The organism is Spirillospora sp. NPDC047279 (genome assembly GCF_040643285.1).
GTDB lineage: Bacteria > Actinomycetota > Actinomycetes > Streptosporangiales > Streptosporangiaceae > Spirillospora.
In genome coordinates this window covers 57,522-98,928 of record NZ_JBEYUA010000028.1, presented here as the reverse complement: position 1 = coordinate 98,928, position 41,407 = coordinate 57,522, and the positions used below count along the sequence as shown (strand labels likewise).

Annotated in this window: 37 protein-coding genes (1 of these 37 running past the window's edge); 15 read left to right on the top strand and 22 right to left on the bottom strand. The window is 71.9% G+C overall.

Translation table 11 applies throughout. The features are described from left to right. From ABZ810_RS44460 to ABZ810_RS44450, 3 genes are all read right to left on the bottom strand, one after another. On the bottom strand, positions 1–984 hold a 984-nt coding region (locus ABZ810_RS44460), incomplete at its 3' end, for a DUF222 domain-containing protein (protein WP_358413700.1). A gap of 1,056 nt (positions 985–2,040) precedes the next feature. Continuing rightward, complete coding sequence (locus ABZ810_RS44455) at positions 2,041–2,598, bottom strand: DM13 domain-containing protein (protein WP_358413697.1); 558 nt, start codon at positions 2,596–2,598, stop codon at positions 2,041–2,043. 95 nt (positions 2,599–2,693) lie between these two features. Continuing rightward, a complete protein-coding gene (locus ABZ810_RS44450; RefSeq protein WP_358413694.1) occupies positions 2,694–3,548 on the bottom strand; it encodes an alpha/beta hydrolase in 855 nt (284 codons plus the stop codon). 196 nt (positions 3,549–3,744) lie between these two features. Here ABZ810_RS44450 and ABZ810_RS44445 point away from each other — a divergent pair, with 196 nt between their 5' ends. Beyond that, the gene (locus ABZ810_RS44445) at positions 3,745–6,624 is read left to right on the top strand and encodes a hypothetical protein (RefSeq protein ID WP_358413691.1); all 2,880 of its coding nucleotides are present in this window, start codon (positions 3,745–3,747) and stop codon (positions 6,622–6,624) included. 12 nt (positions 6,625–6,636) lie between these two features. On the opposite strand, the gene ABZ810_RS44440 is transcribed toward ABZ810_RS44445, so the two are convergent. Then, complete coding sequence (locus ABZ810_RS44440; RefSeq protein ID WP_358413688.1) at positions 6,637–7,458, bottom strand: dienelactone hydrolase family protein; 822 nt, start codon at positions 7,456–7,458, stop codon at positions 6,637–6,639. A gap of 249 nt (positions 7,459–7,707) precedes the next feature. Here ABZ810_RS44440 and ABZ810_RS44435 point away from each other — a divergent pair, with 249 nt between their 5' ends. Then, on the top strand, positions 7,708–8,382 hold the full coding sequence (locus ABZ810_RS44435) for a TetR/AcrR family transcriptional regulator (protein ID WP_358413685.1): 675 nt from the start codon (positions 7,708–7,710) through the stop codon (positions 8,380–8,382). Here ABZ810_RS44435 and ABZ810_RS44430 read toward each other — a convergent pair. Next, positions 8,379–10,646, bottom strand: a complete 2,268-nt coding sequence (locus ABZ810_RS44430) for a PQQ-binding-like beta-propeller repeat protein (protein WP_358413682.1) — start codon at positions 10,644–10,646, stop codon at positions 8,379–8,381. The genes ABZ810_RS44435 and ABZ810_RS44430 overlap by 4 nt on opposite strands. A 73-nt stretch (positions 10,647–10,719) precedes the next feature. On the opposite strand from ABZ810_RS44430, the gene ABZ810_RS44425 reads away from it, so the two are divergent. Then, positions 10,720–11,724, top strand: coding sequence for a hypothetical protein (locus tag ABZ810_RS44425; protein ID WP_358413679.1), 1,005 nt, complete (start codon positions 10,720–10,722; stop codon positions 11,722–11,724). Here the strand turns inward: ABZ810_RS44425 and ABZ810_RS44420 are convergent. Further along, a complete protein-coding gene (locus tag ABZ810_RS44420; RefSeq protein ID WP_358413676.1) occupies positions 11,676–14,186 on the bottom strand; it encodes a serine/threonine-protein kinase in 2,511 nt (836 codons plus the stop codon). The genes ABZ810_RS44425 and ABZ810_RS44420 overlap by 49 nt on opposite strands. A gap of 219 nt (positions 14,187–14,405) precedes the next feature. On the opposite strand from ABZ810_RS44420, the gene ABZ810_RS44415 reads away from it, so the two are divergent. Next, a complete protein-coding gene (locus ABZ810_RS44415) occupies positions 14,406–14,672 on the top strand; it encodes a DivIVA domain-containing protein (RefSeq protein WP_358413673.1) in 267 nt (88 codons plus the stop codon). Positions 14,673–14,715: 43 nt separating this feature from the next. Here ABZ810_RS44415 and ABZ810_RS44410 read toward each other — a convergent pair whose 3' ends face one another. The 6 genes from ABZ810_RS44410 to ABZ810_RS44385 form a co-directional block, all read right to left on the bottom strand. Next, positions 14,716–15,831, bottom strand: coding sequence for a hypothetical protein (locus ABZ810_RS44410; protein WP_358413670.1), 1,116 nt, complete (start codon positions 15,829–15,831; stop codon positions 14,716–14,718). A gap of 139 nt (positions 15,832–15,970) precedes the next feature. Continuing rightward, positions 15,971–16,945: a DUF2804 domain-containing protein gene (locus tag ABZ810_RS44405; protein WP_358413667.1), complete on the bottom strand. Its 975-nt coding sequence runs from the start codon at positions 16,943–16,945 to the stop codon at positions 15,971–15,973. A 12-nt stretch (positions 16,946–16,957) separates the two neighbouring features. Beyond that, a complete protein-coding gene (locus tag ABZ810_RS44400; protein WP_358413665.1) occupies positions 16,958–17,734 on the bottom strand; it encodes a hypothetical protein in 777 nt (258 codons plus the stop codon). A gap of 171 nt (positions 17,735–17,905) precedes the next feature. Further along, positions 17,906–18,028 carry a hypothetical protein gene (locus ABZ810_RS44395; protein ID WP_358413662.1) on the bottom strand — a complete coding sequence of 41 codons (123 nt, stop codon included), beginning with the start codon at positions 18,026–18,028 and terminating at the stop codon, positions 17,906–17,908. Positions 18,029–18,606: 578 nt separating this feature from the next. Continuing rightward, positions 18,607–19,905, bottom strand: a complete 1,299-nt coding sequence (locus tag ABZ810_RS44390; RefSeq protein ID WP_358413659.1) for an alpha/beta hydrolase-fold protein — start codon at positions 19,903–19,905, stop codon at positions 18,607–18,609. A gap of 147 nt (positions 19,906–20,052) precedes the next feature. After that, positions 20,053–20,940: a formate/nitrite transporter family protein gene (locus ABZ810_RS44385; RefSeq protein ID WP_358413656.1), complete on the bottom strand. Its 888-nt coding sequence runs from the start codon at positions 20,938–20,940 to the stop codon at positions 20,053–20,055. A 312-nt stretch (positions 20,941–21,252) separates the two neighbouring features. Between ABZ810_RS44385 and cynS the strand changes: the two genes are divergently transcribed. Then, positions 21,253–21,702, top strand: a complete 450-nt coding sequence (gene cynS, locus ABZ810_RS44380) for a cyanase (RefSeq protein WP_358413653.1) — start codon at positions 21,253–21,255, stop codon at positions 21,700–21,702. A gap of 55 nt (positions 21,703–21,757) precedes the next feature. Continuing rightward, positions 21,758–22,396 (top strand): flavin reductase family protein, encoded by a 639-nt coding sequence (locus ABZ810_RS44375; RefSeq protein ID WP_358413650.1) that lies wholly within the window; start codon positions 21,758–21,760, stop codon positions 22,394–22,396. 75 nt (positions 22,397–22,471) lie between these two features. Here ABZ810_RS44375 and ABZ810_RS44370 read toward each other — a convergent pair whose 3' ends face one another. Further along, positions 22,472–23,584, bottom strand: coding sequence for a DegT/DnrJ/EryC1/StrS family aminotransferase (locus tag ABZ810_RS44370; RefSeq protein ID WP_358413647.1), 1,113 nt, complete (start codon positions 23,582–23,584; stop codon positions 22,472–22,474). Between the two features lie 172 nt (positions 23,585–23,756). Here ABZ810_RS44370 and ABZ810_RS44365 point away from each other — a divergent pair, with 172 nt between their 5' ends. Next, a complete protein-coding gene (locus ABZ810_RS44365; RefSeq protein ID WP_358413644.1) occupies positions 23,757–24,206 on the top strand; it encodes a nuclear transport factor 2 family protein in 450 nt (149 codons plus the stop codon). A 142-nt stretch (positions 24,207–24,348) separates the two neighbouring features. Here ABZ810_RS44365 and ABZ810_RS44360 read toward each other — a convergent pair whose 3' ends face one another. Continuing rightward, entirely contained in the window at positions 24,349–25,188 is an 840-nt protein-coding gene (locus ABZ810_RS44360) for an NAD(P)H-binding protein (protein ID WP_358413641.1), read from the bottom strand. Positions 25,189–25,388: 200 nt separating this feature from the next. Between ABZ810_RS44360 and ABZ810_RS44355 the strand changes: the two genes are divergently transcribed. From ABZ810_RS44355 to rdmE, 3 genes are all read left to right on the top strand, one after another. Further along, complete coding sequence (locus ABZ810_RS44355; RefSeq protein ID WP_358413638.1) at positions 25,389–26,225, top strand: NAD(P)H-binding protein; 837 nt, start codon at positions 25,389–25,391, stop codon at positions 26,223–26,225. Between the two features lie 14 nt (positions 26,226–26,239). Continuing rightward, positions 26,240–26,953, top strand: a complete 714-nt coding sequence (locus ABZ810_RS44350) for a class I SAM-dependent methyltransferase (protein ID WP_358413635.1) — start codon at positions 26,240–26,242, stop codon at positions 26,951–26,953. 82 nt (positions 26,954–27,035) lie between these two features. Next, positions 27,036–28,643, top strand: a complete 1,608-nt coding sequence (gene rdmE, locus ABZ810_RS44345; RefSeq protein ID WP_358413632.1) for an aklavinone 12-hydroxylase RdmE — start codon at positions 27,036–27,038, stop codon at positions 28,641–28,643. A 410-nt stretch (positions 28,644–29,053) separates the two neighbouring features. Here rdmE and ABZ810_RS44340 read toward each other — a convergent pair whose 3' ends face one another. From ABZ810_RS44340 to ABZ810_RS44325, 4 genes are all read right to left on the bottom strand, one after another. Further along, complete coding sequence (locus tag ABZ810_RS44340; RefSeq protein ID WP_358413629.1) at positions 29,054–30,310, bottom strand: activator-dependent family glycosyltransferase; 1,257 nt, start codon at positions 30,308–30,310, stop codon at positions 29,054–29,056. Between the two features lie 5 nt (positions 30,311–30,315). Further along, positions 30,316–31,605 (bottom strand): P450-derived glycosyltransferase activator, encoded by a 1,290-nt coding sequence (locus ABZ810_RS44335; RefSeq protein WP_358413626.1) that lies wholly within the window; start codon positions 31,603–31,605, stop codon positions 30,316–30,318. Between the two features lie 10 nt (positions 31,606–31,615). Then, positions 31,616–32,659 carry a methyltransferase gene (locus tag ABZ810_RS44330; RefSeq protein ID WP_358413623.1) on the bottom strand — a complete coding sequence of 348 codons (1,044 nt, stop codon included), beginning with the start codon at positions 32,657–32,659 and terminating at the stop codon, positions 31,616–31,618. 80 nt (positions 32,660–32,739) lie between these two features. Beyond that, on the bottom strand, positions 32,740–33,177 hold the full coding sequence (locus ABZ810_RS44325) for an ester cyclase (protein WP_358413620.1): 438 nt from the start codon (positions 33,175–33,177) through the stop codon (positions 32,740–32,742). Between the two features lie 174 nt (positions 33,178–33,351). Here ABZ810_RS44325 and ABZ810_RS44320 point away from each other — a divergent pair, with 174 nt between their 5' ends. Then, entirely contained in the window at positions 33,352–34,245 is an 894-nt protein-coding gene (locus tag ABZ810_RS44320) for a methyltransferase domain-containing protein (protein ID WP_358413617.1), read from the top strand. Positions 34,246–34,372: 127 nt separating this feature from the next. Then, entirely contained in the window at positions 34,373–34,513 is a 141-nt protein-coding gene (locus ABZ810_RS44315; protein WP_358413614.1) for a hypothetical protein, read from the top strand. Positions 34,514–34,561: 48 nt separating this feature from the next. Here ABZ810_RS44315 and ABZ810_RS44310 read toward each other — a convergent pair whose 3' ends face one another. Beyond that, positions 34,562–35,638 (bottom strand): acyltransferase domain-containing protein, encoded by a 1,077-nt coding sequence (locus ABZ810_RS44310; RefSeq protein ID WP_358413611.1) that lies wholly within the window; start codon positions 35,636–35,638, stop codon positions 34,562–34,564. A 283-nt stretch (positions 35,639–35,921) separates the two neighbouring features. Between ABZ810_RS44310 and ABZ810_RS44305 the strand changes: the two genes are divergently transcribed. Then, positions 35,922–37,127 carry a hypothetical protein gene (locus ABZ810_RS44305; RefSeq protein WP_358413608.1) on the top strand — a complete coding sequence of 402 codons (1,206 nt, stop codon included), beginning with the start codon at positions 35,922–35,924 and terminating at the stop codon, positions 37,125–37,127. A 152-nt stretch (positions 37,128–37,279) separates the two neighbouring features. Here ABZ810_RS44305 and ABZ810_RS44300 read toward each other — a convergent pair whose 3' ends face one another. Genes ABZ810_RS44300 through ABZ810_RS44290 form a run of 3 tightly spaced genes read right to left on the bottom strand, consistent with a single transcriptional unit; the run spans position 37,280 to position 40,112 of the window. Continuing rightward, positions 37,280–37,570 (bottom strand): acyl carrier protein, encoded by a 291-nt coding sequence (locus ABZ810_RS44300; protein WP_358413605.1) that lies wholly within the window; start codon positions 37,568–37,570, stop codon positions 37,280–37,282. Next, on the bottom strand, positions 37,567–38,799 hold the full coding sequence (locus ABZ810_RS44295) for a ketosynthase chain-length factor (protein ID WP_358413709.1): 1,233 nt from the start codon (positions 38,797–38,799) through the stop codon (positions 37,567–37,569). Before ABZ810_RS44295 ends, ABZ810_RS44300 begins: the two co-directional genes overlap by 4 nt. Before the next feature lie 44 nt (positions 38,800–38,843). Then, positions 38,844–40,112: a beta-ketoacyl-[acyl-carrier-protein] synthase family protein gene (locus tag ABZ810_RS44290; protein ID WP_358413602.1), complete on the bottom strand. Its 1,269-nt coding sequence runs from the start codon at positions 40,110–40,112 to the stop codon at positions 38,844–38,846. Positions 40,113–40,308: 196 nt separating this feature from the next. Here ABZ810_RS44290 and fabG point away from each other — a divergent pair, with 196 nt between their 5' ends. Together fabG and ABZ810_RS44280 are read left to right on the top strand one after the other, a co-directional pair. Continuing rightward, positions 40,309–41,094, top strand: coding sequence for a 3-oxoacyl-ACP reductase FabG (gene fabG / locus ABZ810_RS44285; protein WP_358413599.1), 786 nt, complete (start codon positions 40,309–40,311; stop codon positions 41,092–41,094). 42 nt (positions 41,095–41,136) lie between these two features. Further along, positions 41,137–41,407 carry the start of an aromatase/cyclase gene (locus tag ABZ810_RS44280; protein WP_358413596.1) on the top strand. The gene runs 719 nt beyond the window's last position, so the window shows 271 of its 990 coding nt (coding positions 1–271); it begins with the start codon at positions 41,137–41,139; its stop codon lies beyond the right edge, outside the window.

The window sequence follows — 41,407 nt, the reverse complement described above, 5'->3', positions numbered from 1 at the left end:
GGTGTCGTATTGGGTTTCCAGGACGCGGCGTTGGCCTGGGCTGGCGATGCGGGTGGTGTGGCCCAGGTAGAGCGGCACGTTCCCCGGCCCCAGGAGCAGGGGTGAGATTCCGGCGGTGAGCGCCAGCCGCCGCACCTGCTCGGCCGGGATGGGGGTGCCGTCACGCAACCAACCGGGCGCATCTTCGCCCATCAGCGTCTCCAGGTTGGCGATGACGGTGACCCGGGTGTCCTCATGGCCGTGTGACAGCACGGTGGTCAACGCGGCTGCCGTCCGCTCGCCCAAGTCACGCCGGTCGTCGCTGCCCGCGGGTTTGGCCAGGTGGCCGAGGGTGCCGTCCAGGATCGCGGTGTCTTCGAGGTTCAGCCACCCGTTCACATACGACCCACCATCCAGCGACCGGCTCAACGTCAACCAGGACCGTTCGTAACCGCGTTTGACGTCCTCAGGCGCCTTCTCGGTGCCGTCGACCTCAGAGACCAGGTCATGGATCTTGCGGCCCAATCGGGCGACCTTGCCTGCCGACAGCCCGTCGTTGGCGGCGTTCAACAGGATGTCCTCGGCCGCCGCGCAGTCCTCATCGTTCAACCGCTGCACGGCGTCGGCAACCGTAGCCGCATAACCGAGGGACAGGTCACCGGCGGCCAGGTCCTTGCCCACCCGCTCCAGACGCGGCAACTGCCGAGCCAGGGTGATGCGTTCCTTGGCGCGGCCTTCCCGCATCCCCAGACGGCACCGCAGCCACGCCTGCGTGGACGGCAGCCCCCAGTGCTTCATTTCACCCGTGCGGTCCACCACTGCGATCATCGCGGCCAACGCGAATTCGCCTTGATCGAACGCACGCGCCAACTCCTCGGCCAACTCCATGCAAGCAGACCCGGAGTCGGGTGCGGGGCGGTGGGCGAGTTGGGTGGCGATCGCGGCTACCGCTTCCACCAATTCCGCGGTGGAAGCGGTCTCTAGATCCGCAACGATCGAATGCATGTCTTGATTATATCGACAGTCACGGATTGCAATTATCTGATTACGGACATTTCGGATGGCCGCAGGTGGCCAACAATTCCCTGGCCGGTGGGCGGGCGGATCTTTCGTCCCACGGTGGGTGCGTGGCCCGGCACGGGTGAGTCGGAGTCCAAGCCGGGTTGCTGCTGGTGGACGGCTGAGCGGAGCCGAACTGACCCACCGCGCACACCCTTCCGCCCTTCCGCCCTTCCGCCCTTCCGCCCTTCCGCCCTTCCGCCCTTCCGCCCTTCCGCCCTTCCGCCCTTCCGGGGTTGCTGGCACGTTGGCTGAGGTCTCGAAAAGGCCAGGCTGCGATTAGGTGGAGGCGGGCGCTGCCGCCCGAGGTCGCGGAGAAACCCGCGCTTCGCGCGGCCCTAAAGTTCGAACATCAACCACAAGCAGCACCCGCACAATGACAGGAAAACCCTGACCGGCCGCCTACTTTCTTGTCGATGCCGCGTTTGAGCAGCAGACCGCGCCCACCCCGCACTCGGGAGATAGGCGTTGGCCAAAGGGGTGACCGAGGCCGCCGACCCCGAAGGGTTAATGATCTAACCGAGAGAAGCGTTGACCCGCAGCGAGGCGCCAAGACCCCAACACCCCACCCACTTCCTTGTCGCTGCAAAGCTTGAGGAGCAGGCCGTGCTGGCCCGCACTCGGGCAGATGGCCGGACCAGAGGGGTGACCGGTGCCGCTCAGCCCGTGGGGCAGAGGGTGAGCATCAGAGGTTCGGCCCCTCAGAGGCGCGGAGACCCCGGCGGTCCCTCACCTTTGTCGCTGCCGAGTTTGAAGGTGCGGCCGCGCTGCCCCGCAGTCGGGTGACCGCATGAGCCAATGGGTGACCGCGGCCGCCAGGCGCGCGGTGCGCCTCAGGTCTGAGCAGTGACGTTCGGATTCAAGAGATGGGCGCCGAAGTGCTTGGCCTGGCGCTTCTTGCGTTCGCTGTGAAGTCTGGGCCGGAGATACGCCGTGTCCGCGGTCGGGTGGATGAGTGGGCCGGGCGGGCGGACGGCTGGGAAAAGGAGTGAATGGGGCTGGTTAGGTGCTGATGGGGGCTGCGGCGAAGACGGCGTCGAAGCGTTTGCACCAGATCACGGCGCTCTTGTAGGCGTTCAGGTCTACGTCTGCCGCGATGGTGTAGTTGGAGCTGCCCTTGTTGCCCTTGAGCGTTCCCAGGTTCAGGTAGCCGGGGGTCAGGTCGCCTTGGGCGCGGTAATCGCCCTTGGACAGGACCACTTTCAGGTCTGGGCCGTTGGACGTGTCGAGGTTTTCCAGTCGCAGGACGCGGCTTCCGTCGGGCTGCTGGAAGACCCTGACCCTTCCGGTGGTCGACCCGTGCGAAACCGATAGCCAGGCGTCGGTGCTGAAGAGCTGCTTCGGGCCTGTCGGCCGCCCCCGGCCGGCAGAAGGAGCAGAGGGAGCAGAGGGGGCGGCCGCACCGTTGGCCGGTGCGACGACCGGGGCGGACTCTTCGACTTTCTGGTCGACCCAGAGTTTCCAGGGTTGGAAGGCCGCCAGGCCGCCGAAAGCGACGAGGACGGCCAAGGCGGCGCCGACGGTGAGCAGCAGTCGGTGGTTCTTTATGGCGGCCTTCATGAGGGCTCCCGGTTGTTTCGCGCTGGTGTTTCGATTCAACCTGAGGGAGGCGCCGAGTCGGCCTGATCGGCGCTTACGGAACTCTTACGGCGGGTTCAGCGGCAGGCCTCGATGATCGATCGGCGGGCTGCGCGGCCTTCGGGAGTGGGCATGAGCGGGTAGACGTGGGGCTGGCCGGGGGCTTCGTGGTAGTCGACCTGCACTCCGGCCTTGGTCGCGGCCTTGGTGAAGGTACGGCTGTCGGTCAGGAGCAGGTCGCGGGTGCCGCAGTGGACGGTGGTGGGCGGCAGGCCTTCGAAGGAGCCGTGGAGGGGGCTGACGTCGGGGTGGCGGACGTCCAGGTCGGCGGCCCAGAGGCGGCCCGCTTCGGCGAGGCCGGGGCGGGCGAGCATCGGGTCGACGGGTTCGATGGCGTCCTGGAGGGGCGCGGTCATGGTGACGTCGAGCCAGGGTGAGATGAGGACGACGCGGGAGGGCAGGTCGGCGCCCTGGTCGCGGAGGCGCAGGGCGGCGGCGAGGGCGAGACCGCCGCCGGCGGAGTCGCCCATGAGGACGGTGGGGGCTGTGGCGGTGATCAGTTCGGCGGTGGCGGCGACGACGGAGGCGGCCCGGCCGTAGGGCGCGAGGGGGTAAAGCGGGACGATGACCTCGGCGGGGGCTTCGGTCAGCTGGGCGATGAGGTTCCAGTGGGGGCGGACGATCTCGCCGATGTAGGCGCCGCCGTGCAGGTAGAGGACGGTCGCCTGGGCGGGGGCGGGGGCCGCGGGCCGGATGCGGTGGACGGTCCAGTCGTGGCTGATCAGCGAGCTGTTCAGGGACTTGGGCGGTGGGGCCGGGGGCCGGGGGCGGGTGAGGCGTTTCTGGATGCCCGCCGCGCTCTGGAAGTGGCGGCGGCGACCGGCCAATCGGAGGAGTTCTATGACCGCGCGGCTCTGCCAGCTCTGTTCCACCTGGTCACCGTAGCGGGCCCGGACGGGCGAACCTTGATCAGGGAGGCGGGGCGGGCGGTGAGGGCGGCCGTGACGGGCGTTCGGCGATCGTTCGTTGACGGGCGGCCGCCTCTGCGGCGGCGGACCGGAGGGGCGGGCGGCACTATGGTCCGGAGAGGACGGCAGCTCCCGCAACGGCCGCGCCTGGAGGTCATCGATGCCGCTGAGGAGAGTCTCGATGCTCGCCACGGCGCTGATCCTGCTGTTCGGGGTCGTCGCGGCGGCGCCCCGAAGCGGTGAAGCGCCGGGCGAAGAGCCGGGGCCGGTGGTCGGGTCGACGAAGTTGACGTCGGGGTGGGCGCTTCGTTCGGCGGAGGGGCTGAACGCCACCGGAGAGGTCGTCTCGCGGGTCGGGTACGGGACGAACGGATGGCATCCGGTGACGTTGCCGTCGACGGTGATGGCGGGGCTGGTGAGGAACGGCGTCTACAAGGACGTCTATTTCGGGCGGAACCTCGAGAAGGTGCCCGACCTGACCAAGGGGAAGTGGTGGTTCCGCGGGGAGTTCGAGGCGCCCGCGGCCGTGCCCGGGCAGGCGTACCGGCTGAGGTTCAAGGGCATCAGCTACCGCGCGCGGATCTGGCTGAACGGGACGTTGCTGGACCGGGACGCGGTGGGCACGCTGGTCCACCACGAGTACGACGTCGGCCGCCTGATCAGGCCGGGCCGGGCGAACGCGCTGGCGATCCTGGTGACGCCGCCCGCGAAGCGGTGCGAGGACCTGTCGATCTGCACGGTCGACTGGAACCCGCCGGCGCCCGACATGAACGCCGGGATCTGGAACGACGCCGTTCTGGAGACCAGCGGCCCGGTCGCGCTGCGCGATCCGTACGTGCGGACGACGTTGCCGCGGGGCGGGGGTGCCGATCTCTCGGTCTACGCGGACGCCGTGAACACGACGGACGCACCGGTCACGGCCAGGGTGACCGGGGTGATCTCCAAGCCGGGGCATCCGTCGCAGCGGTTCGCGACAGAGGTGACGCTGGGGCCGAGGGAACGGCGGGAGGTCGCGTTCCCGGTGGTCAAGGTCGCGCGGCCGGCGTTGTGGTGGCCGCACCAGTACGGGCGGCCTGAGCTCTACCGGTTGCGGATGACGGCGGCGCAGCGCGCGCGGCCGGTGAACCAGCCGGGAGGCGTCGTCTCGGACGTCAGGGAGATCGACTTCGGGATCAGGGAGTTCACCTCGTACCGCAAGAAGGTGCGAGGCACGTCGTGGGCGGGCTTCAAGGTCAACGGGAAGGACGTGCTGTTCCGGGGCGGGGGTTATGTCTGGGACCTCTTCCAGCGCTGGGACGGCAGGACGAACGCGGCGCACGTCCGGTACGTCAAGGACATGGGGCTGAACACGATCCGGCTGGAGGGGACGCTCGGCAACGAGGAGCTGTACGACCTGGCCGACCGCAACGGCATCATGCTCATGCCGGGCTTCGTCTGCTGCAGCGCGTGGCAGGCGGACAAGGGCTGGAAGCCCGAGCAGACCGCGGTGGCGATGGCGTCGCTGGACAGCCAGATGCGGTCGCTGCGCCATCACGCGAGCCCGTTCATGTGGAACTACGGGTCGGACGAGCCGCCGACCGCCGCGCACCTCGCCGCCTACAAGGCCGTCGCGGCCAGGCTCCGCTGGCAGAACCCGACCGTCGACAACGTCGCGACCTGGTCCAACCCGGACGCCGGCATGAAGATGGACGGCCCGTACGTGTGGGAGCCGCCCGTCCTGTGGTGGGACACCGGCCGGGCCGGGAGCGCGTTCGGCACCACCGGGGAGGAGGGCACGCAGGCGCCGCCGCCGTACGAGAGCGTGCGGAGGTTCCTCGCGCCGGCGGACCAGTGGCCGCTCGGCGCCGCCTGGAACTTCCACGCGGGACGGGCGGACTCGGCGTTCGACTCGACCGCGGCCTACGACAGGGCGATCGGCCGCCGGTACGGGAGGGCGACGGGCGCGGCCGACTACGCGTGGAAGGCCGAGCTCCAGAACTACGAGACCGCGCGCGCGTTCTTCGAGGCCTGGAGCGCCCACAAGTACGACCGGTCGTTCGGGACGATCTTCTGGATGCTCAACAACGCGTGGCCGTCGGTGCACTGGAACCTCTACGACTACTTCTTCAAGCCGGGTGGGGGCTACTTCGGCACCAAGAAGGCCACCGAGCCGGTGCACATCGCCTACGACTACGCCGCCCGCAAGGTGTACGTGATCAACTCGACGCTCCAGGCGCGGGAGAGGCTGACGGCCACGGTCACGCTGCACGACGTGCCGAGTCTGCGGCAGCGGTACGCGGCCACGGCGCCGGTCGACGCGGCGGCGAACTCCTCGTCGGCGATCATGCGGCTGCCGGCGGTCGGCGGCCTGTCCCCCACGTACTTCATCCGGCTCCGGCTGACCGACGCCGCCGGGGCGACCGTGAGCGACAACCTCTACTGGAACTCGACGCGACCGGACGCGCTCGGCCCCAGGAGCGACTGGAGCTCCACCGAGATCACCTCGTACGCCGACTTCACCGGCCTGAACGACCTCCCGTCCAACGACGGCCTCACCGCGACCGCGACCCGTTCCCCCGAACGCGGACAGGACCGCGCGGGTGAGCAGAACGACACGAGCGAGCAACACGGCACGGGCGGGCAGAACGGCACGGGCGGGCAGAACGACACAGGCGAGCGGAACGACACAGGCGAGCGGAACGACACAGGCGAGCGGAACGGCACGGGCGGGCAGAACGGCACGGGCGGGCGGAACGACACAGGCGGGCGGAACGACACAGGCGGGCAGAACGGCATGGGCGGGCGGGAGACCGTGACGATCCGGCTGGTCAACACCAGCGGCTCGAAGCCGGCGTTCTTCGTGCGTCCCGAGATCACCGTGGGGCGGGACGGCACGGAGGTCCTGCCCGTCACCTACTCGGACAACTACGTCACGCTCTGGCCCAGTGAGTCCACCACGATCACAGCGGCCTACGACCGAGCGGACCTCGGCGGGGCCGAGCCGCACCTGCGGGTACGGGGCCACAACGTCCCGGCAACGTCAGTCCCCCTCGCCCGGTGAGGCGCCGTGCGTTCATCCGGAGAGGAGGCGGCGGCGGAAGAGGGACAGGACCTCGTCCAGGGCGGCGCGGGTCGGCTGGCCGGGCTCGTCGATGAGGTGTTCGGTGACGACCGAGTGGGGCTTCAGCGTCGCGTCCGGGTTGGCGTGCTCGTCGTCCAACTCGATCGCGACGAAGGCGTCGCCCAGTTCGCGGCGCAGGAAGTCGAAGCGCTGCCGCGGCACGAACCGGTCGCCCTTGAAGCGCAGGCCCATGATGGTGAGGCCGTCCGCCGCGCACCGGTGCTTGACCGCGGCGAGGTCTTCGGGCGAGATGTCGATCGAGGCCCGCCGGCGCGGCGTCAGCGGCAGCGGCATCGACGGCTGCGACAGGACGGGGGCGAGCAGCCGGTCGTCGGCGGCCATCGCCAGCGCGAACCCGCCGGTGAAGCACATGCCGATGGCGCCGACGCCGGGGCCGCCGCACCGTTCGTGCTCGTGCGCGGCGAGGGCGCGGAGCCAGCCGACGACCGGCGACGTCCGGCCGGTGGCCATGACCGTGAACTCGCGGCTCACGCAGGCGGGCACGATCGCGCTCGCCGCGTTGACCGCCGCGGCGCGCAGCCCGTGGGCGTCCGGACGCGGGTCGCGCCCCGGCGTGCCGAACAGGTGCGGCATCACGGCCGTGCAGCCGATCCCCGCGACCGTACGCCCGAACTCGGCCACCTTGGGCGTGATCCCCGGCATCTCGGCGATCACGATCACCGCCGGGCCGGTGCCCTGCCGGTAGAGCGTGCGCGTCGTGCCGTCGTGGGTGAACGAGGCGCGTTCGAAGTCGCGCAGGTTGTCATCGGCCATCCGCCGCCTCCGGGGTCGGTCTCATCACGGGGTCGGGCTCGTCACGGGGTCGGGCTCGTCACGGGGTCGGGCTCGTCACAGTGCCGGTCTCGTCACGGGGTCGGGCGACCGCCGGCGTCGCGGCCGCACGGCCCGCACGGCCCGCACGGCCCGCGCCCTCGGCGGAGTCAGCGGCTGCCACGTGCGAAAACTTGGACATGTAAGGCGCTCCTGACGGTCTGGGACCGTCGGCTGAACTAGAGTGATCGGGTGCCGGAATCGTCATCACCACGTCGCCTGCCGCGAGGGCGGTACGCGCTGTCCCGCGAGGAGGTCGACCGGATCCAGCGGTCGCGCCTGTGCTCGGCCATGGCCGACGTGATGGTGCAGAAGGGGTACGTGGCCACCTCGGTCGAGGACGTGCTCAAGCGGGCGCAGGTGTCGCGGCAGACCTTCTACCAGCTGTTCGACTCCAAACTCGACTGTTTCATGGCGACGTTCGACTTCGCCGCCAAGCTGCTGCTGGAACGTATCCTGGCGACGATCGGCGCGGGCGTCGACGGCGAGCCGGGGCTCGGCGGCAAGGGCGACCCGCTCGGCCGGTTCGAGCAGGCGATCACCTCCTACCTCGAGGCGCTGGCCGCCGAGTGGCCCTACACCCGGCTGTTCCTGGTCGAGGTCTACGCCGCCGGGCCGGACGCGATCATGCGGCGCACCGAGCTCCAGGAGACGCTCATCACCGTGCTCGCGGACCTCCTGGAGGTCACCGACGAGGTGGGCCGGTTCACCTGCCAGGTGATCATCGCGGCGACGAGCACGATGGTGACCAAGCCGGTGGCCGAGAACGACCCGTCCGCGCTGCCCGAGCTGGGGCCGCCGCTGATCGACCACGTCCGCCGCCTCTGGGCCGCCGGTGCGTTCGGCGAACAACCCGCCCCCTCCTAGAAGGGCTCGAGCCGCGGCGCCTTGCCGGGCAGGGTGTAGCCGAAGAGCCGCCCGTCGTACCCCACGACCAGCCGCCCGTCGGTGCGCAGCGAGATCCACCACCTGACGGGGTCGGGGGTGGCCAGGGGCAGGTGCCACACCCGTTTCCCGGTCACGGCGTCCAGACCGTGCAGGCCGCTCAGGCTCGTCCGGCTCCCCCGGGTGCCGACGAGGAACAGGTCGCCGGCCGGGCCGTTCAGCGTGATCTTGCCGAGGTCCCCGCCGCCCTCCCAGAGCCTCTCGCCGGTCCGCAGGCCGACGGCGCGCAGCGACCCGCCGTCCAGGTAGCAGAGGACCTTCCCGGTGATCGCGTAATCGCCCTCGTTCGACGAGGTGTCGAAGCTCCACAGCCGGCGGCCGTCCTTGGCGTCGAACGCGGCGATGAGGCCGCCCTTCGACCCGCCGAAGTTGGTGCTCGGGTAGCAGACGAGCGTGTCCCCGTGCAGCGTGAAGGCGTAGTCGTAGCCGAGCATCCGCGCCGTGGTGGAGGCGCGCAGGCCGCTGGGCCGCTGCCAGACCGGGTCGCCGGTGTCCGGGCGCAGGGCCACGAGGTTCATGCTCTTGTCGAACGCGTAGAACAGGTCGCCCTCCGGGGCGGCGTAGACGGCCTCCATGGAGCCGTTCTTGCTCCACCGGGTCTGCCCGGTGTTGGTGTCGAGGGCGTAGTACGAGCCCGCGCGGCCGCTGTCGATGTTGCCGGTCTGCTGCCACTGGTCGAAGCTCGCGAGCCCGCCGCCGCGGTCCGTCATGATCATCAGACCGCCCTTGGACACCTTCAGGCCGTTCATGAACAGGTTGCTCGGCGGCCGGTGGGTCCAGCGCCGCTGCCCAGTGGCGGGGTCGACGCCGTACATCTCTCGACTGTTGTCCGCCGCGCTCATCACGATCATGGTCGGGGTGAGCCGTTCGAACTCCATGTTCTTCCCCGCCGCGACCTCGACCGCCCACAACGGCCGGCCGGTGCGGCCGTCGAGCGCGTGCAGCTTCCCGTCGGTCCGGAGCGCGTAGACGCGCCGGCCGTCGGTGCGCACCGACGTGTCCTCGCCTCCGGTGGACTGCCAGAGGAGCCTGCCGGTCGCCAGGTCGACGCCCGCCGCGCCGCTCTTGGCGGTGCCCACCAGGGTGGTGTCGGTGGCGGCGGCGAGGGACATGTCAGGATTCGGCAGGCTGCCCGTCCAGGCCGCCGTCGGCGTCACCGTCCGCGTTCCGCCCTGCCGCAGCAGAACCGCCGCGGCGGTGCCGGACACGGCGGCCGCCGCCAGGACGGCGCCGCCGCCGATGAGGAGCCTGCGCCGGCTGAACGGGGACGGCGCGACCACCGTCCCGAGCATCGTGCGTTCACGTTCCCGCAGGTCGGCCGTGAGCGGCGGGGGCAACCACCCGGGCGCCGCGGAGACCGTCCCGAGCAGCGACTGCAGCCGCTCGGGGGTCGGCCGCCGGGACGGATCCTTGTCGAGGCACGCGGCGACGATGCCCGCCAGCCCCGGCGGCACCCGGTCGAGCTGCGGCGGCTCGTGCCTGGCGCGGAACATCAGCACGTGGAACGAGCCGGTGCCGAACGGCGAGCTGCCCGTCGCCGCGAACGCCAGCACCGCGCCGAGCGCGAACACGTCGCTGGCGGGCGTCAGCTCACGGCCCGCGACATGCTCGGGTGACATGTACCCGGCGGAGCCCACCACCTGGCCGTCGGCGGTGAGCGCCGTCGCGTCGATGGCCCGGCTGATGCCGAAGTCGATCACCCGGGGGCCGTCGGCGGCGAGCAGGATGTTGGACGGCTTCAGGTCGCGGTGGATCAGCCCGGCGCGGTGAATCGCCACCAGCGCCTCCGCCAGTCCCGCGCCCAGCACGCGCAAGGTCGACTCGGGCATGGGCCCATGAGTCTCAACCGCCGACTGGAGGGACGGCCCGGGCACGTAGGCGGTCGCCAGCCAGGGCAGCGGCCCCTCCGGATCGGCGTCCACCACCGGCGTGGTGAACGCCCCGCTCACCGCCCGAGCCGCGTCCACCTCAGCCTTGAACCGCCGCCGGAACCCCGCGTCCCCGCTCAGCTCAGGCCGCACGACCTTGACCGCCACCGCCCGCCCACTGGCCGAGGTGGCCAGATAGACCCGTCCCATCCCACCCGCGCCCAGCAACCGAACAACCCTGTAAGGCCCGACCTGCGAAGGCTCCTGCCCCTGCACCCCCCCAGGCACGCTCACCCCAGCCGCGCTCACCCCAGCCATGTGCGTCCCGGACGTGTAAGCCCCAGACACCGGCACCCCAGCCGTACCCGTCCCAGCAGGATGCGTCCCGGGTATGGGCACCCCGATCGTGCTCGCCCCGGACGCGGTCATGCCAGGCATGGGCGACCCGAACGTGCGCGTCCCCGACGCGCCCATTCCAGGCGCGCTCGCGTCGTACGCACTCGCGTCGTACGCACTCGCCTCGTACGCACTCGCCTCGGACTCGCTCGCCTCGGACTCGCTCGTCCCGGAGATGACCGCCCCAGGCATAGGAGTCCCGGACCCACTCGTCCCGAACGTGCGCGTCCCCCCAGGCGCGTTCTCGAACGCGCTCGTCCCACGCGCGCTCATCCCCCGCGCGCTCGCCCCGGACGCGCTGGGGATGGCTGTCCCGGGCGTGCTCGCCCCAGACGGGCTCGCCCCAGGCGCGCTGGGCATGGCTGTCCCGGGCGTGCTCGCCACGGACGCGCTCGTCCCGGGCGCGCTCATCGCAGGCACGCTCGCCCCGGACGCGCCAGGCGTGCTCATCCCAGACGCGCTCGTCCCGGACGCGCTCGCCCCAGGCGCGCTGGGCATCGCTGTCCCGGGCGTGCTCGCCCCAGACGCGCTCGTCCCGGGCGCGCTCGTCCCGGACGCGCTCGCCCCAGGCGCGCTGGGCATCGCTGTCCCGGGCGTGCTCGCCCCGGACGCGCTGGGCACGGGTGTCCCGGGCGCGCTCATCCCAGGCGCGCTCATCCCGGACGTACTCATCCCGGACGCGCTCATCCCGGACGCGCTCATCCCGGACGCGCTGGGCACGGGTGTCCCGGGCGTGCTCATCCCAGACGCGCTCGTCCCGGGCGTGCTCATCCCGGGCGCGCTGGGCATGGCTGCCCCGGGCGTGCTCGTCCCGGGCGCGCTGAGTATGGGTGTCTCGGGCGTGCTCGTGTCGGGCGTGTCGGTGCCGGGTGGGTGTGTTCCTGGGGGCGTCGGGGGTGGGTGGGGGCCGGAGGTGGGGGGCTCGGGGGTGCTCGGCTCGGGCATGGGTGATCAGGCCTTGGTCTTGAATGCGTGGAGGATGGTCTCTGAGGCGGCGTAGACGGTGGTGCCGGACACGGTGACGGCCCATGGTTTGAGGGTGCTGCCGTTGGACAGCTTGTGGGCCCACAGCGCCTTGCCGTCGGAGCGCCGGAAGACGATGAATCCGGCGTACGGCGCGTACAGCGGCACGACGACCAGTTGTTCGGAGACGGCGATGCCCGGGGTCCGCACGGTGTTCACGCTGGCGACGTCGAGCGGCAGCGGGCTCTGGGCGTTCCAGGCGGGCTTGCCGCTCCGCGCGTCGAGCGCCCAGATGCGGTCGTTGGAGTCCTCCACGAAGAACTGCCTGCCGCCCGCGGTCGGGCGGCTGATGGACGTCGACTGCTTGACGGCCGTCCAGCGTCGCGCGCCGGTGGCGGCGTCGATCCCGGTCAGCGAGGTCGTGGCGAGCACCAGCATGCCGTCGGCGACGGCCAGCCCCGGGTTGACGCCGTCCCTGCCGGTGCCCGGCGTGCTCCACAACACGCGGCCGCTCCGCGGGTCGAGCGCGAGGGTGGTGGTCGCGTCCTGGAGGTAGACGCGGCGGCCGTCGGTGACGATGGCGTTCATGTTCGCGAACTTGGTCTTGCGCCTCCACAACACCCGGCCGCCGGCCATGTCCATCGCGAGGATCGTGCCGAGCGCGTCGAGCAGCATGACCCCGCCGCCCACGGCGTGCACGCCGTGCACGGAGTCGCCCTCCCGGTCCGCGGTTTCGGGGACCGGATGGCTGAACGTCTGCTTCCCGTTCTGATCCAGGCCATAGAGGATGTCGAGCCCCACCGCGGCGAACAGCGTCGAGCCGAACACCCCCAGCCACTTGGGCGAACCGGACTCGTCAGCGGGGACGGTGACCTGGCCTCTCCAGCGCTGGGCGCCGGTCGCCGGATCCACTCCCAGGGCCGTCTCCCCGTCGTGGCTCCACCAGGCGAGGGTCCCGCCGAGCAGCGCGAGCATCCCGGACTCGATCGCCTGCGGTGCGTTGAACGTCCAGGCCGGTGCCGGAGCGGACGGCACCGCGCCACCCGTCGCCGCCGGGTTGCCCTGGACGTTCTCCCGCCGGACCGGATCCTCTTCGCCACCGAAGACCCCGAAGAGCAGGGCCGCACCACCCGCAGTGGCCAGCGCCGCCGCGCCGCCTCCCGCAAGCGCGAGCACCCCTCGCCGATCAATCCCGCCTCCGGCGGTCCGTCCACCCCCACCTGGCCCAGTGATCACACCTGGGCCGCCCGGCCCACCGAACTCACCGGGAACTCCCGGCCCACCCGGCGCGCCCATCACGCCGGGTCCGACCAGTCCCCCAGGCCCGCCTGGCACGCCCGGACCGCCCGCTGCGCCTGGTGCTCCCTGTACGCCCGGACCGCCCGGTGCTCCTGGCGCGGCCGGTCCGCCAGGTGCCCCAGGTCCTGGTACGCCTTGTGCGCCCTGACCAGCCTGTGGGCTCAGCGCGCCTGGTGTGCCCTGGGCGCCTGGTGTGGCCTGTGCGATGGGTGTGCCCGCAGCGCCCTCGGGGCCTGGTGTCCACGGGCCGCCTGGTGTCCACGGGCCGCCTGGCGTGCCTGGGCCGGCGGGTGCGCCGAGCATGCCCGGTGGGGTGAGCGGGCGGGTGGTCAGGGCGGCGGCCTCTCTGGTGCGGGCGGCCAGTTCGTCTCTCAGGGGCGGGGTCAGGAGGGCGGCGGGGTCCGCGGGGCTCAGGGCGGTGAGGACGGCTTGGACTTGGGGGCGTTCGGACGGGGTCTTGCTGAGGCATTGTTCGATCAGCGGGCGGAGATCTTCGGGAAGTCCGGCCAGTCGGGGGTCTTCGTAGACGACGCGGTAGAGGAGGTTCGCGGCGTCGCCCGTGCCGAAGGGGTTCGCTCCGGTGGCGGCGAAGGCCAGGACGCAGCCCAGGGTGAACACGTCGCTGGCCGGGCCGATCTCGCCCCCGCTGGAGATCTGCTCGGGTGACATGTAACCGGGCGTGCCGACCATTCCGCCGGTGCGGGTCACCTGGGTGCCGTCCATGGCGCGGCTGATGCCGAAGTCGATGACGCGCGGGCCGTCCTCGGCGACCAGGACGTTGCCGGGCTTGAGGTCGCGGTGGACGAGGCCGGCGGCGTGAATGGCGGCCAGTGCCTCGGCGAGACCCGCGCCCAGCGCTCGGAGCGCCGGTTCCGGCAGCGGTCCGTACCGGCGGACGACCTCGCTGAGCGCGGGCGCGGGAACATAGGAGGTGGCCAGCCACGGTTGCGGGCCGTCGGCGTCGGCGTCGACCACCGGGGTGGTGAAGAAGCCGCTGACCCGGCGTGCCGCGGCGACCTCGCGGCGGAACCGGTCGCGGAAGCCGGGGTCGTCGGCGAACTCGGGGCGGATGACCTTGAGTGCCACCAGCCGTGAGCCCGGTGACCTGGCGAGATACACCCTGCCCATGCCGCCCTCGCCGAGCGTCTGGATCGGCTGGTACGGTCCGATCGCCGGGGGCGGTTGTGTCACCAGATCCACGCCATTCCGTCCTTCGCGTGCGTGTGGAAAATCAAGCGAACACTACTGTCTCTTTGTGCTCCTCAGAAGTACACAGCCGTCTTTTGTGATGTTCGTTCCATCCGGACGCGCCGCGCCGCTACTCACCACCGGATAGTGCGCGCGCCGGAGTTCGGCATTCGCGCAACAGCTCTTCCCGATCACGCAACGCGGGCTGTCAGGGCGTGCTAGGAGGAGCGCATGAGCGAGGACAGACCCGCGTGGTACGCCTTGAGCAGACTGACCGAGCCCTTCAAGCCGCCACGCTCCGACGGCCGCCCCGAGACCGGCGGGCGCGTCACGCCCGAGGCGGTCCACAACCAGCGTTTCACCACCACCCGGCTGCTGCCGGGGTACGCGATGGAAGAGGTGGACGCCTTCCTGGAAGAGGTGCGGGAGGAGATCGAACGGCTGATCCGCGAACGTGACGAGGCCCGCGCGCGGGGCAGCGACCGTTCGCCCCTCTGACCAGCGCCCCTCTGACCAGCGCCCTCTGCCCAGCGCCCTCTGATCAGCGCACGCGCCAGACCGGCTTCCTGATCCCGAGCGGGATCGGCGGTTCGGCGGCGGTCACCCCGCCCAGATCCTGGGTGCTCTCCGGGGTGCCCGCCGCGGCCGGCGGCGGTGCTGGACGGTAGGCGATCTCGGGGACCGCCGCCGGCGCGGTCTCGAAGGAGACGACGGACCGCACGGACCCGGCCGACGGCACGTCCGTACGCGCGGCCGGTGGTCGTGGCTCGTTCGGTTCGTGGCGCGGGATGAGGAACAGGGTCCAGGCGGCGAGCACCAGGCCGACGCCCGACAGGACGAACGTGCCCGGCGTTCCCGGCCACGGCTGCCCGTACACCAGGATTCCCGACAACCACAACGAGGCCTTGGAGCCGACCGCCAGCACCACGATCACGACCGACAGGCGGCAACGTTGCAGGCCGATCTGCGCCAGGCCCGCGCCGAGCAGCCCGGCCACCACGACGATGGAGGGGTGCGGCGACGACAGCAGCGGGCCCGCCTGCCACTGGTGGTCGTTCAGGATGCGGGCGATGGCGGCGCCGGAGCTCTCGGCGCACCCGAGGACGACCCCGGCGCCCAGGCCGAACGCCACTCCGGTCACGCGCTTGGCGTGCCGCCCGTCCACCGGCTTGTCGCGGACGGTGAACAGCCAGAGCGGGATCAGGATCGACGGGCCGGCGACCGCGGCGATCTTCCACAGCGGCGCGTCGGCGTTCCAGGGGCCGGCCTCGGCCGGCACGTCGCCCCACAGCAGCCCGCCCGCCGCGGCGAACGCCAGCAGGGCCAGGAGCAGGACGCCGAGCGCCCGCCGTTCACCGCCCGCCACCCGTTCGCCGAAGTTGCTCACCGAGACGAGCAGCAGCACGAACATGACCGGCCCGTACATCGGCACGACGGCGCTCACCGGCAGCAGCGTCAGCACCATGCTCTGCGCGACGAGGCCGATGATCAGCGTGGTCAGGCCCCAGAGCCAGATCGGGCTGAGGGCCAGATGCCGGGCGGTGTGGAGCGGCCGCGCACCGGTCAGCCGGGGCATCCGGCCCGCGGTCGCCTTGAAGACGGCGAATCCTGCGACGTAGGCGACCGGCGCCGCGCTGGCGAGAACAACCGCCCCCATGGCTGCTCCTCAAGAGGAGGCTCGAACCCGAGCCGGTATGCTGTTGGACACACCGTTTCATAGCGAATCCGCAAGTGAAACAGCCGTCACGCTAAGAAATTCACCGCCCGTTATTCGAAACTGCGCAGAAACCCTCACGTCACCATCGGTTGTGCACGTCTTCCGCCCAGCCGACCAGACCGGAGAGGTCGACCCAGGTGCCGTCGTCGGCCCGCGCGCGGCCGGAGAAGCGCCCGAAGCACTGGTGGGTCCGGTTGCCGACGACGCCCAGCTCGGTCCGCCCGGACTTCAGGTGGAACGGATGGAAGTCGATGTCGACCCGGGGCCCGGCGATCCGCCACGGGCGCAGCCAGTCGGCCGGGTCGTAGGTCCAGTCCAGCGTGTCGGCGATCTTGTGCAGCCGCCCGTCCACGAACAGCGCGTTCTCGGTCATGCCGGTGCCGTCGGTCCACCGGCCGCCGAGCTGGATCGCCCGGCCGGGCCCGCTGCCCGCCGCCCAGTTCCACGAGATCGAGTACGGCCACCGGCCGCGGCCGTGGTCGAGGACGGCGAACGAGTCCGCCGCGTCGATCCTGACCTCGCGCCCGCCCAGCCGGAGCACGCCGCGCACCGGCCGCCCGACGTCCTTGACCGTGTACTGGAACCGCCGCGGCCCCCACGGCACCACCACGCCGAGCGACTCGTGCCCCTCCGGCAGGAGCGCCTCGACGCCGAGTTCGACCCCGGGCGCGGTGGCCCGGATCGTGCTGCCGTCCGGGCGCTGGACGATCTCGATGGCGACGCCGCCGCCGCGCACCGACGCGGTCCCGGCGCCGCTGCGCTCCGGCATCACCACGCCCCGCGCCAGCGGCACGACCGCGTCCTTGGACGTCTCCTCGCCGGTGGCGCGGTCCAGCACGTACACGCTGTGCACGCCGGCGTAGTCGAGGGAGGACGCGACCAGCCCGACGATGTGGTCCGGGGTGACGATCCCCCAGTACTCCCAGCGCTTCGTCCGGCCCCATCCGCGCAGGTTGGCGCGGTGCAGCGGCCGCCGCGTCCACCCCACCGCCGCCGGGTTGAGCCGCCCGTCGGGCAGGCACAGGTCGACGCTCTCGATGATCTCCCTCTCCATGATCCCCGAGTCTCACACAAGCGCGGCCAGAGAGATGACGAGGGCCGCGATGATGGCCAGGCCGTACGCCGTGACGCCGAGCCCGACCGCGCGCATGCGCCGCGGACCGTCCCAGCCGAGGGCCGCCGCGAGCCAGGCGAGCGCGGGCAGGACCAGGACGCCGTGCAGGCTCACGCCGTGCGCGAGCTTGAGGAAGCCGAGGGCGGCGTACGCCTCGTCCTGCGTTCCGGTGTTCGCCGTGATCACACCTCGGGCGATCATCGCCGCGCCGGTGGCCAGGCCGATCATCAGGGTGACGAACCCGGCGCGCAGCGCCAGCCGCATGTCGGCGGCGACCCCCGGATTCGGCCTGAACGCCGACACCGCCATGACGCCGAGCACCACGATGAGCACCCCGCCGCCGGCGGCCAGGACCGTCGAGACGGCGGAGTCGAACGGGGTGTCCCGGTTGATGTGCGACGGCACGTGCCGCCAGGCCTGGAGGGTGATCCCGCCGACCTCGACGAAGCAGTCCGCCGCGAAGACCCCCAGGAGCACCGTTCGCGCCCGGTCCCCCAGCGGCAGGTACGAGGCCACCCAGGTGACGGCGATCAGCGTCAGGCCGAACGACAGCCCGAACGTGGCGGGCTTGCGCCACGACACGGGGCCCTCCCACGGTCCGCCGTCCACCGCGAAGACGCCCAGATGGAAGATCCCCGCCAGCACGAGGACGGCGCCGAGGGCGTAGAAGACCCGCTCGGCCCGGCGCCCGCCGAGACCGCTCCCCGTGGACGTGATCGTCGCCGCCATCCCGGCCTCCCTGCCCGCAACTGCCACCGCTCGCTGACGCGAACATCGTGCGGCGCGGGCCGGGAACGGCGCGTCGTCCGGAGGGAGACACCCCGTCTACTCAAATCGGCGTACGGGCCGGTTCAGCGTCAGGGGCCAGTTCAGCGTCAGGGGTCAATTCAGCGTCAGGGGTCAATTCAGCGTCCCGGGGATCGTGCCCTTGCCCTTGCGGACGCGCTCCTCCTCCGCGTCCATGAAGTCCTTCATCTCGTTCCACAGGATCGTGGCCCGGTCCCGGAGCCGCGCGACGCGCACGACCTCCGCGCGCCTGCGGACGTTCTCCTCCTGGAGCCAGAGGGCCCCGTCCTTCTCCTTCTTCGGGGCGTTCTTCTGTGCCAGCCTGCGCCGCGCGGCAGGGTGATCGCCCAGATCTCCGACTCCCGCATGTCGACGCGGGCCTCGACGTCCTCCAGGGCCGGGCCTCCCGGCAGGTGACGCTGGGGCTGGTCGGGATCGACGTAGTTCTTGCGGAACTCCCGGCCGACGCGGTTGGACGAACTCGGCGACGTCGGGGATCTCCTGGTTGGCGGGGTCCTTGATGACGTCCGCGCGGGTCGAGGTGAAGCTGTTGTCGAGGGTGCCGACGTAGTACCTCGGCTCCTCCGACCAGGCGACCGCCGAAAAGACGCCCGAATGATCGACGGAACCGGAAAACCGCGTTTCCGGACAGCGAAAACCGAGGGCTCCACCTGTGACCACGGCGACCGTCCATCGGGAATTCGGCCCCGGGCGGCCAGGGTTGGCGCGTTACCGAAACAACCTCGCGCACCATTGGCACCTGGCGCGTGAATTCACCTCACGACGATGAATTCCCCGATGCGAAAGGGCGCCGGTCAGGACTTGGTGGCGCCGATGGACGCGGTGATGGCGGGCCAGCTCTGGACCAGCTCGCGCTTCCAGTAGGCCCACTTGTGGGTGCCTGGACCGTAGAGGTGGGCGGTGACGGGAACGCCCGCCTGCCGCGCCGCCTCCACGAAGCCTGCGTTCATCTGCCCGGCGAGCTGCTCACCGAACCGGCCGGCGTGCCACGGCTCCATCCCGGCCGGGTCGTACGGGCCGATCTCGCCGTTGCCCGAGGAGACGTAGACGCCGACGCCCTTGAGCTTGGCCACGTTGACGGCGCCGTCGTGCGCCCGCCAGTTGGACCGGTCGCGGACCGGGTCGCCCCAGATGTCGTCGCCCGCGGACTGGTTCATCTGGCTCAGGATCGTCGGCATGCCGGGCGCGGTGATGTTGAGAGCGCCGCTGTAGGACGCCGCGTACTTGAACAGGCCCGGGTGGCGTTCTGCGTAGGTGATGGCGCCCTGGCCGCCGGACGACAGGCCGATCGCGGCCCGGTTGCCGCCGGCGTGCAGGTTGCGCTCCATCAGCTGGACGACCTCGCCGGTGTGGAACGTCTCCCACATCGGGATGCCGCCCTTGCCGTCGTTCCACCAGTTGGTGTACGAGCCGTTCCAGCCGCCCTCGGGCATGACGACCATCACGTCGTAGCCGGCGGCCACCTGCTGGAGGTTGGAGTCCTTGATCCACGACGTGTAGCGGTTGTTGCCGCCGTGGAAGGCGTAGACGACCGGCCACGTCCGGGTGGCGTTGGCCTTCCACGCCTTGGGGAAGAGCACGCGGGTCTTGACCTCGGAGCCGAGCGAGGGCGCGGCGATGGTGAGGTCGTAGAGCCGGGTGCCGACCTTCTGCATCTTGGTGACCTTGGCGCCGCTGTCGGCCGCCTTGAAGCCCGCCAGCCCCTTGGCTTTGGGCATCGTCGGCTTCTTGCCGTGATCGCCCGTCCGCAGGTCCGGGTCGTTGGGCGCGGGCGTGGTCCCGCCCGTGGTGAACGGGCGGGACGGCGGCCTTTTGCCGGGCGAGGTGGGCGGCGCGGTGGGCAGCGACTCGTTGCCCGGCTGGAAGCTGAACGTCGGCCCCGGCGCCGGCAGCTCGCTGGAGGACGCCTGGGGGCGTTCCTCGGTGCGGCCGATGCCCGTCTGCGCGAGCGCCACCATGACCCCCGGCAGCAGCACCGCCGTCGCGGCCACCCCACCGATCGCGATCTTGCGGTCGGTGGTGAGCTTCTTGTTGAGGCGCTTCTTGCTGACGCGCTTCTTCACCACACGCGGCTTCACGACGCGCTTGTCCACGGCTCCCCAGTCCCCCAGCGCCACCCGGTATGCGCACGAGACGACAAATTTCGGCGAGTGGTCAGTGTTGCATCCGCAACATCCGCCTGCCTAGTCACCAAACGGGAGATCCGATCACAATTCGCACTCGATCACCTGAACGGACGGCTACGCGCCGACGGCGGCGGGCTCCTTCTCCCTGCCCTCCTCGGCGTCCTCCTCGGCTCCCTCCGCCGCGTCCTTGGCCGGGCGGTCCAGGGAGTCGCCGGTACGGCCGTGGGTCGCGTAGAGCGTGAGGCCGACGAAGGTCAGGCCGCCGACCAGGTTGCCGACCACCGTGGGGATCTCGTTCCAGATCAGGTAGTCCATGATCGAGAAGTCGCCGCCGAGCATCAGGCCGGACGGGAACAGGAACATGTTGACGATCGAGTGCTCGAAGCCCATGTAGAAGAAGACCAGCACGGGCATCCACATGCCGATCACCTTGCCGGACACGTTGGTCGAGATCATCGCGGCGACGACGCCGGTGGAGACCATCCAGTTGCACAGGACGCCGCGGATGAAGAGGGTCAGCATCCCGGCCGCGCCGTGGTCGGCGTACCCGACCGTACGCCCCTCACCGATCTTGCCGAGTGCCTGCCCCACCGGGTTCGGGTCCACGGTGAAGGCGTAGGTGAAGATCACCGCCATCATCAGCGCGACCATGAGGGCGCCGGCGAAGTTGCCCACGAAGACCAGGGCCCAGTTGCGCAGGACCAGGCGCTTGGTGACGCCGGGCCGCTTGTCCAGCAGCGCGAGCGGCACCAGCGTGAAGACACCGGTCAGCAGGTCGAACCCCAGCAGGTAGAGCATGCAGAACCCGACCGGGAACAGCACCGCGCCGAGCAGCGGCTCGCCGGTCTGCGTGCTGATCGTGACCGCGAACGCGGCGGCCAGCCCCAGGATGGCGCCCGCCATGAACGCCCGGATCAGGGTGTCGCGGGCGGACATGAAGACCTTGGCCTCACCTGAGTCGACCATCTTCCGGACGAATTCCGGCGGGTTCACATAGGACATTCGGGAGCTCCTCACTCGGGGGCATCGTGCCTCGGCCGGATCACGGCCGGGCCCGGGGCGCACACCCGGCCGAGTGTGAGCTGCGCGGATTTCCTTCCTGTGACGGGAAATGAAGATCAATGTGACGGAGCGTTCACCGCGTCCGCCGTCCGGGGTTCGGGGGCCGAAACAGGGCCGTAACACACCGGAATCACGCCCGCCCCTCGTGCGTCCGATGCGTAAAAAGTCCATGTCACGGCCGTCCACGAGTGGCCATTCGTTCGCATCGCACGCGAGTCTGGGCGAAAACCCCGATCCGAGGAGCTCCCCGGCATGACCCCCATCATGAGCAAGTCCGAGGCCGCCGGCCTGGTCGACGCCGCCCGCATCCGGCGCGGTCTGACCTGGGCCGCGATCGCCGCGGAACTGGGCGCGCCGGTCGTGTGGACCACCGCCGCGCTGCTCGGCCAGCACCCCATGACGGCCGAGCAGGCCGAGCGGGTCCGCACGCTGCTGGAGCTGGACGAGCGGGTCGCCGAGAGCCTGCGGCTCCAGCCCTCGCGCGGCATCGACCCCGCGCTGATGTCCGACCCCACGATCTACCGCTTCTCCGAGGCGCTGGCGGTCTACGGTCCGGCCCTCAAGGCGCTCATCCACGAGGAGTTCGGCGACGGGATCATGAGCGCCATCAACTTCAAGGTCGACATCTCGCGCCGCCCCGACCCCGACGGCGACCGCGTCGTCGTCACGTTCGACGGCAAGTTCCTCGACTACCGCTGGTGACCTCCGAACGCCCGTCCAGCGGCCTTCGAGGGGACCTGGACCGCCCCCGCGCACCGTGGCCGGGAAACTCACCCACGCGGTACTGGTCTACGCGGTACTGATCTACGCGGTACTGGTCCACGCGGTACTGATCCACGCGGTACCGGTCTACCTGGAAGGGGTCAGGATGGCGGCGCGCCCGGGCCGGTCGCTGGCAGTCCCGGAAGTCCGCGGACCGGAGGTCCGCGAAGACGACTTCCGTGCGGTGCTGGGCCGTTTCGCGACGGGCGTGGTGGCCGTCACCGGCCTCCACCGTGCGGAGCCGGCGGGGCTGACCATCAGTTCCTTCACTTCGGTGTCCCTGGCGCCGCCGCTGGTGTCGTTCTGCGTGGCGCACACCAGCGCCACGTGGCCGCTGCTGCGGGACGCGGAGCGGCTGTGCGTCAACATCCTCGCCGAGTCCCAGGCCGCGGTGTGCGGCGCGCTCGCGGCCTCGGGGGGCGACAAGTTCCGCGGCCTGGACTGGTCGCCGTCTCCGGCCGGGCAGCCGGTCCTGGACGGTGCGATCGCCTGGCTGGAGTGCTCGGTCGAGGCCGAGCACCGCGCGGGCGACCACGACATCGTGGTCGCCCGCGTCCACCGGCTGCACGCCGAGGGCGGCGCCGGCCCGCTGGTCTTCTACCGGGGCGGGTTCGGCCGTTTCGTCGCCGGCTGACACGGCTTCGTCGCCGGCTGACACGACGGGACCGGGCGGCCCGACGGGGCCGCCCGGTCCGTCCCGCCTCGCGTCTCAGGTCAGGTTGCCCAGCACCTGGCGGATCGCGTCGATGACCTTGTCCTGGAGGTCCGCCGGCAGCGAGGAGTACATCGGCAGCGAGAAGATCTCGCCGGCCGCCTGCTCGGTGACCGGCAGCGAGCCCTTGCCGTACCCCAGGTGGGCGAACCCCGTCATGGTGTGCACCGGCCACGGATAGCTGATGTTCAGCTCGATGTCGTAGCCGCGCAGCGCCTCGATGATCGCGTCACGGCGGGGGTGCCGGACGACGTAGACGTAGTAGACGTGGTCGTTGCCGGGGGCGATCGCCGGCAGCACGAGCTCGGTGTCGCCCAGCCCCTCGGCGTACCGGCGCGCCACCTCCCGCCGGGCCTCGATGTAGCCGTCCAGCCTGCGCAGCTTGCGGCGCAGGATCTCCGCCTGGACCTCGTCCAGGCGACTGTTGTGCCCCGGCGTCTGGACGACGTAGTAGCGCTCCTCCATGCCGTAGTAGCGCAGCCGGCGCAGGTTCGCGGCGATCTCGTCGTCGGCGGTGACGGTCGCGCCGCCGTCGCCGTACGCGCCCAGGACCTTGGTCGGGTAGAAGGAGAACGCGGCCACGTCGCCCATCGAGCCGGCGATCCGGCCGTTCCGATGGGCGCCGTGGGACTGGGCGCAGTCCTCGAGGATCACCAGGCCGTGCCGCTCGGCAAGGGCCTTCAACGGGTCCATGTCGACGCACTGGCCGTACAGGTGAACGGGCAGCAGGCACTTGGTCCGCGGTGTGATCGCGGCCTCCACCTGGCTCAGGTCCATCAGGTACGTGTCCGGGGCGACGTCCACGAAGACCGGGGTCGCGCCCGTCCCGTCGATCGCCACGACGGTCGGCGCCGCGGTGTTCGACACGGTGACGACCTCGTCGCCGGGTCCGACCCCGGCCGCCTGAAGACCGAGCTTGATGGCGTTGGTGCCGTTGTCGACGCCGACGCAGTGCGGCAGGCCGTGGTAGGCGGCGAACTCCTCCTCGAACGACCGCACGCTCCCGGCCAGCACGAGCCGCCCGGAACGGAAGACGGTGTCGACGGCGTCCAGCACGTCGTCCCGCTCGTTCTCGTACTCCGACAGGTAGTCCCACACGCGGGTGGTCATGACGGCTCGCACCTCCGCAAGAGCTAGACCGGCGCCCCCGAGCACAGTCCCCACGTCTCGTTTTCCGCTCGATCCCACCTCGACGGCGGGACGGCCGGCCGGGTCAACCGTTCCTCGACACGGCGGCCCCATCATCGGCGGCGGTGAACCGTGAACACGAGGGAGATCATCCATGTCTGTGGAGACCCGGGCGCCCGCCGCCGGCCGCACCTTCGAGACGCTCTACACGGAGGTGCAGCAGTTCTACGCGCGGCACATGCGCCTGCTGGACGACGGCGCCGCCGAGGCGTGGGCCGCGACGTTCACCGCGGACGGGAGCTTCAAGCTGCCGTCCGCCGACGAGCCGGTCCGCGGCCGGGCGACCCTCGCGGCCGGGGTCGCCAGGTCGGCCGCCGCCCTCGCCGAGGCGGGCGAGCAGCACCGGCACGTCCTGACCATGGTGGAGGTCAGCCCGCGCGAGGACGGCTCGCTCGGGGTGCGGAGCTACGCGCAGATCATCGCCACGCCGCGCGGCGGGCAGCCGCGGCTGCACCTGATGTGCGTCTGCTCCGACGTGCTGGTGTACGAGGACGGCGAGCTGCGCGTGCGCGAACGTGTGGTCACCCGCGACGGGGACGCCTGAACGGCCCGCCTCAACGGGTGAAGGCCGGGAGGGCCGGAGGGGCCGGGTGGACGCCTGTGATCAGGTCGCCGCCCGGCCCCTCCGGCCCTCCCGGCTCTCGGGTGGATCCGGGTCAGGGGGAAACGGGTCAGGTGGAGACGGGTCAGGTGAAGACCGAGGCGTGCTCGGAGCACCACTGCGCGAAGGTCCGTCCCGGCCGCCCGGTGACCTTCTCCACGGTGGGCAGCACCGCGGGCGGGTCGTCGGTCCACGCGGAGTAGTAGGTGAAGAGATGGTCGATGATCTCGTCCGGCCAGCCCTGCGCCCGCATGTGCACGCGCGCCTGGTCGGGGGTCAGGTCCTCGACCGGGATGTCGCGGCCGAGCGCCTTCCCGATGGTGCGCAGCTGGTCCCGGCGGGAGATCGACTCCGGCCCGGTCATGGTGTGGATCGCGCCGTCGTGGCCGTCCTCGAGGAGCGCCGCCACCGCGACGTCGGCGATGTCCTCCTCGTGCACGGGAACGCACCGCACGTCCAGGTAGGTGTCCTTGATCGGGCCGCCCGCCCGGATCGCGTCGCCCCAGTAGTCGACGCTGTTGGAGGCGAACTCGCCCGGCCGCAGGAAGGTCCAGCTGATCCCGGACTCGCGCACCGGCTCCTCCACCTCGACCAGCGGCGTGCCGGACGCCGACATCAGCACGACCCGCCGGACGCCCGCCTTCCTCGCCCGCACGAGGACCTGGGCCGCGGTCTCGGAGTCCAGGACGTCGTAACCGGCGATCGCCAGCATGTACATGCGCTCGATGCCGTTGAACGCGGGTCCCAGCGAGTCCGGGTCGGACAGGTCCCCCCGGACGACCTCGACCTGCGGTGGGAGGTCCGCCGCCTCGCTCGGGTCCGGGTCCATCGCCCGCACCGGGGCCCCCTTGGCGAGCAGCCCGTGGAGGACGCGGCGCCCGACGTTGCCCACGTTCGTGCCGGTGGCCCCCATGACCAGGATCATCTTGTTCCTCCATCCGTCGGCGACTTCGCGACCCGACCGTAGGAGTCCCTGCTCGAAGCCCGCCTGACCGCCGCTGAAGCGCGGGTGCCGGTGCGCGCGCCCCGTTCAGCCGGGGTCGGCCGCTTTTCGAGGGGCTCGCCCGATCATGACGGCGAAGACCCCGGCGAGGGGGAAGTCCCGACGAGACAGCTGGAGACCGGATGACAACGCTGGTGACCGGAGCGAGGGGCAGCGTGGGCCGTCACGTGGTGGCGGGCCTGCACGACCGCGGAGAGCGGGTGCGGGCGCTGACCCGCACCCCCGACGAGATCGACGTGCCGGACGGCGTGGAGGTGGTCGCCGGCGACCTCCTGAGCCCGGAGACGTTGCGGCCGGCCCTCGACGGCGTCGACCGGCTGTACCTCTTCCCGGTGGCGCAGACGGCCGACGAGGTCGTCAAGCTGGCCGTGGACGCCGGCGTGCGCCGCATCGTGGTGCTCTCCTCCGACTCCCTGGAGACCCGGCTGGAGACCAACCGGGCCAGCACCGAGGAGCACGGGACCGTGGAGCGGGCGGTCGAGGCCGCCGGCGTGGAGTGGACGTTCCTGCGTCCCTTCGCGTTCGCCGGGAACGCCCTCTTCTGGTCCCACACCATCGTCCACGAGGGCGTCGTCCGGGCCGCCTACCCGCACGCCGCGCAGTCCCTCGTCCACGAGCGCGACATCGCCGACGTGGCGGTCACCGCCCTGCTGGACGACGGTCACGTCGGCGCGAAGTACCGGCTGACCGGGCCGGAGTCGCTCACCCAGCTGGAGCAGGTGCGCATCCTCGGCGAGGCGATCGGGCGCCCGATCCGGTTCGAGGAGCTGACGCACCAGGAGAAGTACGACGAGCTCGCCCAGTTCATCGAGCCGGGCGACGTGGAGATGATCCTGGGCTACTTCGCCGTGGCGACCGAGAAGCCCGACGTGGTCCTCCCGACCGTCCAGCAGGTCACCGGCAGGCCGGCGCGTTCCTTCGCGCAGTGGTCGGCCGACCACGCCGCCGACTTCGGCTGAGCCGGGAGGACGGCATGTACGGAGCCGATGTCGCGGAGATCTTCGACCTGCTCCACGAGGCCCGCGGGAAGGACTTCACGGCCGAGTCCGCGGACGTGGCCAGGCGCGTGCGCGCGCACCGGCCGCAGGCGTCGTCGCTGCTCGACGTCGCCTGCGGCGCCGGGTCCCATCTGGGGGCGTTCGCCGCGCACTTCGACCACGTCGAGGGGGTCGAGCTCTCCGATTCGATGCTCGGGGTCGCGGGGGCCCGCCTGCCGGGCGTCCCGCTGCACCGCGGCGACATGCGGGACTTCGACCTCGGCAGGACGTTCGACGCCATCTCGTGCATGACCGGGTCCATCGGCTACATGCGCGACACCGCGGAACTGGAGACGGCCCTCGGCCGCTTCGCCGCCCATCTCGTGCCGGGCGGCGTCGCGGCCGTCGACCCGTGGTGGTTCCTGGAGACCTTCGCCGACGGTTACGTCTCCGGCGACGTGGTCACCGTGGCGGGCCGGACGATCGCCCGGGTCTCGCACTCGTCGCTGGAGGGCGGCGCGTCCCGCGTGGACGTGCACTACACCGTGGCCGAGGCCGCGGCCGGCGCCCGGCACTTCGTCGAGACGCACCTGATCACGTTGTTCACCCGGGAGCAGTACGAGGCCGCGTTCGCCGCGGCCGGCTTCGCCGTCGAGTACGTGCCGGAGGTCCAGGCCGGCCGTGGCCTGTTCGTCGGCGTCAGGCGGTAGCCGGGCCGGGGAACGGCCGGAAGCGCCGGAGCCAGGGAGCGGCCGGTGTCAAGCAGGAGTTCGGGAGTGGGAGGAAGAGGAGATGGCTGATACCGAGACCGATGTCCTCGTCGTGGGCGCGGGGCTCGCCGGCCTGTCGGCGGCGCTGTTCCTGGCCCGGCGGGGGGTCGGCGTGCGGGTGGTGGAGCGGCATTCCGCCACGTCCCTGCATCCGAAGGCGGCGGGGCAGAACCCGCGGACGATGGAGCTGCTGGGCTTCGGGGGCGTCGCCGGCCGCGTCCTGGAGGCGAACGACATCCGGGGCGAGGGCGGCGACTTCACCATCAAGATCGCCGACAGTGTCGGCGGGCAGGTGTTCGCGACGTTCGCCGAGAACGTCGCGGAGATGGTCGCCCAGACCGCGCCGTGCACGCCGATGCCGTGGGCGTTCGTCTCCCAGGACGGCATGGAGCCGATCCTGCTGGAGGCGGCGACGGAGCTCGGCGCGCAGGCGTCGTACTCCACCGAGCTGGTGGACTTCGCCCAGGACGACGACGGGATCGAGGCCCGCCTGCGGGACGTCGGCTCCGGCGCCGAGACCACCGTCCGGGCGCGGTACCTGGTCGCCGCCGACGGCCCGCGCAGCCAGGTGCGGGAACGGCTGGGCATCGGGCAGTACGGCATGGGCACGCTGACCCGCTTCGTGGGCATGATCTTCGAGGCGGACCTGTCGGCGTCGCTGCCGGCGGGCTCGACCGGCTGGTACTACCTGCAGAACCCCGAGTTCACCGGCACGTTCGGGCCGACCGACAAGCCGGACCGGCACACCTTCTTCGTCGAGTACTCCCCCGACAAGGGCGAGTCGCCGGACGACTTCACCGACCGGCGGTGCGTCGAGCTGATCCGCAAGGCCGTCAACCTCCCCGACCTGGAGCCCCGGCTGCTCAACGTCGCGGAGTGGGAGATGGCCGCCCGCGTCGCCGACCGGTGGCGGGACGGCCGGGTCTTCCTGGCCGGGGACGCCGCCAAGGTCACCCCGCCGACCGGCGGGATGGGCGGCAACACCGCGATCGGCGACGGCTACGACATCGCCTGGAAGCTGGCCGCGGTGCTGCACGGCGAGGCGGGCGAGGGCCTGCTGGACAGCTACGAGGCGGAGCGCAGGCCCATCGCGGACCTGGTGGTCGCCGAGTCCCTCGGCATCTACGCGAGCCGGATGGCACCGCACCTGGCCGACCAGGTGCCGGAGCAGATCGGCGCCGCCAAGGTGCTGCTCGGCTTCCGGTACCGGTCGGACGCCGTCGACGCGTCCGACACCGATGCCGACCCGGCGCCGGTCGAGGATCCGCTGGAGGCGAGCGGGCGGCCGGGCTTCCGGGCCCCGCACGTGTGGCTCGACCGGTCCGGGAGCCGCGTCTCGACCGTGGACCTGTTCGGCTCGGGCTGGGTGCTGATCGCCGCCCGGGACGGCTCCGGCTGGCCCGAGGCCGCCCGCAAGGTCGCGTCCGAGCTGAACGTCCCGCTGGAGGCGCACGCCGTCGGCGACGGCCTGGCCGACCCGGAGGGCACGCTGCCCGAGCGGTACGGCATCGGGCCGTCCGGGGCGAGCCTGGTGCGGCCGGACGGCATCGTCGCCTGGCGGACCGGCGCCGAGACCGACGACCCGACCACGACCCTGCGCTCGGCGCTCACCGCCCTGCTCTCCCGCTGAGGACCGCTCCCGGCGAGCGTCCGCGCTCGCCGGGAGCTCGCCACACAGCGCACATAGCGCACCGCACACAGCACACGCCACAGCACACGCCACACAGCACACGGCACACAGCACACGGCACACAGCGCACGCCACGCCGCACACGGCACACGGCACACGGCACACGGCACACGGCACACAGCACACGGGCCTTCCCCCTGCCGCATGAACCGGTGTCCACATTTCGGGGGGAAGCCCCCACAGCACACAGCACACGGCACACGGCACACGGCACCACAGCACACGGCAACACAGCACGCCGGCCGCCCGGATCGGGTGGCCGGCGTGCTGTGTTGCCGTGTCGCGGGCTCGGCGGGCCCTCCGGGCCGACCGCCACGGTCGGCCCGGACGGCCCGGACGGCCCGGGGCGGTCAGCCCATGATCCGCTGCTCCAGGGCGGCGACGGCGTCGTTCGGCGTCGGCGCCGCCTCCATCTCCGCGCGGAGCCGGCCGGAGTTCTCCGCGAACGACGGCTCGGCCAGAAGCCGGCCGAGTTTCTCCCGCAGCAGCTCCGGCGTCAGCGTGAAGGACTGGATGTGCAGCCCGGCGCCGAGCTCCTCCAGCCTCCGCGCGCGGTAGATCGCGTCCCAGACCCAGCCCATCGCGATCTGCGGGACGCCGTAGACCGCGGCCGTCGCCCAGGTGCCCGAGCCGCCGTGGTGGACGATCGCCGAGCAGCTGGGCAGCAGGACGTGCAGCGGGACGTACTCCTCGACCCGCACGTTGTCCGGCACCCCCGAGACCAGGTCCCGCTCGTCGTCGCTGAGCAGCGCGACCAGCTCGACGTCCAGGTCCGAGACCGCCTCGAAGACGTCGCCGACCTCGACGGCGTTGGGGAACTCGGTCTTCCTGATCGTCTCGCCCAGGGTGAGGCAGACCCGCGGGCGTTCCGGCTCCTTGTACAGCCACCCGGGGACCACCGCGGGGCTGGGCCCGTTGTACGGGACGTACCGCATCGGGATGCGGTGGTCCCCGCTGGTCAGGCTGACGCTCGGCGACAGCTGGTCGATCGCGTACTGCCCGGTCACGATCTCCTCGTCGAAGTCGCAGCCGTGCCGTGCGAGCGTCCACGTCAGCCATTCGGCCAGCATGTCCTCGCGCTCCTGCTCCGGGGCGAGCGCGTTCCGCCGCACGAACTCCTCGCGCACGCTCATGAACGTGTCGGGGAACGACAGGATGCGCGCGGACGCCGCGCCGCTCGCCCGCGCGGCCACCGCGCCCGCGAACGTGAAGTGCTCCCAGACGACCAGGTCGGGACGCCAGAAGCGGGCGTACTCCACCAGGTCGTCGACCATCGAGTCGTTGTTGAGCTGGCCGTAGAACATCGAGGTCAGGATCGTGTCCGAGACCCGCATGAAGTCCAGGCTCAGCCGTTCGGGCCGGTTCTCCAGGAAGTCCGGATCCGCGTGGGTGGCGAACATGCCGGGCCCGGCGTGCCGGACCGTCATGTCGAGGCGGTGGTCGTCGCCCACGGGGACGGCCGTCAGGCCCGCCCGGGTGATGCTCGCGGTCGCCGCGGGCTGGCTCGCCACCCGCACCTCGTGCCCGGCCGTCCGCAGCGCCCAGGCGAGCGGGATGGAACCGTTGAGGTGGGCGTCCATCGCGAACGAGGTGATCAGTACGCGCATCGTGCTCACTCCCCCGCGGCCGGGAATCGCAGGACGCCGCGCACCACGGGGGAACGCATCCGGCGCAGGACCGTGCCGGTCCGGCGCAGGCGGGGCAGCCGCTCGGCGAGCGTCTCCAGCGCCACGGTCGCCTGGAGGCGGGCGAGCGGCCCGACCAGCCCGGCGTACAGGCCCTCCCACAGCGGCGGGTCGTCCTCGGTCCGGCGCGTGATGTCGAACCGGTCGGGGTTGGTGTAGACGCCGGGATCCCGGTTGGCCGCCTCCAGGAGCACGACCACCTGGCTGTCCGCCGCGATCTCCTGGCCGTCGATCTCGATGTCCTCCTGGGCGATCAGGTGCTCCAGCCGGACGGGCGGATCGTGGCGCAGGGTCTCGGCGACGGCGGCGGCCGCGAGGCCGCGGTCCCTGCGCAGCAGCTCCCACTGGTCCGGGTGGTCGAGCAGCGCGGCGGCGGCGTTGCAGACGAGGTTGGTCGTCATCTCGATGCCGGCGACGGTGACGAGCACGCAGATCGCGAGCACGTCGTCGGCGGACTTCGCGCCGCCGCCCGCCGCCAGCAGCCCGCCGACGAGATCGTCACCGCCCTCGCCGCCCTCGGCGCGGTCGGCGATCACGCCGGCGAACAGGTCGCGCACCTGGCCGACCGACTCCAGGAGCCGGCGGGCCGTCTTGAGCTGGGGCGGGCACAGGCCCGCGTCGAGGGCGACGTCGAGACCGGCGCACAGCCGGGCGAACCGGTCGCGCTCGGCGGCCGGCAGCCCGGTCAGCTCGGCCACCACCGCGACGGCGGCGGCACGCGCGTAGTCGGCGACCAGGTCGAACTCGCCGCCCAGGTCGCCGGCCCGCTCGCGGAACACCCGCGCCACGTCCGGGCGGTGCCGTTCGACCGCGTCCGCGCCCAGATAGGGCTCGGCCAGCCCGCGCAGCCGCGCGTAGTCCTCCTGCGGCAGGCTGAGCGACGCGTCGTCGAGCGGGACGACGTGGCAGAGCTTGGGGTCGTCCCAGGGGTCCTGGAAGACGTGCTGCTGCTCGCCGCCGGCCTTGTGCCGCACGCCCAGCCGGGGGTCGCGCAGCAGGCGGGCCGCCATCGCGTGGCTCGCCGTCACCCACGCGCCGATCTCGCTCTGGTAGAGCGAGCCGCGGTCGCGGATCTGGCGGCCGAGGTCGTGCGGGTCGTCGCTCTCGGCGCGCAGGAACAGCGCGAACGGGTCGCCCTGCGCGCCCATGATGAAGTGGAAACCGCGAAGGGTCAGCAGATGGCGACCCAGTTCGCTGTCGGTGGCCATGGTCGGCATCGCGTTCTCCTTAGGACGGCTTGAGCACCAGCAGCGACAGCTCGAACGGCACGGAGGTCGCCGGGAGCCGGGTGACGGACTCGACCGTCAGGCCCGCGGACGCGGCGAAGTCCGACCACTGGTCGCGGGTCCGCAGCCGGCCGCCCAGGAAGACCAGCATGCGCAGGTCGAGCAGCGTGAACTGCGGGTTGGCCGCCTCCTCGGGAACGTCGTCGCGTTCCAGGACGAGGATGCGCCCGCCCGGGTTGAGCGCCTCGGTGCAGCGCCGGAGGATCTTCCGGGCGTTCTCGTCCGACCAGTTCAGCAGCACGAACGACAGGCCGATGACGTCCGCGGTGACCGGCAGCTTCTCGAAGAAGTCGCCCTCGATCGCCTCCGCCCGCCCGTCCAGCCCGGCCGCCTTGAACTCCTCGCGGGCGGTGGCCGCGGGCACCGCCAGCTCCAGCAGGGTGCCCCGGGCCTCGGGGGCGGCGCGCAGGATCGCCTTCAGGAAACCGCCGGTGCCGCCGCCGACGTCCATGACGTGCCGCACCCCGGTCCAGTCGACCGACTGCGCGGGCGGGTCGTAGACCACGTCCTGGTCGCAGGCCATGAGGGCGTCGAACGACGCCGCCAGCTCCGGATCGGCCGACAGGTCGTCGTAGAACGGCCGGCCGTGCACGCGCTCGTAGGTGGGGTGCCCGGTCCGCACCGCGTCCAGCAGGTACAGGAACGACAGGTCGGCCCGCGACACCGCGTTGGTCAGGTCGAACCAGTCGCGCTGCTGGGCCGGGTGGCCGCTGGCCAGCAGGTCGCCCAGTTCGGTCGGCTCGAGCCGGCCGGGCTCGGGCTCGGCGAGCACCTCGATGGCGATCAGATGGCGGATCACCCGCAGCAGCGCCCCGGCGTCGGCCCCGGTCTCGGCGGCGAGCGCCTCCGGCGTGTCCTTGCCGGCCCGGATGTGGTCGACGAGGCGGAGCGTGGCCGCGACGCGGACGGCCATCGGCGTGTGCAGGTTCCCCAGCCGCAGCAGCGCGTCCAGGGACTCCATCATCTCGGTCTGGGTTTCGGTCATGAACGTGCCCTTCGACGACTCGGGTTGCGGACGGCATGCCGGACCGGCACCCGCCGGTCCGGCGGAGACACGCGGGGCCGCTACGGGCGCCAGCCGTCGCCCTGCGGCCACGGCTCGCCGAGCTGGCGGTAGGTGCCCAGGTAGTCCGGCCAGTCACGGTGGTCGCGGATCTTCCCGTCGACGATGCGGATCAGGTGGATCTGCTCGCCGGAGAAGCGGCGGCCCGTCGCCGGCATGCTCACCAGGTCGCCGACCTGGCGGCCGTAGAGGACGAGGCGGGCGCGCACCCACTGGCCGTTCTCCTCGTAGCCGATCTCGTCCAGGAAGACGTCCTCGGAAAAGGTCATCTTCAGCCATTTGACGGCCAGCGCGAAGGCGTCGGGACCGAGCAGGTCCTTGTAGTGCTCCATGGCGCCGGGGTTGAGGTATTCCGGGTGAATGAATTCGTGAACGTCGTCGGTCTTCCCCGTGTTGTAGGCGTTGACCATTCGCTTGACGATTTCGATCTGATCGCTCACCTGGCACCTCCAGTGCGCTTTTGTCGTGATGTCCGCATTGTGTGTCACCCCGCACATCGAAACAAGATGATCCAGTCGTTATCGAGGGGAAATTCACCGGCTTTCGACCAGTACACGATCAGGGCGGCCGACGCTGGCACGGTCGAACGGAATTCGCCGAGCAAGGAGACGGAATTGGACCGGACTGGATACAAGGAGACGGTGTCCGCGGCCTTCGACCGGGCGGCGGCCTCCTACGACCGGATGGGCGTGGAGTTCTTCACGCCGATGGGCCGACGGCTGGTCGAGCGCGCCGCGCCCCGTCCCGGCGAGCGGGTGCTGGACGTCGGGTGCGGCCGGGGGGCGAGCATGTTCCCCGCGGCCGAGCGGGTGGGCCCGCAGGGCCGGGTGCTCGGCATCGACATCGCGCCGAACATGGTGGAGGAGGCGGCCAAGCAGGCCCGCCGCGACGGGGTCGGCAACGTCGAGGTCCAGGTCATGGACGGGGAACGCCCCGACCTGCCGCCCCGCTCGTTCGACGTGGTCCTGGGCGGGTACAGCGTGATCTTCCTGCCCGACGCGCCCGCCGCGCTGGCCAGGTACGCGCTGCTGCTCGACGCCGGCGGCCGGATCGCGTTCACCAGCCCGGTCTTCACCCGGGACACCTTCCCGTTCCTGCCCCCGGTCTTCACCGACCTGATCCCGCAGCACCTGCTGCGGAACCTGCCGCCCGAGTGGCGGCCCGAACGGCTCCAGCAGCGGTTCAACTCGTGGCTGGAGAAGGCCGCCGACCTGGAACGCACGCTCCACGGCGCCGGCTTCACCGACGTGTCGGTGGTCGACGAGCCGGTCGACCTGGTGGCCGAGTCCGGGGAGGCGTGGGTGGACTGGTCGCACACCCAGGGGATGCGGCTGCTCTGGCAGCACCTGCCGCCCGAGGAGTCGGCGCGGCTCCGCGAACGGCTCATCGCCGGGCTGGACGCGATGCGCGACGGCACCGGGCCGATCACGATCGAGACGCCCGTCCGCTACGTCTCGGCGACCGTGGCCACCCGGCCGGCCGCGCCCCGGCGGCCGGCCGGGCCCTGACCCCGGCGCCCCCGTCCGGCAGCGTGACCCGGCAGCCAGACCTGGCGGCGTGACCCGGCGGCCGGACCCGGCGGCGCAACCCGGAAGCGTGACCCGGCAGCCAAACCCGGCGCCATAACCCGACGGCATGACCCGACGGCGTGACCCGGCAGCCAAACCCGGCGGCGTGACCCGGCACGTGACCCGGCACGTGACCCGGCACGTGACCCGGCACGTGACCCGGCACGTGACCCGGCACGTGACCCGGCACGTGACCCGGCGGGCGTGACCCGGCGGCCGGGTCATGGCCGCCGGGTCTGTGCCGGGCGGGGGCGGGTCACTTCGCGCGGACCGGGTGCCCCTCGGCTCGCAGAGCCTCCACGGCCTGCCGTACCGCGGCCCGGTCGGCCTCGGCCGGGCCCGGGCGGCCGGGGAGCAGGGTCCTCGCCACGCTGCGCCGCCCGCGTACGGCGGGGTGGCGCCGGGCCAGCGTGGCCAGGTCGGCGCCCGGTCCCGCCTCCAGGAGCAGGAAGTCGCCGGCCGCCAGCAGCGCCTCCAGCGCGGGCCAGAACATCACCGGCGCCACCATCTGCCGCGCCCAGAACGCCGGGTCGTGCACCTCGTCGGGCCGCAGGAGCGCCCCGGTGTACCCGGAGTAGATCGGGATGTCCGGCGGCGACGTCCGCACCTCGGCGACCAGGCGTTCCGAACCGGCGTTGACGGCCTCCAGCAGCGGGCTGTGGAACGCGGTGAGCGACGGCACGCGCCGGCAGGTGACGCCGCGCCCGCGCAGGATCTCCGCCACCTTCTCCAGGGGCCCGTTGCGCCCGGCCAGGATCGTCTGGCGCGGCGCGTTGACGGCGCCGACGACGACGTCACCGCCGGCCAGATCACCACCGGCCAGATCACCACCGGCCAGGTCACCGCCGACCAGATCGTCGAGCTCGGCCGGGGACGCGCTCACCGCGAGCATCCCGCCGGGCGGCGCGGCGTCCGCGCGCCGCACCCGGTCGCGCACCAGCCGGACGGCGTCGTCGAGGCCGAACACGCCGGCCAGCGTGGCCGCCACCAGCTCGCCCATGCTGTGGCCGAGCAGCGCGGCGGGCCGGATCCCCCAGCTCAGCACCAGCCGGCCGAGCGCGTAGTCGATCGCGAACAGCAGCGGCTGCGCGCGGGTCACATGGTCGATGGGCACGCGCGGGCGGTCCGCCAGCCAGTCGGCGCGCACCCGCGCCCCGTCGTCCCCCATCGACTCGAACACCTCGTCCACGGCGGCGGTGAACTCCGGCTCCGCCCGGTAGAGGCCCGCCGCCATCGCCTGCCGCTGCGCGCCCTGTCCCGGGAGCAGCAGGGCGACCGGACGGGGACGGACCGCGGTCACCGGCGTACCGGCGACGGTTTCGATGGTCGACATCACGACTCCTCGCTCGTACCGCTTCCTGATGGCGAGAATCGCGATTCTCGCTCGACGCCCGCTCGACTGACGGACTCGTCCGGCTGAACCTCGGAAAAGGACTGGGACTCAAGCGTTCATCGACGACGGCGAACAATTATTTGCACCATACGCATTTGCGCGTACACATTTGAACGTACGCAATTGCGTGACGTGATTTCACTGCACGCACTGCACGCACTGCACGCACTGCACGCACTGCACGCACTGCACGCCGATCCTCCTGGACACATTGGAGGTGCCCATGCGGGCCACCGACCCGGCGCTCGTCCGGCAGCTGATCGACCATGCCGGAACGGGCGACGAAGCGATTCTCAAACTGGCCGGACGTGTCCAGTACGAGCCCGTCGTCAACGCCCTCTGCGAGGAGGTCTTCCTCGACCTGCTGCCCGCGGACCGCCCGGCCCTGCGGGTCCGGTACGAGATCCGGGTGGCCCAGCACGTGCTCGGGTTCCACGTCGACGTCACGGCGGGGGCCGTCAAGACCGAGTCCCTTCCGTACAGCCCGGACGGCACCTGGGAGGCCGACGGCGAGATCGACCTGTGCGTCCGGCAGGGGTTGCCGGAGTTCGCCGCGACCCTGCACGCGGTCTTCGGCCCGGCCGCCGCCGGCGACGGTCACCGGGTCGTCGCCGGCGTCCTGGCCGCCGCCCACCGCCAGGCCGGGCACGGCGGCGACGCCGACTGGCACGGCCGGCTCGAACGCCGCGCCGCCGAACGGCGCGACCTGGGTCTGCTGGCGCTGCGCTGCGGCACCGACAAGTGGGGGGCGCACTGGTACGCCCGCCACTACGCCGAGTACTTCCAGCGGCTGCGGGCCGAGCCGGTGCGGATCCTGGAGATCGGCGTGGGCGGGTTCCACGACGAGCGCGGCGGCGGCGAGTCGCTCGAGATGTGGCGGCGCTACTTCCCGCGCGGCCTGGTGTACGGCATCGACATCGCCGACAAGTCCGCGCTGGAGTCGCAGCGCGTCCGGACGTTCACCGGCCACCAGTCCGACACGGCGTTCCTGGAGTCGGTCGTCGCCGAGACCGGGGAGCTGGACATCGTCGTCGACGACGGCAGCCACTTCTCCGCCGACCAGATCAACTCGTTCCGGGCGCTCGTCCCGCACGTGCGGCCGGGCGGCCTCTACGCCATCGAGGACCTGCACACCTCGTACTGGCCCGGCTTCGGCGGCAACCGGTCCGACTTCGGCGACCCCGGCACGGCGGTGGGTTTCCTCAAGGACCTGGTGGACGGGCTCAACCACGAGGACCTCCTGCCGGACGGGCCGCGCGAGCCGGCCCGCACCGACACGGCGATCGTGGGCGTGCACTTCTTCCACTCGCTGGCGATCCTGGAGATGGGCGACAACCGGGAGGGCGCGATGAGCGCCTTCATCCCCGAGGAGATCAAACTGGAAGGCCCCCAGCTGATGATCCCCGACTACCCGCTGCCCCCGGAGTGACACGGTGCCCCGGAGTGACACGGCGCCCCGAAGTGACACGGCGCCCCGAAGTGACACAGCGCCCCAGAGTGACACGGTGCGGCCGATGCTCAGCCGGACAGCCCGCCCGGGACGCCCGCGCTGGGGACGTCACCGGGCGGGCGCCCGGCCGGTCATCCGGAGATCCGCGTCCTGCCGCCGTCGAGCCGCTCGTTGACGAAGGTCAGGAACGCCTCCGGGGTGCGGATCCGCTCCAGGTCCTCCTCGGGCAGCTTGATCCCGAAGATCCGTTCCACCCGGCTCAGCGTCTCCATCAGCGCGAGCGAGTCGTAGCCGAGGTCGTCGAAGTCGACCCCCGCGATCTCCCCGCCGAGGTCGACCGACTCGTCCTCGCCGGCGCACTCGCGCATGATCTCCAGTAGCTCGTCGACCGTCAGCTCGGTCGTCCTGGTCTGCTCGCTCATCGTTCTCCCTCTCGTGCTCGGTCCGAACGGACCACCATCGCGCTGTTGAAGCCGCCGAACCCGCGGGCCAGCACCAGCGCCGCGGACCGGGTGAGCGGTCGCGGCGCGCCGGTCACCAGGTCGACGCCGTAGCGTGCCGCCGCCGGCCCGCCGCCCGCCGGCGGGATCAGGCCCTCGCCCAGCGCCTTGAACGCCAGCGCCAGATCGAGCGGCGCGGCGCCGGAGTAGAGCCGTCCGGTCAGCGTCTTCGGCGCGGTCACCGGCACCCCGCGCGGCCCGAAGACCGCGGCGAGCGCGTCCGCCTCGGCCCGGTCCAGCTCGGGATCCGCCGCCGCGTCGGCGAAGACCACGCCGATCTCGTCGGGCGCGGCCCCGGCGTCGGCGAGCGCGCCCTCGATCGCGCGCCGCAGGTTGGAGCCGCGGCCGGACGCGGGCGGCGGGTCGAACGTCGCCGCGTAGCCGGCGATCTCGCCGTACACCCGCGCCCCGCGCTCCGCGGCCCGCGCGGCGTCCTCCAGCACCAGGATCGCGCCGCCCTCCCCTGGCAGGTGCCCGCACGCGTCCTCGGCGAAGGGCACGTAGGCCCGCGCCGGCTCGTCGCGCCCGCTCAGCCGGCCGGAGGCGATCAGGGCCGCCAGGCCGTACGGGGACAGGGCGGAGTCCATGCCGCCGGTGATCATCAGCGGTGCGCCCCTGCGCACGCCGCGGCGGGCGTGCGCGACGGCGTCGAGCCCGCCCGCCTGCTCGCTGACCAGCGCCGCGGCGGGACCGCGCAGGTCGTGCCTGATCGAGATCTGGCCGGTGTTGACCGCGTAGAACCAGGCGAACGACATGTACGCGCTGACGTGGCCCGGCCCCTGGCCCCACAGTTTCTGCAGCTCGCGCTGGCCGAAGTCGAACCCGCCCGAGGCGCTCGCGGTGGCGACGCCGACCGCGCGCGGGTCGAGCCCGGCCGGGTCCGCGCCGGCGTCGGCCAGCGCCCAGTCGGCGGCCGCGACGGCGAACTGGGTCATCCGGTCGGTCTGCGGGATGAGCCTGCTGGGCAGATGGTCCTTCGGCTCGAAGCCGGTCACCTCGCCGGCCAGCCGGACCGGGTACGTGGCGGGGTCGAACCGGCGGATGGGCCGGATGCCGGTCTCCCCGCGCAGCGTCGCCGACCAGTACTCCTCCAGGCCGAGCCCGTTGGGGGCGATCACGCCGATCCCGGTCACCACGGCCCTTCCCGCCATCACGGCCCTTCCCCCCATCACGGCACCGCCGGTCGTCACCGCCGTCACGCCGCCCGCTCCTCCACGCCGGCCAGCACCATGGCGCTCTGGAAGCCGCCGAAGCCGCTGGCGACCGTCACGGCCCGGTCGACCCGCTGCTCGCGCGCCGTCAGCGGGACGTAGTCCAGGTCGAGTTCCGGATCCGCCTCGCGCAGGTTGGCGGTCGGCGGCACGACGTCGTTCTCGATGGCCAGCGCGGTGGCGGCCACCTCGATCGCGCCGACCGCGCCGAGCGAGTGGCCGATCATCGACTTGATGGAGCTGATCGGCACGTCGTAGGCGTGCGCGCCCAGGCTGCGCTTGAACGCCGCGGTCTCGTGCCGGTCGTTCTGCTTGGTCGCCGTGCCGTGCGCGTTGACGTAGTCGATCTCCGACGGCGCCATCCGGGCCTCGTCCAGCGCGGCGGTGATGGCGGCGGCCATCTCGGCGCCGTCGGACCGCAGCCCGGTCATGTGGTACGCGTTGCTCCGCGAGGCGAAGCCGGCGATCTCGGCGTACACGCGCGCGCCGCGCCGCCGCGCCGACTCCAGCTCCTCCAGCACCAGGATCGCCGCGCCCTCCGCCAGCACGAAGCCGTTGCGGGTGCGGTCGAACGGCCGGGACGCCTCCTCGGGCGCGTCGTTGCGCGGCGACGTCGCCTTGATCGCGTCGAAGCAGGCGACGGTGATCGGTGCGATCGGCGCGTCCGTGCCACCCGCGATCATCACGTCGGCGGTGCCCTCCCGGATCAGGTCGCAGGCGTACCCGAGGCTGTCGACGCCGGAGGTGCAGCCCGCCGAGACGACCGTCGCGGGCCCCTCCGCGCCGACCAGCCAGGCGATCTCGGCGGCCAGCGAGCTCGGTACGAAGAAGTCGTAGAGGTTCGGGTGGCCGCGGGTGTGGTCGACCAGCCACCGCGCGCCGTCGTCGCTGAGCTTGCGGTACTCGCCTTCCAGCCGCTGCGTGCAGCCCACCGCGTTGCCGACGCTCACGCCGAGCCGGTGCGCCCCGTCGGGGTCGGGCACCAGGCCGCTGTCGGCGAGCGCCTCGCGGGCCGCGACGAGCGCGAACTGGGCGGCCCGGTCCAGCCGGCCCGCCTCCGCCCCGGTGAGGCCCTCGCGCACGGGGTCGAAGTCGACCGCCGCGGCGATCCGCGACCGGAAGGGCGACGGGTCGAAGGTCCGGATCAACCGGGTCGCGGTACGGCCCTCGGTGAGCAGCGTCCATAGATTCTTGGTGCCGATGGCATCGGGTGCCACGACTCCGATGCCGGTTATCACCACGCGCCTGTTCATGCGCCCCGCGCTCCTCCCGGTCCGCCTTCACGGACGTGTGTTCCTGCGTCTCCACGAGCAGCCGTAACGGCCACCGCAGCACTTAACGTCATCGGGCCCTGTCGCAGGCCGCTCGAAGGCCACTGGACGTCGGGACGGTCAAGCCGGCTTCGAGCGGGCGGCGCCATCCTCGGAGACCGGCTACGGAGGAGATGACATGTCCCACCAGGAACGACGTACCGCCCTCGTCACCGGAGCGACCAGCGGGATCGGGCTGGCCGTCACCGAGTCGCTCGCCGCGGCCGGGATGCGCGTCTTCATCTGCGCACGGACCGAGGACGACGTCGACCTGACCGTCAAGCGGCTGCGGCAGCGCGGGCTGGAGGTCGACGGGCGGGCGTGCGACGTGCGCGACTCCGGCCAGGTGCGTTCCCTCGTACGGGCCGCGGTGGACCGTTTCGGGCCGGTGAACGTGCTGGTCAACAATGCCGGCCGCAGCGGCGGCGGGGTCACGGCGAAGATCTCCGACGAGCTCTGGCGGGACGTGGTCGAGACCAACCTCACCAGCGTCTTCCTGGTGACCCGGGAGGTGCTCGACAACGGCGGGATGCTGGAGGGCGAGACCGGCCGGATCATCAGCATCGCCTCGACCGGCGGCAAGCAGGGCGTGGTGTACGGCGCGCCCTACTCGGCGTCCAAGCACGGGGTCGTCGGGTTCACCAAGGCGCTCGGGCTGGAGCTGGCCAAGTCCGGCGTCACGGTCAACGCGGTGTGCCCCGGCTACGTGGAGACGCCGATGGCGCAGCGGGTGCGCCAGGGCTACGCGGACTTCTGGGAGATCACCGAGAACGAGGTGCTCGACCGTTTCCAGGCCAAGATCCCGCTCGGCCGGTACACGCTGCCGGAGGAGGTCGCCGGGCTCGTCGGCTACCTCGTCTCCGACGCCGCGGCCCCCATCACGGCCCAGGCCATGAACGTCTGTGGCGGCCTGGGCAACTACTGAGCCCGCCCCGAACCGAGCTCTCCCCCGAGCGGACGGAGGACCATGTCCGGCACCTACGAGACCGAGCACGAGATCACAGTCTCCGCGCCAGCCGAAACGATCTTCGCGTTGATCGCCGACGTCGGCGCCTGGCCGCGGCTCTTCCCGCCCACCGTCCACGTCGAGCACGTCGAGCGGGGCGAGACCGAGGAGCTGATCCGCATCTGGGCCACCGCCAACGGCGAGGCCAAGACCTGGACGTCCCGCCGGGTCCTGGACCGGGCGGGACGCCGGATCACCTTCCGGCAGGAGCGCTCCCAGCCGCCGCTCGCGG

What these genes read in the sequence shown, in the direction of transcription:
- ABZ810_RS44455 (WP_358413697.1), bottom strand. Translation starts at nt 2,598, where the DNA reads ATGAAGGCCGCCATAAAGAACCACCGACTGCTGCTCACCGTCGGCGCC.
- ABZ810_RS44445 (WP_358413691.1), top strand. Translation starts at nt 3,745, where the DNA reads ATGCCGCTGAGGAGAGTCTCGATGCTCGCCACGGCGCTGATCCTGCTG.
- ABZ810_RS44440 (WP_358413688.1), bottom strand. Translation starts at nt 7,458, where the DNA reads ATGGCCGATGACAACCTGCGCGACTTCGAACGCGCCTCGTTCACCCAC.
- ABZ810_RS44430 (WP_358413682.1), bottom strand. Translation starts at nt 10,646, where the DNA reads ATGGCTGGGGTGAGCGCGGCTGGGGTGAGCGTGCCTGGGGGGGTGCAG.
- ABZ810_RS44425 (WP_358413679.1), top strand. Translation starts at nt 10,720, where the DNA reads ATGGGCACCCCGATCGTGCTCGCCCCGGACGCGGTCATGCCAGGCATG.
- ABZ810_RS44415 (WP_358413673.1), top strand. Translation starts at nt 14,406, where the DNA reads ATGAGCGAGGACAGACCCGCGTGGTACGCCTTGAGCAGACTGACCGAG.
- ABZ810_RS44410 (WP_358413670.1), bottom strand. Translation starts at nt 15,831, where the DNA reads ATGGGGGCGGTTGTTCTCGCCAGCGCGGCGCCGGTCGCCTACGTCGCA.
- ABZ810_RS44405 (WP_358413667.1), bottom strand. Translation starts at nt 16,945, where the DNA reads ATGGAGAGGGAGATCATCGAGAGCGTCGACCTGTGCCTGCCCGACGGG.
- ABZ810_RS44400 (WP_358413665.1), bottom strand. Translation starts at nt 17,734, where the DNA reads ATGGCGGCGACGATCACGTCCACGGGGAGCGGTCTCGGCGGGCGCCGG.
- ABZ810_RS44385 (WP_358413656.1), bottom strand. Translation starts at nt 20,940, where the DNA reads ATGTCCTATGTGAACCCGCCGGAATTCGTCCGGAAGATGGTCGACTCA.
- cynS (WP_358413653.1), top strand. Translation starts at nt 21,253, where the DNA reads ATGACCCCCATCATGAGCAAGTCCGAGGCCGCCGGCCTGGTCGACGCC.
- ABZ810_RS44370 (WP_358413647.1), bottom strand. Translation starts at nt 23,584, where the DNA reads ATGACCACCCGCGTGTGGGACTACCTGTCGGAGTACGAGAACGAGCGG.
- ABZ810_RS44365 (WP_358413644.1), top strand. Translation starts at nt 23,757, where the DNA reads ATGTCTGTGGAGACCCGGGCGCCCGCCGCCGGCCGCACCTTCGAGACG.
- ABZ810_RS44360 (WP_358413641.1), bottom strand. Translation starts at nt 25,188, where the DNA reads ATGATCCTGGTCATGGGGGCCACCGGCACGAACGTGGGCAACGTCGGG.
- ABZ810_RS44355 (WP_358413638.1), top strand. Translation starts at nt 25,389, where the DNA reads ATGACAACGCTGGTGACCGGAGCGAGGGGCAGCGTGGGCCGTCACGTG.
- ABZ810_RS44350 (WP_358413635.1), top strand. Translation starts at nt 26,240, where the DNA reads ATGTACGGAGCCGATGTCGCGGAGATCTTCGACCTGCTCCACGAGGCC.
- rdmE (WP_358413632.1), top strand. Translation starts at nt 27,036, where the DNA reads ATGGCTGATACCGAGACCGATGTCCTCGTCGTGGGCGCGGGGCTCGCC.
- ABZ810_RS44340 (WP_358413629.1), bottom strand. Translation starts at nt 30,310, where the DNA reads ATGCGCGTACTGATCACCTCGTTCGCGATGGACGCCCACCTCAACGGT.
- ABZ810_RS44335 (WP_358413626.1), bottom strand. Translation starts at nt 31,605, where the DNA reads ATGCCGACCATGGCCACCGACAGCGAACTGGGTCGCCATCTGCTGACC.
- ABZ810_RS44330 (WP_358413623.1), bottom strand. Translation starts at nt 32,659, where the DNA reads ATGACCGAAACCCAGACCGAGATGATGGAGTCCCTGGACGCGCTGCTG.
- ABZ810_RS44315 (WP_358413614.1), top strand. Translation starts at nt 34,373, where the DNA reads ATGACCCGACGGCGTGACCCGGCAGCCAAACCCGGCGGCGTGACCCGG.
- ABZ810_RS44310 (WP_358413611.1), bottom strand. Translation starts at nt 35,638, where the DNA reads ATGTCGACCATCGAAACCGTCGCCGGTACGCCGGTGACCGCGGTCCGT.
- ABZ810_RS44305 (WP_358413608.1), top strand. Translation starts at nt 35,922, where the DNA reads ATGCGGGCCACCGACCCGGCGCTCGTCCGGCAGCTGATCGACCATGCC.
- ABZ810_RS44300 (WP_358413605.1), bottom strand. Translation starts at nt 37,570, where the DNA reads ATGAGCGAGCAGACCAGGACGACCGAGCTGACGGTCGACGAGCTACTG.
- ABZ810_RS44295 (WP_358413709.1), bottom strand. Translation starts at nt 38,799, where the DNA reads ATGGCGGGAAGGGCCGTGGTGACCGGGATCGGCGTGATCGCCCCCAAC.
- ABZ810_RS44290 (WP_358413602.1), bottom strand. Translation starts at nt 40,112, where the DNA reads ATGAACAGGCGCGTGGTGATAACCGGCATCGGAGTCGTGGCACCCGAT.
- fabG (WP_358413599.1), top strand. Translation starts at nt 40,309, where the DNA reads ATGTCCCACCAGGAACGACGTACCGCCCTCGTCACCGGAGCGACCAGC.